This window comes from Pseudanabaena yagii GIHE-NHR1 (genome assembly GCF_012863495.1).
Lineage (GTDB): Bacteria > Cyanobacteriota > Cyanobacteriia > Pseudanabaenales > Pseudanabaenaceae > Pseudanabaena > Pseudanabaena yagii.
The window spans coordinates 1-51,529 of the sequence record NZ_JAAVJL010000007.1 but is presented as its reverse complement, the minus strand read 5'-3'; the positions used below and the strand labels follow the sequence as shown (position 1 = coordinate 51,529).

The 51,529-nt window shown below is 41.0% G+C and carries 35 protein-coding genes; 9 read left to right on the top strand and 26 right to left on the bottom strand.

Translation table 11 applies throughout. From position 1 onward, the window contains the following. Positions 1-1,453: phosphate/phosphite/phosphonate ABC transporter substrate-binding protein (locus HC246_RS24970; RefSeq protein WP_169366130.1), on the top strand; the 1,453-nt coding region annotated here is incomplete at its 5' end. Between the two features lie 30 nt (positions 1,454-1,483). On the opposite strand, the gene HC246_RS24965 is transcribed toward HC246_RS24970, so the two are convergent. The 6 genes from HC246_RS24965 to HC246_RS24940 all read right to left on the bottom strand — a co-directional run bounded on the left by HC246_RS24965 (position 1,484) and on the right by HC246_RS24940 (position 7,065). Next, on the bottom strand, positions 1,484-1,912 hold the full coding sequence (locus HC246_RS24965) for a class I SAM-dependent methyltransferase (protein WP_225903116.1): 429 nt from the start codon (positions 1,910-1,912) through the stop codon (positions 1,484-1,486). Between the two features lie 129 nt (positions 1,913-2,041). Further along, the gene (locus HC246_RS24960; RefSeq protein ID WP_169366129.1) at positions 2,042-2,920 is read right to left on the bottom strand and encodes an Rpn family recombination-promoting nuclease/putative transposase; all 879 of its coding nucleotides are present in this window, start codon (positions 2,918-2,920) and stop codon (positions 2,042-2,044) included. Between the two features lie 102 nt (positions 2,921-3,022). Continuing rightward, the gene (locus HC246_RS24955) at positions 3,023-5,386 is read right to left on the bottom strand and encodes a hypothetical protein (RefSeq protein ID WP_169366128.1); all 2,364 of its coding nucleotides are present in this window, start codon (positions 5,384-5,386) and stop codon (positions 3,023-3,025) included. Positions 5,387-5,465: 79 nt separating this feature from the next. Next, positions 5,466-5,957 (bottom strand): hypothetical protein, encoded by a 492-nt coding sequence (locus tag HC246_RS24950; RefSeq protein ID WP_169366127.1) that lies wholly within the window; start codon positions 5,955-5,957, stop codon positions 5,466-5,468. 139 nt (positions 5,958-6,096) lie between these two features. After that, positions 6,097-6,510, bottom strand: a complete 414-nt coding sequence (locus HC246_RS24945; RefSeq protein ID WP_169366126.1) for a Rho termination factor N-terminal domain-containing protein — start codon at positions 6,508-6,510, stop codon at positions 6,097-6,099. Between the two features lie 102 nt (positions 6,511-6,612). Further along, positions 6,613-7,065 carry a hypothetical protein gene (locus HC246_RS24940; RefSeq protein ID WP_169366125.1) on the bottom strand — a complete coding sequence of 151 codons (453 nt, stop codon included), beginning with the start codon at positions 7,063-7,065 and terminating at the stop codon, positions 6,613-6,615. A gap of 118 nt (positions 7,066-7,183) precedes the next feature. Here HC246_RS24940 and HC246_RS24935 point away from each other — a divergent pair, with 118 nt between their 5' ends. Genes HC246_RS24935 through HC246_RS24925 form a run of 3 tightly spaced genes read left to right on the top strand, consistent with a single transcriptional unit; the run spans position 7,184 to position 12,892 of the window. After that, complete coding sequence (locus tag HC246_RS24935; RefSeq protein WP_169366124.1) at positions 7,184-7,621, top strand: hypothetical protein; 438 nt, start codon at positions 7,184-7,186, stop codon at positions 7,619-7,621. A 29-nt stretch (positions 7,622-7,650) separates the two neighbouring features. Beyond that, positions 7,651-10,143 carry a tetratricopeptide repeat protein gene (locus HC246_RS24930; RefSeq protein WP_211167955.1) on the top strand — a complete coding sequence of 831 codons (2,493 nt, stop codon included), beginning with the start codon at positions 7,651-7,653 and terminating at the stop codon, positions 10,141-10,143. A 55-nt stretch (positions 10,144-10,198) separates the two neighbouring features. Continuing rightward, positions 10,199-12,892, top strand: a complete 2,694-nt coding sequence (locus HC246_RS24925; RefSeq protein WP_169366123.1) for a tetratricopeptide repeat protein — start codon at positions 10,199-10,201, stop codon at positions 12,890-12,892. A 113-nt stretch (positions 12,893-13,005) separates the two neighbouring features. Here the strand turns inward: HC246_RS24925 and HC246_RS26155 are convergent, their stop codons facing one another. Both HC246_RS26155 and HC246_RS24915 read right to left on the bottom strand, forming a co-directional pair. After that, positions 13,006-17,460, bottom strand: a complete 4,455-nt coding sequence (locus HC246_RS26155) for a hypothetical protein (protein ID WP_225903115.1) — start codon at positions 17,458-17,460, stop codon at positions 13,006-13,008. A 29-nt stretch (positions 17,461-17,489) separates the two neighbouring features. Beyond that, on the bottom strand, positions 17,490-17,711 hold the full coding sequence (locus HC246_RS24915) for a hypothetical protein (protein ID WP_169366122.1): 222 nt from the start codon (positions 17,709-17,711) through the stop codon (positions 17,490-17,492). Positions 17,712-17,921: 210 nt separating this feature from the next. Here HC246_RS24915 and HC246_RS24910 point away from each other — a divergent pair, with 210 nt between their 5' ends. Beyond that, positions 17,922-18,701, top strand: a complete 780-nt coding sequence (locus HC246_RS24910) for an HAD family hydrolase (protein WP_169366121.1) — start codon at positions 17,922-17,924, stop codon at positions 18,699-18,701. 498 nt (positions 18,702-19,199) lie between these two features. Further along, positions 19,200-22,403: a hypothetical protein gene (locus HC246_RS24905; RefSeq protein WP_169366120.1), complete on the top strand. Its 3,204-nt coding sequence runs from the start codon at positions 19,200-19,202 to the stop codon at positions 22,401-22,403. A 1,008-nt stretch (positions 22,404-23,411) separates the two neighbouring features. On the opposite strand, the gene HC246_RS24900 is transcribed toward HC246_RS24905, so the two are convergent. The 16 genes from HC246_RS24900 to HC246_RS24825 all read right to left on the bottom strand — a co-directional run bounded on the left by HC246_RS24900 (position 23,412) and on the right by HC246_RS24825 (position 46,984). Continuing rightward, positions 23,412-23,786: a hypothetical protein gene (locus tag HC246_RS24900; protein WP_169366119.1), complete on the bottom strand. Its 375-nt coding sequence runs from the start codon at positions 23,784-23,786 to the stop codon at positions 23,412-23,414. After that, complete coding sequence (locus HC246_RS24895) at positions 23,777-24,538, bottom strand: ParA family protein (protein WP_263972582.1); 762 nt, start codon at positions 24,536-24,538, stop codon at positions 23,777-23,779. The genes HC246_RS24900 and HC246_RS24895 overlap by 10 nt, the downstream gene beginning before the upstream one ends. Positions 24,539-24,671: 133 nt before the next feature. Then, positions 24,672-25,856: a cysteine desulfurase family protein gene (locus HC246_RS24890; RefSeq protein WP_169366117.1), complete on the bottom strand. Its 1,185-nt coding sequence runs from the start codon at positions 25,854-25,856 to the stop codon at positions 24,672-24,674. Then, positions 25,853-27,307, bottom strand: coding sequence for a BREX system Lon protease-like protein BrxL (gene brxL / locus HC246_RS24885; RefSeq protein WP_169366116.1), 1,455 nt, complete (start codon positions 27,305-27,307; stop codon positions 25,853-25,855). Before brxL ends, HC246_RS24890 begins: the two co-directional genes overlap by 4 nt. Further along, positions 27,294-31,928 (bottom strand): methylation-associated defense system protein kinase MAD6, encoded by a 4,635-nt coding sequence (gene mads6, locus HC246_RS24880; RefSeq protein WP_169366115.1) that lies wholly within the window; start codon positions 31,926-31,928, stop codon positions 27,294-27,296. Before mads6 ends, brxL begins: the two co-directional genes overlap by 14 nt. 2 nt (positions 31,929-31,930) lie before the next feature. Further along, positions 31,931-37,348: a coiled-coil domain-containing protein gene (locus tag HC246_RS24875; RefSeq protein WP_169366114.1), complete on the bottom strand. Its 5,418-nt coding sequence runs from the start codon at positions 37,346-37,348 to the stop codon at positions 31,931-31,933. Between the two features lie 29 nt (positions 37,349-37,377). Next, positions 37,378-37,839 carry a hypothetical protein gene (locus HC246_RS24870; protein ID WP_169366113.1) on the bottom strand — a complete coding sequence of 154 codons (462 nt, stop codon included), beginning with the start codon at positions 37,837-37,839 and terminating at the stop codon, positions 37,378-37,380. Continuing rightward, the gene (locus HC246_RS24865; protein WP_169366112.1) at positions 37,826-38,677 is read right to left on the bottom strand and encodes a DUF4007 family protein; all 852 of its coding nucleotides are present in this window, start codon (positions 38,675-38,677) and stop codon (positions 37,826-37,828) included. Before HC246_RS24865 ends, HC246_RS24870 begins: the two co-directional genes overlap by 14 nt. Positions 38,678-38,682: 5 nt before the next feature. Beyond that, positions 38,683-39,288: a Uma2 family endonuclease gene (locus HC246_RS24860; RefSeq protein ID WP_169366111.1), complete on the bottom strand. Its 606-nt coding sequence runs from the start codon at positions 39,286-39,288 to the stop codon at positions 38,683-38,685. Positions 39,289-39,313: 25 nt separating this feature from the next. Then, on the bottom strand, positions 39,314-40,102 hold the full coding sequence (locus HC246_RS24855) for a phosphoadenosine phosphosulfate reductase family protein (protein WP_169366110.1): 789 nt from the start codon (positions 40,100-40,102) through the stop codon (positions 39,314-39,316). Positions 40,103-40,104: 2 nt separating this feature from the next. Then, positions 40,105-40,476, bottom strand: coding sequence for a hypothetical protein (locus tag HC246_RS24850; RefSeq protein WP_169366109.1), 372 nt, complete (start codon positions 40,474-40,476; stop codon positions 40,105-40,107). Positions 40,477-40,580: 104 nt separating this feature from the next. Further along, positions 40,581-41,156, bottom strand: a complete 576-nt coding sequence (locus HC246_RS24845; protein ID WP_169366108.1) for a Uma2 family endonuclease — start codon at positions 41,154-41,156, stop codon at positions 40,581-40,583. 41 nt (positions 41,157-41,197) lie between these two features. After that, positions 41,198-41,851: a Uma2 family endonuclease gene (locus HC246_RS24840; protein ID WP_169366107.1), complete on the bottom strand. Its 654-nt coding sequence runs from the start codon at positions 41,849-41,851 to the stop codon at positions 41,198-41,200. A gap of 22 nt (positions 41,852-41,873) precedes the next feature. Then, positions 41,874-42,452 carry a Uma2 family endonuclease gene (locus tag HC246_RS24835; RefSeq protein WP_169366106.1) on the bottom strand — a complete coding sequence of 193 codons (579 nt, stop codon included), beginning with the start codon at positions 42,450-42,452 and terminating at the stop codon, positions 41,874-41,876. 44 nt (positions 42,453-42,496) lie between these two features. Then, positions 42,497-46,060: a hypothetical protein gene (locus HC246_RS24830; RefSeq protein WP_169366105.1), complete on the bottom strand. Its 3,564-nt coding sequence runs from the start codon at positions 46,058-46,060 to the stop codon at positions 42,497-42,499. After that, positions 46,061-46,984 (bottom strand): DUF4007 family protein, encoded by a 924-nt coding sequence (locus HC246_RS24825; protein ID WP_169366104.1) that lies wholly within the window; start codon positions 46,982-46,984, stop codon positions 46,061-46,063. It lies immediately after the preceding gene. Positions 46,985-47,098: 114 nt separating this feature from the next. On the opposite strand from HC246_RS24825, the gene HC246_RS24820 reads away from it, so the two are divergent. Both HC246_RS24820 and HC246_RS24815 read left to right on the top strand, forming a co-directional pair. Next, a complete protein-coding gene (locus tag HC246_RS24820; protein ID WP_169366103.1) occupies positions 47,099-47,536 on the top strand; it encodes a XisH family protein in 438 nt (145 codons plus the stop codon). Continuing rightward, positions 47,503-47,835: a XisI protein gene (locus tag HC246_RS24815; protein WP_169366102.1), complete on the top strand. Its 333-nt coding sequence runs from the start codon at positions 47,503-47,505 to the stop codon at positions 47,833-47,835. Before HC246_RS24820 ends, HC246_RS24815 begins: the two co-directional genes overlap by 34 nt. Before the next feature lie 58 nt (positions 47,836-47,893). Here HC246_RS24815 and HC246_RS24810 read toward each other — a convergent pair whose 3' ends face one another. Then, the gene (locus tag HC246_RS24810; RefSeq protein ID WP_169366101.1) at positions 47,894-48,991 is read right to left on the bottom strand and encodes a hypothetical protein; all 1,098 of its coding nucleotides are present in this window, start codon (positions 48,989-48,991) and stop codon (positions 47,894-47,896) included. Between the two features lie 37 nt (positions 48,992-49,028). Further along, positions 49,029-49,580: a hypothetical protein gene (locus HC246_RS24805; RefSeq protein ID WP_169366100.1), complete on the bottom strand. Its 552-nt coding sequence runs from the start codon at positions 49,578-49,580 to the stop codon at positions 49,029-49,031. Between the two features lie 143 nt (positions 49,581-49,723). On the opposite strand from HC246_RS24805, the gene HC246_RS24800 reads away from it, so the two are divergent. Then, positions 49,724-51,529, top strand: a 1,806-nt coding sequence (locus HC246_RS24800) for a DNA phosphorothioation-associated putative methyltransferase (protein ID WP_169366099.1), incomplete at its 3' end; no start/stop codon positions are given.

The following is a 51,529-nucleotide window of genomic DNA, read 5'->3' as shown; positions in this document are numbered from 1 at the left end:
AAGAGGTAATAAGGGGCTAAAGGAAGCTGGAAAGAGATTAAATAAGGGTGGGACTAAAATTGATTGTAGTAATGTTGATGAATTAAGTGATATGCAAATCAAGATTTTGCTATCTCCAATCAAGAATTTGAAATATAGTAGTGATGTATCACAATTTTTTAAAATCTCTTCCGCTAGTGATAATCTCCTTGAACAGATTAGCAACTATCTGTTATCTCTGGCAGATAATCAACAGCAGAAAAAAAACTCTAAATTCCCTTTGATAGTTGGCATTGGATTCTTCTCTGCTTTTGCTATTCTAAGTTTCGGTTGGCTAGGTTGGAAGTACTTTCAGTTTTCTTCGGGACTGCGTGTAAAAACAACGCATCTAACCATTGGTATCCTTACTGATACTAAAGACTATAAACCTTTGGAAGAATATTTAGAGAGTATACTAATACCTGAAGATTTTTCTAAATTCCTAAAAGGCGACAAAATCAAAGTTATCATTGATGGTGATCGTAAGATTAAGTATCAAGAAGCAAGATCGAGAATAGTCAATAAAGAATGGGATATTGCATTTACACTGTCTCCAATGAACTCAGTGGCAGCGAAAGATAATGGCTATTTATACATAGCTAGGATGTTTCCTAGTCAACCCTCATTTTACCAGTCCGCTTTATTTGTTAGCAATAAAAACAGTAACATTAAATCATTAAAAGATATAAAACCTACAACTACAATAGCATTAGGTGAAATCACTTCAGCTTCTAGCTTCTTTATGCCAGCCTATGATCTTTATGGAAAGACATTAACTATTAAAAAAGGTAATCGTGGTTCAGATATCATCAAAATGGTTAAGAACGGAGACGCGGAAATTGGTGCTGGTGCTTTTGGAGACACAATAAAAAATGATACCGCCGAGATTCGTATAATCTCAATTAGTCGTAATATTCCAGGTGCATCAGTATATTTATCGCCTCGTCTTTTGGAACAAGATCGAAACTCAATATCTAAGGCATTAACTGAAGCGCCTCAAGATATACAGAAAAAAGCTAACTATGTAATTGAAGAAGAACCAGACTACTCTTCTTTTTTAGGAATAGCAAGAAGGGTAGAAGAAATTTTGCAATGCTCTGATTTTGACAAAAATCCCGTTAATTTTTTCTGTCCTGAACCCAGTATCTCCAATACAAGCACAAAAACAGTCTTATCTAAAATCACGTTTACTGGCAAAGTAAATGGATACCAAAATTCGTCTAGGGATTTTATCTGGCTTAATGTGGAAACTCCAGAGGGAAAAATTTATAGGGTTGTAATAACTCCAACATTACTAAACCAAATTCCTAATGCTGGAAGTCCCTTAAACATTAAGAACAAAAAAATTGAGCTAAACAATGTAATTCCTCAGCAGATTGAGGGCAATATTTTGGAGATAGTCATAAATGATGCTAGTCAGTTAAAAGTGCTTTGATTAGCTTTTGCCAACAAAATAATATAGAACCTATTGCGATCTAATTCTCATATTCTGAGGCTGGCAACCCATAAAGGATAGCGTATTGCAAGCAGGTTCAAGGATCGATCTACCTGTAAATCCGATCGCGGTGAGTAAGTCCCACATAGCACGGATGACTTCAAAACTCGTTTGATAGGCAGTGGCAGTGGCTGATTTGGCGGCTTGGATTTCGGCGGTAGTGAGCAGTTGGCAAAGTCTTTCATAGCATCGGTACTGCCATGTGTTTCCCTGATGGTTCGCTCCCACCCAGATATCGGTGAGGGTTCCCCATCCCGATGCTTTGGCTAGTTCTAGTTGCTGGGTTGGTTCACCAATTTGGATGGATTTCGATAGGGCGATCGCCTCTACTGTTGCTTCGGCTTTTATCCGTAAAGAACAATCAAAATGCTCTTCAATTTCTGGGGTAATTTCAAACATAGGATTTTGTGCTTTTGGCAAACTTTCAGTTGTTATGCGTTTGTTCTTGAGAACTGGCGCTAGCCATAGGCAAAAAAAAGGCAAGACTTTAGCTGCCTTGCCTTTTTTTAGTATTGGTTCAAAAATCCTCTATTTACCTTTGCCTTGAGTTTTTAGCCAATCACTTAGGTCGGAGATCGTCTCTAAGTCAAATAATGCTTCGGCTAAATTTTCTAGCTGTTTTGTCGATAGTTTATTTACCTTGCCCCGCAAACTTGGGCTAATCTGTCCAAACTTGCGATTGAACAGTCGCAGCAGCATCGTAGCTTGTCCTTTGACCAGTCCGCGCTGCTCGCCTAGCTTTAAACCACGTTGCTCGCCTTCTTCTTTTGCATCTTGATATACACGAGTCTGCTTTAAATCGCTGTATGTAAACATTGCCTCAATCTCCTGCCGACTTAGTTTCGGGAATTTATACACCAATACTGTCTCTATTAATTCTAATACCTGCTCTTGGATTTCGGGATCGTTTTCCTGCTCAATTTTATCGCCCAATCGTCTAGCCATAGTTACGGCTTGACTTTCAGTAGACAAGATTAGCTGAATAATATTGATCGCAAAGGAGTCCGTCTCCCGATCTACCAAGTCTTCCAAGTACACTCTTTGTAACCTCTGGCAGTTGAGCATCTCCTGCACATGGCTTCTTGGCTCTGGCTCATAGCTACGCCTTGCAAAGATGGCGATCGCTTTCCAATCTTGCTCAGGACGGTATTGATTCAGGTATAGATATATCTCAGATAAGTACTCCCAGTAAAAGTCTTCCTTTTGCTGAAATTGCACTTCGATCAGATATATCGGTTTGTCTTTCGCTTTTGGGATAAATATCCCATCAAAGCGAAAGGCTTTCTCTTTCACTTCCACTGAGCTAAATTCATAGCCCTCTGCTTCCGAGATCGGGCGTTCGATTAGCTCAAAGAGTAGCGAATGGAAAGATTGGAAGAGTTGGTAGAATAAAGTGTCGGTTTTCATTGGCATTTACCCTATCAAAATATGTAACTTATGGCAACTTTTTTACGGTTACTTTTTTTAGGAGGATAGATATGGCTCTATCCTCTCTAGCCTCCCTAGTTTCTAGGCTGTGACTAGTTCGCAAACTATGGTCTTTTGTTGAGTAGTCAGGGATGCAACATATTCCCCAACGATGACCTTGGCAGAGTCCTTGGCGACTAGTCCTAACAGGTATGGCTTTTTCCTGCTATTTCTCACGACTTCAATTTGATATCTACCATCCTGCTCACGTTGAGATACAACAATGGAAATACATGCGTGTTCTCCATTACCTGTCCAGTTGGTTGATGCGAGTTCTCCATACTGCGCTCCGACTACTTGCAGTCGCATCAGTTGGTTTTCATGGAGGCGATCGCATACTTCGGGTAAAAACATATTGAAGACAACACTCGCAGTGCCATGATCGCCGTTATGACTGGCTTGCCACATGGCGGCACTACAGGTTTGGGCAGTTTTCTCGCTTTTCTCCCGTAGTTTCTCACCTAAGCCTTTTGCCCATTCCACGGCGGCGCGGAGGATTTTCTTGCGTGATTCCCGATCGCTTGATAGTTTCATCGCTTCCCTAATCTTGCTGGTATATTCATCGCGGCGGGCGATCGCTCTTTTGTAGAGAATCTCACTTGGTTTGACAAATAGTTCGCGGAATTCGAGCAGGGTACGTTCGTGCAAATCTACGGGTTGCCAGATTGCATTCACGGATTGAATCAGGAATGATATCGGATCGTTGTATTCTCCATTGGCTACCAAGGTTCGTGCGGACATTTTGCATCTCTGTTTGGAATCGTAGTAGCTGCCATATACGCCTTGCTTCTTGCGATCGATCAGCCAATCCAGTTTCGGTAAGCTTTTGCCGACTTCATCAAGGAAGGCTTGGTCATGGCTGAGGTCGGATTTGAGCCGATCTACGGCGACTTGGACTTCTTGGGCTAAGCCTGCAATGTACTGATGATGCCCTGTCGCCCATGCGGTAGCTAGGTAATAGGTGATCAGTCCAATTTGGTTTTCGGTGGATCTCAGGGCAACTTCGGCTAATGTGCCTTGCACTGCTACTTTGTCGGGTTTATAGGTGGTGGGCTTGATGTGGTGTTGACGGATTTCTTTGGCGATTTCAGGTAGTTTCTTGATTGATTTGACGCAGAAGGTATCACCATCAAAGTCCATGCCACAGTAGTCACGCGCTTCGTCTGGGTTGACATACATCGTTCCCTGTTGGTTTAGTCCTTTGATGTGCTTGTTTGTCCAGATTTGCAAGTCGTTGCGATCGCGGATGGGATAGCGAAATCCGACATATTCGCCTTTTGGCAATTCAGGGATGCACATTTCCAGTTTTCCTAGTTCGGGACAGGGCTGTGCCATGAAGCTAGAAAAGTTGATGCCGCCACTGGTGGCGAGGGTTAACCACCGTCTTCTTACTAGGTCTTCAATCTTTCTCACCACATAGGGATGTTCTAGCAGTTGTCCGTAGATGTCATGTTTGAGGATTTCCGATAGGATTTTACCATCGGCTTCTTCTTCGCGTTCTTCTTCAGGTTCATCTACTTTCACCCATTGTTCGGTTTGCACTAGTTGGCAGAGTTGTTTGACATCAGATTGGGCTGAGACTAATGTTTCGGCTTTGAGTTGGGTAATCGGTAAGACATCATGGGCGATCGCATGTTGGCTGAACCATTGCCAGACGGTATAGGAGGTCTTGACGCTGCGCTTTTGGGCGAAGTTGACGATTCCTAATTTCAGGCTGGCTACTTGTTGGATTCCTAATGTCAGTTTATGTCCTTTAAAACATGATAGGGGCATTACTAAGTCCACTCCTTGGGGTAGGTTTAGTTCTACTTGCAATGTCCCTTTGGCTACCCATGCGTTGGTTATTCCTGCCCGAAATTGGAATGGTGTATTTGCTGGGATTGCAAAATCTTCGCTTTGACGGAGTTGATTTAACAATTCATGGCTGATTTTGCCATGACAGTCATCAGTGCGAAGTTCTTTGTCTTGGACAATCAGGATCGTTAGTTGTGGGATTGCATAGATTTTGAGGCATTCGGTCATCAGGATTGAGCCGTAGTTGATTTGTCCCATCGCGCTAGGGAAATAGGTGGCAAAGGGATTTAATTCGTGGCTGAAGAAGAAGTCTCCATGTTTTCTCGCTCCTGATGCTCCTGATAGTTGGTATTTGCCCAGTCCTTTGTTGAGGGCGGCGATCGCCTGTTTCTTTAGTGGAACAATGCTTTTGGCGGCGGTGCTGCGTTGGCTTGCGGATTTACTAGTTTTGGCGGTGCTTTCGGCTTTGGCAATCTTGTTCAAAAATGGGGAAATGTTGCCGATACTGAGTTTGATGTCGGGATGCAGTGCTTCTAATAGAGTGTTACGGAATTGGATATCTTTGTCCACAATTTCACCTGTGGCAAGGTTGGTCTTGGCGATCGTTAGCATCTGTTTGTACTCTCAAAGTAGTGAAGCGCCTAGATCGTGGGATCTAGGCGCTTCATGGTGATGGGGTTAGTGGGGTAGTTTAGGCAGCGATTTTATTCATTTCTGGACGATAGATCACCAATCCCTTTGCCAACAGAGCATCGATCGTGGTTGGTCTGGTTGGCAGAAAGTTGATCTTGTCGTCTTTGGTTGCCAAAATCTTGCAGCCGTAATACTCTTCCAAACGCTCTGTGACCTTGCTAATCTGCATCGTGCCGATGTTTGTCAACGTCCAGCCATTCTTCGCTTGATACAGCCACATCTTGTCTGTACTGGCTGGTGGTTTACTGATTTCTGGTTTGCGGGCTGGTGATGCAATGACTTCTGGTTTACGAGTTTGTGGTTTACGGCCAGTTGATTCAGCCTTGGTATTGCTGGCTGCTACTGCTTGTGCGATCTGTTTGACTGGGATTTTGGAATTGATGTGAACAATCAAGGCTCTGGTGGTTACGTTTAGTTCGTCTTGGCTCAATTTGGCAATCATTTTAGTTGCCAATTCTGCGGGGGTATCGAATCTTAGTTGACGTGACATGATTTTAGGTTCCTGACTTTAAGTTGTTGTTGACAATTGCTCACGGACTTTACGCGCTAGCGTTCTTCTTGCTTCTCAAACTTGTCAATACAGATGTCATTCTTTGACGAACATCCACATTGACAAGCTCACTTTCGACCTATACATTCAAGTGATATATCAACTCCTTCTTTTTCAATGTTCGCCAATTGGGAATTTTGCGTTCTCTTGCTAAAGGTCTTAGTTCTTGAACAGTCATTTTCGAGATTGGCTTAGTAGCTGTTTCTGCAATGATTTCAGGCTTTTGATCCTGTTCCCATACTTCTAGTTTTGGTGCGGATTTGGCTGAGGATAGAGCTAATGTTGTAGCTGGTAGCAATGTTACTGTAACCGTAAAAGTCTTTGCTGTGGTTACATCGGTTGGAGTCTGAGAAAGAAGGGACTGAGTGGTGGGTTCAGCACTTAGAAATGATAGTAGGGCATAGATTAGTGCGGTCAATAATCCCAGTAATGCGATCAGGCTCACTGTCACTAGAGCCTCGATGGCGATCGCGAAAATTGATGGTGTCTTCATGAGGTTTCCTAATAGTTATTATTTTTTTCAATACTTCTGTAGAACTGGTCTAGCAATCTTTGCTCATCCAATCGAATTGAAAGGCGATCGCTAGACTGATTTTTAGTTCAATGCTCTTACTGCGTTTTTTTTAGAAAAGATTTGGGGAAAGCTGTCATTCAGACTTTCCAGATGGTTCTCTACTACACGGCGGCAATGTCCTTGATCTGTGGTGTACGAATTCGTCGCGGCTTTGGCAAAGTATTCGGCGCTGGTCAACAATTCCATTACTCCCGATCCAATCTGAGAGAGTTGGTCTGGATATTTGGTGAGATATTCCCCTAGTTCTTGGACGCTTTCTCTTACGGATTCCAACAACAAATTTTGACATTGGATCGTTCGCTTTGTGCCATCGGAGAATGTCAAGATTTTTGTGCCATCAATTAAATCGGATATGGTTGCATTCATCGATTTAGCTAGGGCAATCAACTGTTTTGTGGTCTTCAAGCATCGTGCTTTCGATCCGAATATTTGTGCTTTTGTCTTGCCTGTCAGTGGATTTATGGCTACTTGCATAGGGTTGCTTTTCCTAGTTTGTCAATCGGTCACTGACTTCCAGCGTAAGCGCTCTTTATCTATATTGCTTTTGGCAATGTTATTATGAGTTGCAATCTAGTTAAATAAATAGAATGCTATGGCAGATCCTCTAACGGCTAGTGTATTGGTAGGTTTGGCAGTTCAAAAGTTTGTTGAGTCTGGTGCTGGTGAGCTAGCTAAGAAATTTACAACTGAGGCGATCGCTAAAATCCCCGAACTGTGGCAGCAAATTAAGAACAAGTTGCAGGGAAGATCGGCAAAGGTCGATGAGGCTTTGGTGAAGTTGGAATCGGGCGATCGCTCTGCTATTGATACCGTGACTAAAAATTTAGATGTGGTGTTGGATGATGAGCCAGAGTTTGCAAACGAACTCAAACTTTTAGCGCAGACGATTCAAGCTGGCAAGATTCAAGATAACAGTACGATGACTCAGAATAATTCTGATAATGCTAGAGGTTGGCAAACTAAGGTTGAGGGTGGTACGGCTTACATTGGCGAGATTCATATTCAGCATAGTCAAACTCCAAATTCCTAGTAAAAAAGCTTAGTTAAGGGCGATCGCTCATGTCAGATTTAATTATGCAACTATGTCAGCTAACGGCGGAAATCCTGCAAGATAATCCTCATGCGGATGTGGCTCGGTTGGTGGTACTTGTAAAGCAGGGTATTGATGCTAATTCACGGTTAGGTGAGGCAATTCAAGGCGATCGCCAATTGATTCAAATCAATGAAGGCAATGCTAAAGGATTTCAAACCTTGGTTACGGGTGGTATTGCCAATATTGGCATTCACCTAAATGATGTGAATCAAGAAACGTTACAAGAGGTTTTGCAGGAGGCATTAGGGGACTTACTAAAGTCACTGCAAAAGCAGATTCCTATTAACGTGCGAAATGGTTCGCCCAACTTTGTCGGGCGAGAGGAAGAACTTGCAGAAATTCATACAAAACTGCAAGCGGGTCAGGGTGTAATCGTCTGTGCGGTGGAGGGGATGGGCGGTGTCGGTAAGAGCGAACTTGCTCTGCAATATGCGACTCGCTATCAACAGGAATATGTGGCGCGGTATTGGTTGTCCTTGCGAGAGATGGGATTGGCTCAGGCAGTGTTGACTATGGCTAGTCCATATCTTGCCTTACCCGAATCAATGCAGGCGGCTAGCCTAGATGAACAAGCGGCATGGTATTGGCAAAATTGGCTACCGCAAGAGGGAAAAGTACTAGTCATTCTCGATGATGTCACCGATCTAAAAAGTATTCCCAAGCAAGCAAGACCATTATCGGAGCGGTTTCAGATATTGGTGACGACGCGCAAGCGTAAGCTCAGTCCGCAATTTTCCGAAATAACGCTGGGTGTAATTTCCGAGTCAGAGGCTTTGGAATTGCTAGGAAAAATGTTGGGTAAGCCACGGGTTGAGAAGGAACTTACTGCGGCAAAAGAAATTTGCGAATATTTAGGCTATTTGCCTTTGGGCGTAGAGTTGACAGGTAGATATTTACAGCTAGACGAAGATTTGCGGCTGAGCGACTATCGACAACAATTGACCATTGCTGATGAATCAATGGATATACAAGAAGATACTGGAATCAATGCACCGCGAGGTGTTATTGCAGCATTTGAACTGAGTTGGAAAGAGCTAAGTAGCAATGCTAGTAAAGTTGCGATGATGTTAGGACTGTTTGCACCTGCGGATATTGCATGGAGTTTGGTGGAAGAGGTTGCGCCGCAACTGAATTTTGACGCAAAGGATCTGCAAGAAGGGAGAAAACAACTCAATAATTTCTACTTAATCAAGGCGATCGATGATGAACGCACTCGGTTTGCAATACATTCTCTGACAAGACAGTTCTTGCAATGGAAACTCGCTCAAGAACCCGAAACAAATCGGTTGTTTCGTGAAGCATTTGTAAATAGTTTGCTTGCCCTAGCTAAACAGATACCCTCATCGCCAACGCGAGATCTGATTGCAAGGGTAGCTCCAGCTATTCTCCATTTGGATATGCTGAGTCGCGAAATGCTGGGTGATATTCCCAATCTTGAAGAAGATTTGTATTTGCCATTTGTAGGAATTGCGAGGTTTTATGAAGGACAAGGATTCTACGCACTTGCCGAAGATCCCAGTCAAAGATGTTTGAAAGTTACGCAAGAACTTTTAGGGGAGCGCCATCCCTATGTCGCCACCAGTATCCACAACCTCGCAGTTCTGTATCGTATGCAAGGGAGATATAAAGAAGCAGAACCACTGTTTAAACAAGCCATTGCACTAAGCCAAGAACTGTTAGGAGAGCGCCATCCCTCTGTCGCCGCCAGTCTCGGCAACCTCGCAATGCTGTATCGTTCGCAAGGGAGATATAAAGAAGCAGAACCACTGTTTAAACAAGCCCTTGCACTGAGCCAAGAACTGTTAGGAGAGCGCCATCCCGATGTCGCCACCGGTATCCACAACCTCGCAATGCTGTATCGTTCGCAAGGGAGATATAAAGAAGCAGAACCACTGTATAAACAAGCCATTGTACTGAAGCATGAACTGTTAGGAAAGCGCCATCCCGATGTCGCCGCCGGTATCAACAACCTCGCAATGCTGTACTCTTTGCAAAGGAGATATAAAGAAGCAGAACCACTGTATAAACTAGCCCTTACAATGATTAAAGAACTGTTAGGCGATCGCCATCCCGATGTCGCGACCAGTCTCAACAACCTCGCAGGGCTGTACGATTCGCAAGGAAGATATGAGGAAGCAGAACCACTGTATAAACAAGCCCTATCACTGAAGCAAGAACTGTTAGGCGATCGCCATCCCTCTGTCGCTGGAAGTTTGTTTAATCTAGCGATACTTCATCACAAGATGCAAAGACATTCCGAAGCGATGACTGAGATCCAGAGTGCCATTCAGATTTACGAGCAAACCCTCGGTATCGAGCATCCACATACCAAAGCCGCCATGAGTTGGCTACCATCGATTTGGGTAGCACTTAACAACAGCAACTATAGGAAAACGCTCTCCCAATATCGCGATCGCATCTCTCGCTTTTTATTAAGATTAATCCGTAGAAACGAGTAATCGCTTATCCTTGAGAAAGATTTTAGTTGTGAAATACAGTTAACGGCGATCGCTCATGTCAGATTTAATTACGCAACTATGTCAGCTAACGGCGGAAATCCTGCAAGATAATCCTCATGCGGATGTGGCACGGTTAGTGGGACTGGTGAAGCAGGGCATTGATGCTAATTCACATTTGGGTGAGGCAATTCAAGGCGATCGCCAATTGATTCAAATCAATGAAGGCAATGCTAAAGGATTTCAAACCTTGGTTACGGGTGGTATTGCCAATATTGGCATTCACCTAAATGATGTGAATCGGGAAACGTTACAAGAGGTTTTACAGGAGGCTTTAGGAGCCTTACTAAAGTCACTGCAAAAGCAGATTCCTAGCAACGTGAGGCAGGGTTCCAAAAACTTTGTGGGGCGAGAGGAAGAACTTGCAGAGATTCATTCAAAGTTGCAAGCGGGACAGGGTGTCATCGTCTGTGCGGTGGAGGGGATGGGCGGTGTCGGTAAGACGGAACTTGCGCTGCAATATGCGACTCGCTATCAACAGGAATATGTGGCGCGGTATTGGTTGTCATTGCGTGAGATAGGATTGGCTATGGCAGTGGTGACGATGGCTAGTCCTTATCTTGACTTACCCGAATCGATGAAGTCGGCTAGCCTAGATGAACAAGCAGCATGGTATTGGCAAAACTGGTTGCCTGAGACTGGCAAGTTATTGGTAATTCTTGATGATGTACCGAAGGCGGAGAGCATTCCTGATCTGGCGATGCCGATCGATCCGCGTGTGCGGGTATTGGTAACGACAAGAGAACGGGAATTGAATGTGGGTTTTGAGTCTGTGCCTCTGGATGTGCTGTCAGAGGAGAAAGCGCTGGAACTGTTAAGAAAAATAGTTGGCGCGGCAAAGGTAGATAAAGAACTTGTCACCGTCAAGGAGATTTGCAATACTCTGGGTTATTTGCCCTTGGGTCTAGAGTTAATCGGTGAATATCTGAGTAAAAATCGCTTTCTGACTTTTGCCAAGTTACAGGAAAGGTTAAATCTTGCCGATGAATCAATTGCACGGGAACGCAAGTATAGGTTTTATGCTCATCGTGGTGTGGAAGCAGCAATTCAACTGAGTTGGGATGATATCAGTGCTGGCTCTCAGAGAGTGGCGATGTTGTTAGGACTGTTTGCTCCTGTTGAGATTTTGTGGGAGTTGGTAGCTGAGATTGGAGCAAGTGCCAAAATTACGGAAGTAGAACTCAATGAGGCGAGAGGGCAGTTAGATAGTTTGCATTTAATTCAGCCAATTGATGAAGAATGCGAATTTTATAAAATTCATACGTTAGTCCGCGAGTTCTTTCGTGCCAAGTTATTAAATGCTGAAGAAAATCATCAGTTTCGGCAAGCATTTGTAACCAGTTTGCTTACTATAGCTAAAGAGATACCCCAATCACCAACGCGAGATCTGATAGCAAGAGTATCTCCTGCTATTCCCCATTTAGATATACTGAGTCGTGAAATGCTAGGCGATATTCCAAGTCTTGAAGAAGACTTGTATTGGGCATTTACAGGAACTGCAAGGTTTTATGCAGGGCAAGGATTCTACGTACTGGCGGAAGATCCCTATCAAAGGTGTTTGAAAGCTACGCAAGAACTTTTAGGAGAGAACCATTCTGATATCGCTGGAAGCATTAACAACCTCGCATTGCTGTACTCTTCACAAGGAAGATATGAGGAAGCAGAACCACTGTTGAAACAAGCTCTATCACTGATGCAAGAGCTATTAGGAAAGCGCCATCCCGATGTCGCGAATAGTATGAACAACCTTGCATTGCTGTATTCTTCGCAAGGAAGATATGAGGAAGCAGAACTACTGTATAAACAAGCCCTATCACTGATGCAAGACCTATTAGGAGAACGCCATCCCGATGTCGCGAACGGTATGAATAACCTTGCAATGCTGTACGATTGGCAAGGAAGATATGCAGAAGCGGAACCACTATATAAACAAGCTCTATCATTGATGCAAGAACTATTAGGAGAGCGCCATCCCGATGTCGCGACTAATATCAACAACCTCGCAATGCTGTATTCTTCTCAAGGAAGATATGAGGAAGCAGAACCACTATTGAAACAAGCCCTATCATTGATGCAAGAACTTTTAGGAGAGTACCATCCCTCTGTCGCGACCAGTATGAACAACCTCGCAATGCTGTACTCTTCGCAAAGAAGATATGAGGAAGCAGAACCACTGTTGAAACAAGCCCTATCCATGAGGCAAGAACTTTTAGGAGAACGCCATCCTAATGTCGCGACCAGTATCAACAACCTTGCAGAATTGTATCGTTCGCAAGGAAGATATGAGGAAGCAGAACCACTGTTGAAACAAGCCCTATCCATGAGGCAAGAACTTTTAGGAGAGCGCCATCCTAATGTTGCGAACAGTATGAACAATCTTGCATTGTTGTACTCTTCGCAAGGAAGATATGAGGAAGCAAACCCACTGTTGAAACAAGCCCTATCCATGAGGCAAGAACTTTTAGGGGAAAACCATCCTAATGTCGCTCAAAGTTTGTTTAATCTAGCGGTGCTTTATCACAAGATGCAAAGATATTCCGAAGCAATGACTTCGATCCAGAGTGCCATTCATATTTACGAGCAAACTCTCGGTATCGAGCATTCACATACCAAAGATGCCATGAGTTGGCTACCGCCGATTCGGGCAGCACTTAACAGCAACCTCGATTTCTCAAACCAGAAATTGTGGTGAGGATTATTAGGTGATCGCTTCGTCACAGAATCCTCAGCACAGTAAAATTTACGGATGTGCGTAAATTTTAAAGCCTCCAATTGATCTACATTAAAGGTTAGTTAGACCCCTCACTACCTTTGCTCCTGTCTCCTCATTTGATTTTCAGCAATAACTTTAAGAGCGCGATCAACATTCTGAGCATCTTTCACCGTCACCTGACTCTGAGCAATTTCTAAACCTTTTTGCACCAGCAATGGTACATATTCGATATTTCCTTGCTTCAAGGCTTTTGTATCTAAGGTCAACGTATCTGTAGACTGCTCCCACGTTGCCCTATATTTACCATCATTCCCTTTGCGCTCAAATACAAGATTCCCATTTTGAGATCCCACATATTCGCTCGGAGTAGCCAATACTTCTCGCCACTGCGATGCAATGTGCTGACTCAGTAACTGACCATCTTTAGACATCGCTTGCTGTGATTTTTCGGATATGCTCTCACCTGCAATGATTTCTTGGATACGATCTACATATTTCTCGCTCTTACCCAGATATTGAGCAGTTTCTCTCCATGCTTCTAGTTTCTGAATATCAGCAACAATGGAATTTGTGGCTCTCTCTACGATCGGAAACGGCACTATCTTACCATCGACAAAATCTCCCAATGGCTGAAAGTGCATTCCCCATGTATTGCTATGTCCTTGAAATGTCAGTAATTCCTTAGCTCCATGCTTTTCCATACCCACCCATTGTTTTTGATATTCCCCATCAGTCAACATTTCCTGTGAGATTTTGTACTGCTTTCCCACTTGAAAGGCAACTTTCTGCTCTCCTGCATAGGCGATCGCGATATCTCCTTCCTTAAAGTTATAGGCAGCATAGGGTTCAAATCGCCGTGTAGTGTGAGATCTCCCATGTCCGCGCATTGCTTCAATACAAGTATCCACGGGCAATCGATTCACTTCTCCATGCATCTTCAGGGGATAAACCATCTGGATCGGTTTACCGATTATTTCTACTGGTTTTTCTGGCTTTTCGCTTTGGATAGAAGTGACAATACTAACTTCAGGAATTGCTTTGTCTTGATTCTCAGATTGGATTTCTAGGCGATCGCTGGTCTGAGGTATAGCTGGAATCGGAGTTGATGTAATTGCTTCACGATCTCTAACTGGATCGTATCGCACTCCCATCGCGGCGAGATTTTTCCAAGTTAATTCTACTAAACTAGCCTTGACTGCTTGCCCTTCATAAAGATAGGTAATTCCATTAATCCTCCCACCAGATTGCACTTGAGCTTTAATACCAACCTGTTCGGCGGCTAGCCTTTCCACAAATTCGGTCATGGTCGGTTGGTTCTCAGATGCTTGAGCGATCGCTTGTTTCAGTGCAGGAATAATTGCATCAAGATTGACCGCTTGCTTTACTCGCTCTGGTGACAGTCCATGCCATATTTCAGGCAGCTTCAGGGAATTTGGATCGAGTACGATGTCAGCATCTTTCTTAGTCGCCGAAAAGTTAATATTTGCTATAAACTGCGTACCGATTGGCATATAGGCTGCGTCGCTGTGCAGTACACCCATATTTTTCCAGCGATCGCCTTCTTGTACCTGTAGCACCCGCTTATCATAAATGGGACTGTCGGAGTTAGATTCTATGCCCAGTCTGCATACTGTACCTTCATCTTGCTGCCATTGTTTATCTTTCAGTTCATTGGTTTCATACTGCAAGCCAATGATTTTGATTTTATCAACCCGTAGTTCTTGCAGTCGCGTGGTCACCACCTCAGTAAACATTTTGCCCGCGATCGCTCGGTTATTGTTGTGCCACAGCGCCGAGGCTCTAGTTTCTCTCTCTGGTTCTGGAATCTCATCACGCTGCACTTCTAAATACTTTTCTGCATCAGCAAACTTGTCATCTATATCATTTCTGGATATTCCTAATTTGAACTCAAGTTTTAGATTCGCGAACATTTTGCCCGTTTCTAGGGTTTTGCCATAGGCTTCAATGGATGCTGGCGAGATCAGTCCAATGTCCACCTTATTTTCTCGATCGATAATCGCGACAGCTTTGTATGGATATAGCTTTTCGGTTTTCCAATCTTTGTTTTTGGCAACCTGAATATCGACACTAGCTCCTATCCTTGCCATTTCCCATATTGGTGAGTCACCATCGGGATTAGTGCTAATCAGGCTGACAATTTCAATTTTGTTGCCTTTAGCAGATGTGGCGGTTAGGGCAATGCCTTCTTCATGTTCTAATCTACTGCGACTGGAGACTGCATCCGAGATAAGGGCGTTGTATTGGGTTGATATGCTCTTAGCCCATTCAGTCTGAGCAGGTGTATGGCTGTCTTTAGGAAAAATATGGTCAAAGCGGTTGTAGTTGCGATCGCCTATCAGACTATATTCTTGATAAATCTGGTTGGCTTGCTCTACCATCCATCCGACAGGATCTTGAGTATTGGTCTTGATGCCCTCAGCACCAATGTAGGCATAGGTATTGTCTTTGCCTTTAATCCATTCTACTTCTTTGTATTTGGCTACTTTCTGACAGAATTGATATTCATCTTCATTGACTTTTCTGGCACTTTTGGGTGTGTCAACAGCGCGTTGCAAGTTCACCGCCGCCAGACTTTCTAGATGCCAAATCAGTCTCTCTGTCTGCGTTAAACCTGTTGCTACAGTTTTTTCTCTTTCAGGCTCAGGTAGTTTTGATATGGCAGTAGAAGTCTCGCTGATTTCTACTATCTTGTCTCTCCATTCTTCATTGAGAATGCGAAAGGGTTTCTTGATGTCATTATCTTCAGCAAGTAATTTTTTGAAATGTGTACCAATGTTCTGCAAATATGCCGATTTTTCAACATCAGGAAGATACTGGGTTTCCCACCGTAAAGCTTCTAGCCGCATTCCTAAATTGGCAACTCGACCTGTGGGATTGTCAGCAGCATTGACGGCGGCGCTGGCAAGATTGACAAATCCATGTTCTAGATCGCGGGGAATCTTCTTTTCTTTTTCGACTTGAATAGGTTTGTTCTCTGGCAGATTTTTATCGATGATTTCTTGGATTAGGGTTGGATACTGCTCAATGATTTTCTGGGAACTGGCTTCCTGTATAGGGGTTAGTTGACTAGGAATTATGCCCACGCGATCGCCGTCAAAGTCGATTACTAACCGTTTCGCATCGTTGGGATTGAGGTAGCAGACTCCTCTCTGCATATAGGCTTCAGGATCTAATTCACGCAAAACTGTAAGGTTATTCGTAAATACGTCAAAGTTGGCAGCATTGGCGACAGGACTGCGATAGATGGCAACTTCAGATCCATCGGGTAATCCAGTGAAACTGACTTCGCCTTCTTGCAGTTGGTTGTGTGGTTGGGCGATCGCGCTAGGAACATACAACCCTCCTGTGGCGACTTCCTGCCATTCGCTTTGGAGAAATTCTCGCAAGCGTTTAGCGATATCTTCCATTTCTAATACTTGGCAATGACCACCATCAACTAGGTCGGCTTTGAGGATGTCATACAGCCAATCTTGATATTGTTCATTTACTGATGGGTTGTCTGGCTGTTCAAAGTTATTAGCTTTCGTGTTTTCTTGAATGCTCAAACCTAGTTCTAAAGCTAGTTCTGGCTCAATGATTTGATAAATGTTATCGCGCTCTACGGTTTCTTCTTGCCTTTGCTGTTGGCGCTTTTCATGGCGCTCTATATATAGTTGCGCTACCTTGCGTGGGTCGGATTGGGCTTCGGCTAGGAGTTCGGCTTTAATTTTGAGCTTGGGCAATACATCCGTTTGGACTCCTTCGGGGAAGAAGACTAGAGCCTGGGTTCCCAGTTTTTGTTCAGTGAATTTAGCATCTTCTTTTCTTGCCCAGAATAGGCTGACTTCGTGAATACCTGTAGTCGTGGTTTTGTTGTCGCCTTTGATGCTTGATTTGGCAATTATTCCATCGACTTCTAAAGCTTGACATAGCAGGCTAGACCGACATGTACCTTTGAAAACACCTTGCCATTCGGGTACTCCCGCCCGAAATTGGAATGGACGGTCTGGCTCGGCTTGCAGTTGGTTAGCGAGATCTGGGGAGATCAGACTATAGCAATCACCAAGTTTGCTGGCGATCGCTCCCATTGCTTTATCACTTAGGGTGATTCCATTACTGAGAATGATGGGCTGCTGTCCCCAATCAGCAGTATATGTTCCTGTGGCTGGGTCTTGGCTTAGGGTTTCATCATCAATAATCAGGATTCTGGCGCTTTCTTTGTAGATTGATGTTTTGGCTTCGGATACGGGGATACTTCCATATGCGACAGCATCACTATGATTGGTGAAGATTTCTTGGCTGACTTTTTCGGCAATGGCGCGATCGCCAAAGTAGGCGCTTCGACCATTGGCAAGGATCATGTGCAATCCCTGCTCTTGCAGTCGTTCTATGTCTCGGTCAGTGATGCCATCGTACATTTTACCGACAGCAAGTTTGCTGGGTTCTACGGTGCTACCAATCTTCAGTTCGAGGTAAGTATGCTCGACTGTTTTTGGTGGTATTGGTAGCTCTTGCCCTGTTTTCAGGTCAATTTGTCTAAATTTCATAGCATCGGTTCATAGTTAATCTGCTCTCTCTAAAAGTCAAAGTCGATTTCTGATTCTTGTGGATTTGGTGTAGTTTCGGGTAATTTAGGCTCTGCTACTTTTTCCTTCGTCGGTTTTGGTACAGCGTTTTCGTCATACAGGGAATATCTTGATTCATAGCGTCCGATGTCGTCAAAACTGGCTAGTCCTTCGCTCAGTAGTTCTTCGTAGGTATAGCCTGAATTAATCATTGCGCTAATATTTGTTCTCATTGATGTCTCTCCAAATTTATTTGTACGGAATTACAGTTCTTTAGTCAAACGGCTCTAAAATATCGGTTTCAGAGATTTCTCTCTTGTCAATATTATAGTGACTGGAAATAGGAATTTCTTTACTCGCGAACAATCGCTAGATTTTTTGTCAGATTCTTTACGATATATTAGATCGGCTTTGGATTTTTTCTGGATTTAATTTCATCTTCTATGCCTCTATCGCCTATAAATTCTTCTGATTTGTCCGACATTCGCTTGATTGCTTCCGATGTTGATGGCACTCTTACCCAAAATGGAAAATTCTCTTCTGATTTCATCTCGACTCTTCTGAATTTACAATCAGCAGGAATTAAAGTCCTATTGGTGACTGGTCGCTCGGCGGGTTGGGTCAGTGCTTTGGTGAATTATTTACCTGTCGAAGGGGCGATCGCGGAAAATGGAGGGATATTTTTACAGCCAAATGGAACCCAAGATTTGCTTTCTTCGGTTCCCAATTTATCTAGACATCGTATTCTTCTAGAAAATACTTTCCATCACGTTAAGCAGCTATTTCCGAATCTTCATCCTTCTGCTGATAATCAGTTCCGTATCACTGATTGGACTTTTGATGTCAATGATTTATCAACCGATGATATTCAATCTATCTCTTCCCAATGTCAACAAATGGGTTGGAGTTTCACGTACAGCAATGTTCAATGTCATATCAAACCAATCCATCAAGATAAAGCTACTGGTTTATCTTCGGTGTTAAGCAACCATTTTCCTGAACTCAATTCTCAGCAAGTGCTAACCGTTGGCGATAGTCCCAATGATGAAGCGATGTTTGATCCTGCTTTATTTCCCATCTCGGTCGGTGTGGCAAATGTTCGCCATTATCAAGACAAAATGCTGCATTTACCCAAGTACGTTACTCAGGCTTCTGAGTTTGTTGGCTTCCAAGAGTTAGCCCAGCTATTGCTCAAAAATAGTGTCATAGATGACAGTATGTAAGCGAGACAAACCTATTCAGACTGATATCTATAAAATTTTGATCTTTTTTTGATCTTTTATAGATCAGATCTAGAGCGATCGCTGTATGCTTAGATTGCAGTTTTTTATCTACAGGAGATTACTTAACCCGTTTTCCCCTTCAAACACAAAAAAGCCAGTGACTTCCACCTCACCAGCTTTCTTGTAAACCCGAAGGCTTTTAAATTTAATATCCAGGAATGGACAGATGTTGCTTACGACGGCAATTTTGTTCAGCGCTTTCTTATATCTTAACGCAAGATATAAGTTTAGCAACAGTTTTTGCTGCGAATTTTTAAAAATTTTGCAAAAAGCAATTATTGATTATCGAACTGAATTCAAAAAGTCTGTTTATTTCCTGATTGAAATCGCTACAAACCTTACAATCAGGACAATTTAGATGTTTTTAAAGTCACAAGACTTGTTGGAGGAGATCTATCTAAAGATCGTCCTTAACAAGCTTATCGGAGGTCAAAAATAATGATCTCCCTAAATAACCAGTATTCTTCCCGAAAGTTTTCACCAACTAAATCAAATAATCCTTGTCCGATCTGCGATGACATCACAGGTAAATGTCGAACTGCTTCGGACAATCAAGATTTTGTTCTGTGTATGACCCATCCCAGTGATGCCGATCTGCCTGATTGGAAATATCTGGGTGAAACTAATGGCGGTTACTTTGCGGGTAAGTATGTCCGCAAGCGTCTTGAGTCTGAATTAGACCGCCAAGAGCGTCGCACTAAAAATTTAAGGCTGCGGCTGGCTCAACAAAAAGCGAAGCGGGATGGTTTGGCGAAGTTGCCTGATACGACTCAACGCGATCGCCTTTATCAAAATTATTTACAGAAACTCGATTTAGATAGTTTAGATAGAGCCGATTTAGTTAGCCGTGGCTTGTCTGAGTTCGAGATTAAGTATTTAGGTGCTAAATCAACTAATTCTGGCTATATTCTGCCAATTAAGAATCCATTGGGTCAGATTCTCGGTTTTCAAATCCGTTTGCGCGATGCCGATTCTGGGCGCTATCGTTGGCATAAGCCTTTTGGCATCTCGGCTCAACAACAAAATGGAGAGTTACCCCTTGCTTTTCAAGGTGATATTCAGGACGATCATCAGCGTGTGGTTTTGGTTGAGGGTACTGGTGTTAAGCCTTATCTTGCTTCTAAACTGCGTGGTTGTGTGGCGATCGGGGCTTCGGGTGGTCAGTTTGTGGCTAGTAAAGAAACTTTACAAAGTTACTTTGATGCGATTGGGGCTAAACCTGAGTTGACTCGTTTGGAATATGCGATCGATGCAGGGGATATTGCTAACTCATCAGTAATGCGCCGCCATGAGAAAAATCTCGATTTTCTGGCTGAGCTAGATTTTGCGGTGGATATTCTTTGGTGGGGTCAGTTTGCCAAAACTGATGATGACATTGATGAGTTATCTAGTAGGGAAGGGATTCAGCTTTTGACGGTTGAACAGTTTTTTCAAATTGCTAATTATCAACCCAAAACGAAACTGTCTCCTCTTCAATGGTTATCAGATAAGCTTTTCCCTAAATCTAAGTCGAAAAGTGATGTTAAGCGATCGCCTGATACTGCACCTGACTATGAATATGCATCAGGGGAAAGATTAACATCTTGGCAAAATTCTCTGCGATCTCACAAACACGTCCTCGATGCTTCGGCAACTGGTACTGGCAAAAGTCATGATGCTGGTTCGCTACGTCCTGAGATGTTTGGTGATGGCATCGAGAAAATTATCTATATATATGGTGACTCTCGTAATGTCTCCACGACAACTTTGCAAGATTGGCAATTATTGCCTGCGCGTCACAATGGCTTGACGAACAAGAAAGGTAAACTCCGCCTTGCCCAACAGGGAGAAGCTCTTACCACCAGAGCTAATTGCTCTCGTACAGGGGCGATCGCTGCTCTAAAGAAAAAAGGGATCTCTGATACTCAGATTATTTGTGAGACTTGCCCTTTACTCAAGGCTTGTCGTGGTAGTTCGGGTGATGGGTTTGGATTTCGACATGAACGGGCGATCGCTTTTAACTCCAAGATTTTGCGCTCCCATCCCATGAGTTTGCCAAATCCCGACCAGTATGATTACTCGAAAACTTTGCTGATATGGGAGGAAGTATCGGAAAGTTTATCCATGATGCGCCAAATTTCGGTTGATGCGGATGATGTTGACAAGGTGATCGCTAAAATCTCCCGCACTAATTTAGAAAATAAACATCAAATTATTGATCTACTCAATAAGCTGCATGATTTATTAGCCGACAAGTCTAAGTATGGTTTGAATTTTCAAAAAATTAAGACAGAGCTTCTTGAGCTTATTTCTGAAGTTGGCGATCTTACTTTGCTCGCTGATGTACTTCAACCTGATTTATCAATTCTAGATACGGTTAATGGCATTGCTGATTCTGAGTTTGAGCAGGTTAAGGGCAAAGACAAACGGGAACTGTCACGGCTAAATGCTTTGCTCAAGCAAGAGACTACTCTTGGTTTTACGGAAATTGAGCAGATGGTTAACCGTGATGTTTTGAAGCAATGGCTCCCTGAATTTCTAGATATTCTGGTTGGCAAGATTCAACATGGCGCTCTACATATTCATCGCGGCAAGCTGACTGTCTCTCTCCTTGATGCTCGTCTGCGGGACATTGCCCAGCGATCGGCGGCGAATCTTTATCTGGATGCCACGATTAATGTTGCTGACTTAAAGATGCGGTTGGCTGCCGATGTCCATCTGGTTAAGCAATCAGGGATTTTACCGATGCCTACGATTTTTCAAGTGACAGATATCGGACGCATGACCATGCAGCGTGGTGCTGAACAACAAAGAAAGGCGGAGGCGATCGCTACTCATCTTAAAACTATTGATCCTTCGACAATGGTGATTGACTTTAAGAAGTTTGCGGACAATGCCGATGGGATTTGGTTCCGTGATTCTCGCGGCTCTAATGATTTTGCGACAGCGAAAACTTTTGTGGTGACGGGTACGCCTTGTCCGAATATTGCGGCTCTTAAATCTGAGTATGCAGTGTTAACGGGTTTACATCCTGATGAGGATGACCCTGCTTTTGCTGAGTTTGTCGATCGCCGTATCTTGGCTAATGTCCAGCAATGTTTTGGGCGCAAGTCGGGACATCGCTTTCAGGATGGCGACCAGATTTATTTCTTGGCTGATTTTGATTTGGGGCAGATTCCCCATACCAAAATTGTCGCCAGTGACATTACACCTGAGGCGATGAGTAAATTAGAAATTCTCAAGTCTCAGATTACACAACTTGTCCAAGATGCCTTGGCTAAGGGTATTGATTTACTGTCTATGTCCCAAAGACAAAAAGCTGATTGGCTGGGGATTAAGTGGGGTCAGTTCAGGCGCAATTTTGAGTGGATCGATCCGCTATTAAATTTCCTTTATAGCAATACGATCCAAAATTTAACTGAAAATATTGATCTAGTGAATACGCGATCGCTTGATTCAAATGATCAAGACCTAGTTGAGTTTTGGTCTGGGGCTACAGAAAAACTCCTAGCTGATAATGCATCGATTCAATCAACTCTGGCGGGAATTATCGAGTTCTTTAATTCTTATATTCCGCAATATTTACATCATTTTGTCGTTGCTAAGCTCTCGCTCATAGCGCATAATCGATTGTTTTCAACACTAGCTACGTTTATTCCTTAGTATTTGTCAGGAAATATATCATTAATACAAATTTTCTCTTGATAGTAGAGAAATACTGCCTGTCTAATCATTGTCTTTGTCTTCTATTTATCTTGAATCAATAATCAAGTTTCAATAATCAAGATAAATTGTTCTGCTTTTGCCTCAATATCTTCCAGTGGGAGCCTAAAGAAATCAAAGATTTGACTATTCCTTGAATTATTTGGCTCTTTGTAATTTCTCTCTTTATTTTCGTGTCTTCTTAATTGATGACACGACATAGTGATGCGTCATCAATTAGGAAGACAGACTTAAAACGGTTGAGTAGTTTGACCGAAAAACTCGTAGTCTTTTTTTCGCCTACTTTTTTCTATTCTGCAACGACTGATTAGCCTTATCCCCTAGTTTAATTGATGACATGCCATAGGCTAGTCGTTTATCCTACTTATCAAGAATATTGATTAAAGACTCAATATTCTTGATTATTTAAACTTGAATTAAAACCTTGATCAGATTTGAGGCTATCAATTTTTTAGTATCTAATTGGCAGCTTTCAAGGCTATTTACACAGAATTTTTTACAGGCTCTATTTTTTGCTTCACTGCCTGAGTATGGCATTGAACTTGTCAAGAATATTGAAACTGTAATCTAGAATCAAGTTTCAATATTCTTGATTCTAGGGATTTCTCAGGTTAGAGCTTTTAACCCATGATCATCAATTACTCAAAATGGGTTTGTTTATTGTGAATTGAGTCCGCGCTTAATGCATGAATTATTTTCAATCTTTAAGTGTTTATTCCTTGAGCAAATTACTAATCAAGAAAAGAATCTTGTTTCAAGAGTCATTAATCAAGATTCTTGAAACAAGATTCTTTTCTTGTACAAATCTAGCAATTGCTATTTGCTGAAGCAAATTATCTTCTGCTTGTCAAAAAAGTAAGATTTGCTAGCTAGTTGTTGCAAGCGATCAAAGCCATTGAATGAAGTTGCGAGCGCAAACTAACTGCAACACTATTCTCCAAGAATCTATTAATTATCTTGAAACTTGATTCTTGATTCAAGTTTCAAAAGAGTTGAACGTAGTTCTTCTTCAGTCTGGATGTCCTCCCAGTTGATCGGCATTGCTCGAAATAATTCTAGAGCAGCTTGAACCCATACTTCCTTAGCAATCTTCTGCCCATGCTTGCGTTTACCTTGTTTTAGCAAATTATCAAGCCAGTCATTTAATTCGAGTGATAGCCTGAGATTAATCTTTTCTTTTTCACCATCAATCAAGAATGATGATTCTTGATTGATAGTTATTGATTCTTGATTCTTGATTAAAGATTCTTCTTCAGGTTCGGTCTTACTAAAGATCCCTTGAGCTAGTGGATTATTACCTAATGCCGATCGCTTTACTGCCATTTTATTACCTCATCAACTAATTCTCGATACGCTTTTGCTCCTGTCCCACTGGCATCGTATTCAAAAATAGATAGCCCATGACTAGGAGCCTCTCGCAATTTAACCGTTTCAGGAATCACAGCTTTAAACATGCGATCGCCAAAGTGGTTATGTAAGGATTGCTGCACTTCTTTGCTCAAGTTGTTGCGTCCATCAAACCGAGTTGCTAGAGCGCCAGCGATCTGAATTGGATGTTCTAGAGAGTCTCGTATTAATGAAAGAGCGCGTTCGATTCCTTTGATGCCCAGTAAGCCGAGGTAGCTCATGTCTACGGGAATAATTACACCTTCCGCAGCCATGAGTGCATTGATTGTAAATACGCCAATGTTTGGCGGACAGTCAATCAGGATAAAGTCATATTGCGCTTCGACCGAGGCGATCGCTTTCCTCAGCAACAACTCTCTGCCTGGGAGTCCTGAAATAGGAATTTCTTCTTCGGCAAGGAGGATGTTGGAAGGCGCTACATCGACACCTGAATTAGTCTTAACAATAATTTCAGATAACTTAGCATGACGCTGAAGAACATCCTTTAACTGTTTTTGCAGTTGCCATATTTCAATACCTAATGCTGCCCCAGCATTTCCTTGCGAGTCAATGTCTATAATCAAAACTCGTTTTTGGTGAAACTTAACTAACCCTACGGCTAGGTTATAGGCAGTTGTTGACTTGCCTACTCCACCTTTCATGTTGAAGACAGATAGCTTGATAGCCATTATTGATCTTGGTGAAAGTTCAGAAGTCATAATATAGAATCTTTAATAAAGAGTCAAGATTCTTGAAAAGAGTAATCAAGATTATTGATTGCTCTTTTCAAGAATCTTGACTCTTTTTCTGTCTGTGAGTAACTTAACTCCGAATAATTTGTTGGGTACTATGCACTGCTGTAATCAAGATGTTTGCTGCGCGATCAATTTCTGCATCGGTTGTGAATTTGCCGATGCTAATTCGTAAGGCTCCTTCAATAAGATGTGTGGGTAGGTTAATGGCTTGTAAAACATGAGAAGCAGCTTCAATACCTGATGAACAGGCTGAGCCTGTAGCGATCGCCAGTTGATCGCGAATTCTGGAAATGATCGCTTTATTGAGAATATTTGGGACGGAAATATGTAGGTTTCCCGCCAGTCGGTTAAGGAGATCACCATTGATTGTTAGATCGGGAATACTTTCTAGTAATAAAGATTGGAGGCGATCACGTTTAGCCGCAATTACTAGTTCGTCGGCTAACATTTCTTGCTGACGCAAGCGGCAAGCTTCACCCAGACCAGCAATACCTGAGACGTTGAGCGTCCCTGCTCTGATACCTTTTTGCTGTCCACCACCATAAATTAATGGTTGAAGATGATAGCCTTTACGCAAAATTAATGCGCCAATACCTTTAGGGGCATACATTTTATGTCCTGATAGTGCCAAGTAGGTAATGCCCCAATCGCGAAAGTTAATAGGGATTTTGCCAACGGCTTGGGTAGCATCACAAAGAAAGGGCAGGTTATAACGTTGGGCGATCGCGCCAATTTCTGGCATTGGGTAAATAGTGCCGATCTCATTATTGGCTGCCATCACACAAATTAAATCTATGCCTTGAGAGCAATTTGTTTCTAAATGTTCGAGGTCTAGTCTGCCTTGGCGATCGACTTTTAAAAGGATCATCTCTGCAATTCCCTTCTTGACTAGGGCATCACAAGTATCAAGAACAGCTTTGTGTTCTATGGGTAATACTGCAATTTTTAGCTTATGGGGGCTAGGTGATTTTTGGGTTAATCCTTGCAGCACGAGATTAATGCTTTCAGTCGCACCCGATGTAAAAATTACTTCTCTAGGTAAGGCTCCGACTAAATCAGCGACTTGTTTGGCGGATTGTTTGACAGCGAGATCGGCTTTGTCTCCATAGGTATGGTCAATACTGCTGGCATTGCCAAATTCTGTCAGTATATATTCCATGACTACGGAAGCGACACGCGGATCAACGGGTGTGGTGGCGTGGTAATCAAGATAAATGGGGCGATCGCTGTTAACACATTTAGATGAATTCATTGCACTTCAGCATAAATAGTTTTGCCATTTTGCTTGAACTCATCGTCAAGGTGATATAGCTGATCGCGCACAATTTGCCGTAAACGAATCGCAGGCTCTAGACAATCTCTTTGGTAATCGATTAGGGTTAATTCGAGATGGGGATAGAGAATTTTTAAGAAGCCTGAAGCCGATCGCTGAATGGCTTGTTGATCTCGAATAGTTGTATTTTTGTCAAAACTAGTATGTTGACTGACGTAAGAAGCAAAACGATTATCACGACGTAGGGCAAGAAGCGCTTCGCCAAAAAAGTCTGTTTTTAAACCAACTTGAGTGGCGATCGCCTCAGTTTTGAATTTGGGAATTTCCCAACCAGGCAGAATACCTGCGAAGCGATCAAGTAGCGCCGTTTCTGAGAAGAATTTCGGTAGATCTTGCAATAAGTTAAACTCATTGCGAGGTCGTAATTGCTCATCAAGTTCAATGTTAGCAAGCATCACTAGTGAGCAGTCACTAGAAATATCCGCAAACCCTGAACGATTGTAACGCCCACTTGCGAGGTAGTTTTTTAAAGGACCAATAATTTCATCGGGATTCTCAAACGTGAGGCTTTGAACCTCATCTAGCACAACTACATCATGGCGACCAAGCAGTCCAATCTCTCTATTTTTGCCATTGATAAATAAACGCGCAGGCGTAACTTTTCCACCACTAATTAGCGCTACTTTATTACTAATATTCTCAAAAATAAAGCTTTTCCCAGTCCCTTTGGGCGCTAATTCCATGATGTGATAATTGGATTCAACTAGAGGTAACAATCTAGCTAGTACCCAACTTTTGGCAGTAGTACTATAGGCAGCTAATTCGGGATTAAATCCCATGGAGCAGAATATTAGATCTTGCCATTGCTCGGTTGTGAACTGCGATCGCGCTTTGGCATATTCGGTTAAGTTAATTTCAGAACACTGGAAAGGGTCAAAGTCAATCACTTCGACAATGCCATCCGATTGCATGGATAGAGATATTTTCCCCCATAGTCCTTGTCTCAACAGGTTTTCATAACGTTCTACTAAGTCAACGCCGATGCGACATTCTTCAATATTTAGTGAAGGAATTGTAGCAAAGGGTTCAGGGATGCGATCTCCTTTATTTTCTAGTCGGACTCGTACTTGCATGAGGGCAATGATCTTTAAGACTTCACCTTGAGTAAGCTTGAAATTGAGGACATGGCGATCATCTTTACGCGGGAAAGCTTTGCGAACGAAGTTATTAATTTTTTCAATATCGGCTATGCCTAACTCGGCATTACCTTGAATAATTTTATCAATGAGCCATTCTGCTACAAAGCTAGGTACTCCAGCATTTTTAAGTCCACTAGAATTAAAGCGCCGCTTGTCAATACAGAGATCTCCAAATACGTTGCGGACAAGCTCATTCGGATAACTAGAGTTAGAGACATTATAGGAACTCATCTAGACCTCCAGCGAAACCACTATTAAACATCTGTTCGATCTCAATAAATGTATCTTTGGGTAAAGCTATTCTTTCTGACTCAGTATCTGTAAAGTTATAGCGCAATTCTCCTGTTAATTGATATTTACAGTTACTTCCATTTTGAGTGTTAAGAGGTAATTCGGGAAAAGTAATTTCGATATGATAAGTATCCTTGCGTCCGCCGCCTAATTTACGCGCAATAGTTTTGCCATAAAGCAATGTGGGCAATTCATGAATATATAAAACCAGATTGCAAATAGCAATAGAATTGAGTCGGTTATCAACGGTAATCGATAGTTTGCTGGTTTGTTTTGCTTTACCTTTACCAGATAGATTAATTACTATCGGTTTTCTTTCTATAGATTGGGATAGAACGGAAACACCAACAATAGCTTCTTCGGGGAAAAGTCCACCATGTAAACCAATGCCCATGCCCCGAGATGTTTTTTGAAAAGTGCTGAAGCAAGACCCATTTTTAGGAACACTAATATCTTCGGGAAGTCCGAAAGCTTTAGCACTTAAGACAAAGCAGCGTAGATCTTCTGTACGCCCGATCGCGATTCTACCTGAGCCATTAACATCAAGCGGTGGGTTTGGTAGTAGAGGTACTTCCCCCATTAGTTGTCCGTGGTCGCTGGCTATCACGACTTTTAAGCTCTCTGGTTGTGGATGTTGTTGAATGCAGTAATGTATTTGATCAGCCAGTTTGCGTAATGTAGCAGGGCGATCGCTTTGGTAAAGACTATCCCAATCTCTAGATTCATGGTAGAGATGATCGAGTTGCTCAGTATCCCAACAAAAAAGCGAATGTTTCGCTTTGCGTAAATCATCATAAAGTACACTCGTGCGACCATCAGTATAGCGATCGCCTATGCCCATTTGCGGAAAAGCTTGTGCCATTTCTGGCGACCAATCGGAGCGATCGCAGGGTAATTGTGTGTAAAGACTCCATTTTGCATATTCTGTTTTTGTTGGCAAGATACTAATGCGTGGTGATAACTCTGTCTCTAGTTTTAATTTGTTTTGTGATGAGTTACTTTCAGTTAAATATTGTAGTAATTCCTGATGATCTAGCCATCCTAAACCATCAATGACTACCCATAACACAGGGTTATGTTTGGCTAGTTGAGTTACTAGATGGGCTGTACTGTAGTTGAGAGGTGATTCGGCAACAGATTGAGTCTTGAGATTGGGATATTGCTGATATAGCCAATGGGCAAAACTTTCGCCGAGGCGATCGCTTTCCCTTTCATTGATAGATTTCTTAGCAACTGTTAGCTCCCACTGTCTGAATGGTAGATACTTCTCTGTTACCCAATTAATTGCCTCATTGACAGATACATTCAGATCAAGTGCTTGTGGTAAATCTGGAGGTAATAGATTTAAGAGCTTATGACGCTGTGAAACTGAATAGGGTAAACGATGAATACGATCGCTTACAATTAGTTCAGGATGTTTAATAGATAAATCATAGGCTAAGTTGATAATCTGTTGAATATTTGGTAAATCGGGAGAAATTGTATCTAAAATCTTGCCTTCAGATTCAAGAATTTTTTGCTGCCAATGATTATTTAATTCTTTGGCTAATGAATCAGGAATACTGAAAGGAAACTCCCCTAAGTCTTTTGCTAAGTTGCTGGAAGAATCTAGACCAATCCACTTACGCAATAGTTCTTGTTTATCATCTATTGCATAGGCAGCAGCTAGTTGAGAATCGTGAATTGTTTGAGTAATAACCTGCTGCCAGTATTGTTCAAAGGGCTGAAAATTATCATGTATATCGATTAATAGCCATTGAGCAAGGTGATTGATGCTTGGTGCATCAGTCCAAATTTGATGATTTTCTGTAATATCGGCTAGAAGTTCGATAATTGGATCGGCTTTGGGTTTAGTTACTTGGTAATGTCTAAGGCGATCGCATAAGGAATATAGATAGTTTTCTAGAGATGGCGATTGCCATTGAGTTAAGTCAATGGAATCACCAAGGAGTGCTTGTAAATAAATGATTGGCTCTTGCTTTTCGTCGGCGATGGTGTGAGATAACTCGTGCAACTCTAACCATTTGCGCGTGAGATTACAGAGATAATGACCAGAAATCCAATAATGCTGAGGGTCTTCTAGTTCTTTAATGTGAAAGTACTGCAACCATTCTAATTCTGTAGAGATGATTCGATAGCCGTTAGGAACTTGATAGCTATCGGTCGGATCGAGGGTAACGGTGAATTTGTCTGGTGTTTGATGGGGTAAAGTAATTGGGTTTTGACGGCTCGAAAAAAAGTTTTTGGCATCGATGATGGGACTTGTGTGTGATATTAGTTGAGTTTTGGGAGTTTCTGCTCTAATTTCAATCTTTTCTGGGGAGAGAATACTAGTTGGTAATTGTTCAAAACATTGCTCTAAAGCTTCTAGAAATTCATTGCTAGATTTAAAGCGATCGCCTCTTTTGGGAGCAATTGCCTTGTTAAGTAAGATGGTCAATCTCTCAGGAATATTTACAGCTAAACCTAGAGTGTCAGGATGGATAGGCAAATGGTTGTGTGCAGGAAATCCTCCATCAAAAGGATAATGCCCTGTTAAACATTCGTAAAAGGTAATACCAAGAGCGTAGAGATCTCGATCAATTTTTGCTTCTAGTGATGCTGAGTCCTGAAAGTTAAAGTCAGGAGGCAAATAGCGCTGAGTCCCTGCACTAGTGGGAGATTCATTCTGTTCTGATGCGGCAATATTAAAATCAATAATCTTAACGCAGATCTCTTGATTCTTAATATTATCAATGTTAGTAATCAAGAGATTAGAAGGCTTAATATCTTGGTGATAGATACCATTGCTATGCAGGTGTTTAAGCCCTATGGCGGTTTGCTTAGCGATCGCAATTGCTTGCTCTTGACTGATATCTATCTCTGACATAAAACTAGTTAAATCTTTCCCTTCTACATAGTCAAAGACAATAAAAGGTGTTTCATCAGCTAGTTGTCCTGCATTACGAACCTTAACGATATGAGGATACTCAGGCAAGTTTCGCAGGATTTTATATTCCTGCTTAGCACGGTCATACAGAGAATAGCGATCTCGCAGGACAAGTTTAAGCACTTCGTAAACTTCAGCCGTAGTTTCCCATACTTTGTAGGTAACGCAAAAGCTGCCGACCTTTCCCAACTTTTCTTTGACTAAATATTGATTATTGATTAAATAATCTTGAGGTAAATTAGCAAGATCGATGGCTTCGCTAGTTGCTATTGGTGTTAGGGCTTGTCTAGCTGCATCAGCACTAGCAAATCGTTCTTGAGGATTTTTAGCACAAATTTTTTGTAGCCATTTATCAAAGCTAATCGGAAGTTCTGGATTAAGTTGCGAAGGTGCTTCTAGATAACAAAGAGAACGTGATTGTAATTCTTGGACATTCTCGAATAGTTTCTTCCCTGTAAAGACATAATAGAAGATTGCACCGATGGAAAATAAATCAGACGCAATGCTTGCCTTTGCTGGATCTTGCTGACATTCAGGGGGTTGATATTTGTAGTCAATGCTGTCAATGATTTCATCGGCAATCGTGTGAGTGCGATCGCGATTGCGGGCATACTCAAAGCCTGTGATGATTGCTTGCCCTTTATTATGGGTAATGAGAATACAGTCTGGTGATAGATTGCGATGAATAATTTCATGTTCATGGACATATTCTATTGCACCTAATATTTGATTAAGAAGATCAAATTTTTGTGCAGTGGATAGTAAGGGTATAGCTTGGCTTAATGGGCGACCTTTAATCTCGTCAAGCACAAGAATAAAGCGATCTTTATCTTCTGTCTCAAAAAAATCCCTGATTTTTTGAATATTGGGATGGTCAATTTGACTCAGTGCCGCAAATGTTGTGAGAATTCTCTTTTTATCTGGGTCTGGATTTTCTGGATCGGGATATGGCTCCGCTAAATATATTTTTAATCTTGCAGTTCGAGTGGATATTAAACTATGTCTAGCATGGTATTCTTCGAGGCGATCGCTACTACTCAACTTCTGCTCTAACTGCCAATCACGATAGAATGTTGGCGCAGATTTAGGTTGTGTTTTCCCTCTAATAGCTTTCTCAATAGCACTAGAATAGGTGTGAATATCTTGGAGGCGATGGTCAGGAATTAGATGAGAACTTTTGAAGAATTCTACACTTTCTCTTAAGTAAGTGATGCTATCTTCATCCTTACCGTTATGGTCAGTAATTGTTGTTTCTAGTGACGTAATTAAAACGACAGCTTGAACATGGATTTTTTTAAGTGTATGGCTTTGAGCTTTGTTAGAGTCGCTAATTAAAGACGAGACAACTTTAGCATGTTGACGTAATTTAGCCAGAGGAGATGTAAAGGGTTCTCTATTCTCTGGATACCATTTATCATAAATATCAATATGCCCAACAATATTTTTGATGTCCACCACAAAGACGCATTGCGGCGCAATAATTGCTAGGTCAATCTCATAGATTTCTTTACCTTGTTTGATTTCAAAATTGCTAAAAATAGTAAATGTTTCAGGCAGCTTACTTTTAAGAAATTTGATTGCATTATCCTCAAATTCATTGGCTACCTGACCAATGGCGATATGTCTAGCCATATTTAATTTACCTCCGTCTTGTCTGTTAAGTAATCTTGCAGCTTCGTATAAAGGCTATTACGGCGGCTTTGGGGTAGCTGACGGAAGCGTGAGATAATCTGAATCTCAAGATTTGATTCGATGATGCTATTACATTTTTGTTCTATCTCTTTAATTGTATTGTCAAGATCTTCAGTGATTCCTGAAATGTAATCAGATTTCTCTTTCTTGATACATTGAATTAGTCTATGGGCTTTTTCTGCCTGTCTTTCAGTATTACTATCTGTATCAATAGCAAGCCAATCGCGATCAACTTGATTTACCCAGTCACGAGCATCTTTGCGGATTTTATCTAGCAAAGCTTGACGATTCTTTTCGGCATCGCGTCGGATAGTTTGATAGCGATCGCCCATCCATTCAGGAATTTGACTATCCTCATCAAGCCATTGCTGCAATGCTTGCAAGTGCCGATCATAATCCTCTAGAGTTTGACGCTTGGCAGCGTCGGCAAGTTTATATAGCTCTTGCAAGCGACTGAGTTGGCTTTGAATGAGGCGATAACGCTCCTCATCAATTTCTGAGCCGAGGTAGTGACTAGATTTGCGTGATAGTTCTATTTCTATACTTTGACATGGCTTTAAGCCTGTAATGGTGGTTAGGCGCTGCTCTAGATCTCCTAGTTCATGCCGATATTGATCAAGGCGATCGCTTAGGTATTCAGCAATTGCTTGAATTTGTGGCTGAAAGTGATCGCTAATATTTTGGCTTTCCTCAGCTAACTTTTGCTGTGAATTTCGACATTCAATAATGGAATTAGATTTTTGCTTAAGTTTATCTAAGTCCCGAACTACATCAAGTGCTTCATCCAGTTCATCAATTTTGATTTGTAATTGTTGATAGTTGCCATAGTGTGATGAGTCTTTGAAAATATACTCTATCTTGGCATAGTCAATTTTGAATTTGTCTAATTCGTTGGGATCTCTGATTCCCTCAATCCGATCCTGTAACCGTGATAGCTCTTCACTTTGTCTAGTAATCTGAGCATTAAAATCATTTACACGTTTTCTAATATCTGCTTGATAAGTTTCTTGATCATTGAGTTTTTGTGACAAAGACTGAATTCGAGTTAAGCTTTCTTCGCATTGTCTAATTGTATTGGAACTACTTAAGGATAGCTTCTTAATTTCGTCAATGATGCTACGGTCTATGACACGCACTTCAAATTCCTGTAACCTTTTCTCTAAGGTAACAGATGCTGATTCTATCTGAGTGCGGATATTATCAAACTCATTACTATTAGGTAATAGAGCCTGAATCTGCTGAATTAAACCACTGCGTTGTGTATATTCATCACGTTTGTTAATTTGATTGTCACAGCGATTTATTGACTGTGTAAGCTTGTTGATAAGTGCTTCATATCCGCTAGCCTTGAGGTTTGTGAGTTGAGTTTGTACGTCTTCAACATTTAGATCTGGACTAGTCAAGATTTGGAGTGCCTGAAGTTGTTTATAGTTCTCAATCATCAAGCTAATTGTTTTAGAATCATTGATTAGCCTTACTGACTGCGCTGCTTGTTGAATAACTTCTGTGTTCGCTTGTTGAATATTCTCAATTCCTTCAATACCTTGAATGAATTGATTGAGGCTACTAAATATATCTTGTAGGCGTTGTTTGTCATGAGAGTCTGTGTACCGATTCTCTTGTTTGGAAATGTTAATAAGCAATTCAGTAGCTTCTAACTTGGTTATTTCTGAACTTAAATAACGACTACCCCAGTTTTGCAATTGTTGTTTTAGTTCTTCTTGCCGATCGCTAATTTGTTGTACTGTCTTTTCATACTTAGCCTCGTTTTTGAGGTCAGGTAATGTTTCTGCAAATTGAGCGATCGCTTCTTGAGCCTCAATTAACTCTTGCTGAGTAGCATTTTGACTCAAACCTTCATAACGGTTTTGTACTTCACGTAATTTTTGGGAGATCTGCTCCCTAATTGCGATTTCATTTTGACGACGAGTTATATCTGCTTTAGATTGTTCTAGGCTTTTAGCATAATGATCGGGTAAAGCAGCGACGGAACCTAAAGATCTAATCGCTGACTCAATATTACTAATACTAGAGACGCAGTTTTGAACTGTAGTTAAGCTTTCGGGTTCTACTTGTAGACATCTTACCCTCTCTTCAAGGATTTGTTGTAAGCGCTGTAAGGCTTGGTGTTGCAGTTCATTTTGGCTAGAGGTTCTATTGATATCAACAACCGGACATTCTCTAAGAGATTGGGGGTATAGATGTACTACTTGTTCGAGAGGGGTCTCTAAACTAAGTCCTGCGGCTTCTTGAATTGGTCTATACCAATTATCAAAATCTTTGATAATCTTGTTAAATTTCGGTTGCCATTCTTTGACATCATTTGCTTCTGGGGTGTTGCTATTTGTTTCTAAAAAGTCTTTTGCTTGGTTTAGATAGGTAATTATTTGATCATATGTAGTTGGTAAATCAGGTACTTTGGGCGCAGCAATTTTTTCTCGGCGAATCAGCTTGGCACTAAATTTGACAATCCACTTATCAACGAAAACATCAGCTTTTTCTAAAATATTTGCTGCTGCCCATTCCTCTAAGCTTCTAGTCTGCATAGGTTGAGCAGTTTTAGCCTTGAGATCAGTGATACCTCTTAGTACAACCTCATCACGATGAAAACTGAGCCAACTAGCAAGTAATACTGTAAAAGTGAGGTGATTGTATCCATAGGGAGCATCACTGAGAGTTTGCCAAATATCTGACAGAGAAACTTCTTTAAATTTCTCTCCATTCAGGTTGCAGATCTGAGAAATTTTGTCCCAAGCATCTCTTACTTTTTGATCAGTAGGTTCTTGCAAGATATAGCTACTGGAGGTCTTTTTTAAAATCTTCCAATTTTTAACAAAGGCGCTATCAATTGCAGTCATATAGCTAGCTTCTTTGGGCAGACTAGCAGATGCAATCTTGCCTTTACCCACTAACACCTGACTAGCAACTGTAGCTGCTATTTTGTTACCCGTAGGATGAATTCTTGGAAATATTGAGAGTTTGTCAACACCACCAATATTGGGTACAAATGGGTATATTTCGCTTAATAGAGTGCTGACATGGTAGGTGGCATATTTGCGTAGTTGTAGGGTAAGTTTATGGCTGCTAGTAGAGTGATGTCTTAAATTATCAGGACGATTAAGAATTTCATGGATGCGATCTCGCAAATACTTGTCCCAGTCAGCTAAGAGCTTAGTATAAGAAGCCGTTCCTTGTTCTGATTTGAATTTAGTCTTGAGAATATCAATTTTCTGGAGAATCCGTCCAAGATTTTGCTCTCCTTCGCCAATGCTTTGTTTTGAGATCGCTACTACTAGACGCTGATGAATTGGTGACTTTTGCAGTTTATTATCAATTTCATCCCATAATGCATCAAGGTCTTGAGCGTTATTATCAATCACATGAGCAACGATGCCATGGTAGCCAACATCTCTAACTTTCTTAATTCTTGATTTTGCAATTTCTGGTTCAGAATTAAGCAGTTTTTCTAATTCTGTAAGCGTGAATATTTGATTTTCAAAACACCAATCAGATGCCAACAAGCCATTTTCAGTAGCAAATTGATTTGCTTTTGTCGATTCCTCGCTAAATACTCTAGTAATGTTTTCACGACAATATTCGATGAAGGTAACTTCTGGGGATTGTCGATTCCCTTTCTCTTCTAATTCAGCTATAACTCTTTGTTCAAGTTCACGAGGATTAGTACCTGTAAAGAATTGATAGATACCATCATTACGGCGATAGACTGCCTGACGTTCATTGATGAGTTTTTCTAGCGCTTCTCTTAGTTGTAGTTCTGATAGACCTGTTAGATCACACAAAATTTTCTCATGATTCTCATTTGCTTGTTTGAAAATCAAATCACCACTAGCGTTATATAAGAAAATAGCTTTAATTACATTGATTTCATTCTCATTAGCTTCGGCAACTACACCATCTAGAGTTTGAGTGTAGGTTTCATAAAGGATAGCCTTACTAGCAGAGACTCTAAAGTTAGGCGCAAAGGCATCGACTAAGGATGTGGCGTAAAGTTGATTAGGTCGATTTGGGTGATCAATTTCAGTAGGATTACTGAGAAACTCGCCAATCTCGTTTCTGACAAATTCAATTGCAGTTCTACCTTGAGTAAATTCAAGATTGCATAATAAGTAGCTAGCAAAGGGATGTAATGGGAAACATCCTAAACCTAAATGATCATGAAACTCCTTAGCAGTTAAGTTATTGCCATCCTGATATTTACGAGCGCGTTTATATATTCTTTCGCTATCTCTTGATAAGACGTTATCCCATTTGTTTCTAAAACTTTTCCAAGCAGGGTTATCATGTTGGATGATTACTTCGTCAATGACTCGTTCTAGGCTAGATACAGGACTATAGGTCGCATCCGCAGGCGCTAGGCGAGTTGAAACAATTTGATAACCGCCAAGCGAGCTTTTGGAATTAGGGTTAACTTGTGTGAAGCTCATTAATGCGATTTTAGCCTTATGATTTGCACAAGCATTAGTCAGGTTTTGGGGGGCGGTATTACCTGCAGCATATTTGTCAGTTAGCCAGCTATCGAGATAGTTGTTAAGTTCATCAAAGAGAATGAGAATACCTTGAAATCTTGCATTACTTCCTGTGCAAAGATTTTTAACTAAATCATCAAGAATTTCTTCTATTTCAATATTTTTAATGAAGTTTGGCGCAAAGCCATTTGTGATTGCATCAGCAACTTGAATCACAAGAGGAATCACTTCATGATTATTACCTCGTAACAATTCACAAATGGCAGCGATATCGCCTTCTTGGGCATTGATCTGGCGGAGATAGCGATCGCCTTTTACTCGATCGCCATCATTAAGCTGCTCAAGATATTGCAACGGTCTTAAGCATAGGTGATGGGCAATAGAGCTTGTGACTCCTGCATTGTTTAAAGCTTTTAAGACTACAGATAAAAAATGTTTACGCAGATCATCACATTTATCTCCTCGTAGACAAAGCACAAGATGATTGCTTCTAGATTTGAAGGATTCTAAGGTGTCGCAAACCGCTTTATTCTTTTCCCCTGTCGCAATTTTGATGCTGTTGAAGATTCCTTTAACTTCTTCGCTATCGTGGGGTTTGCTGAAGAAATTGGCGATCGCTAAAGCGAAGTGAGTTTTACCCTTGCCATAATCTTGAACTACACAATGGATATTGGGAGAGTTTGGGCTGTGATAACTACGGCGTAATATGTCGAGTAAGCCAACTGTCGATTCTTTCGGGCGATCGCTGTTGTAGTTAAAGACAAAACTTTTACATAGCTTCCGATTTTTATCAGAGTCATCCATCATGTCTAAATTGACGACAGGCTCAATTGAACCTTCCTCGTTGATACTGATAAAATCTCTTAAAAACATAACCCAGCCCCTATTTATTAACTATAATCTTACAAGAATTTAACGCGAATATCCCATAAACTTTCTTTACCTGACATTTCTGTTGCCCAAGTCTTAGGAAGTAAGATCCATAATGGACAAGCTAGTTGACGGGTGGTGGCTAGATTTCGCCAAAATAGATTTAGCTGATTATTTGCACGGATGGAAAGATAGGTGAGCAAAATATCTAAGTCCTCTAACAGGACGATTGGCTTGCTTGCGTTTTGACAAATTTGTTTGATGGCTTCAACTTCTCGACTGCTATGTAGTTGCAAATTTAAGTAGCTGCTCTTGCTGGTGCTGGTATGGCGTTTAATTAGATCATCACGATAGCTAAGGCGATCTGCAGTATAGCGAAAGGCTAGGTGATGAAGAGCAGTTTTGCTAAGTTTGTCGGTATAGAGCAGATAGGGGCGATCGCGCAGTTCGACTTTATCTAGTGCTAGTTGATTGATTGCATCATTGGTTAACATATGCTTTCTCTAATAAGTCTAAAGATTCATTCCATCGGGGGATGATTTGGAAAGGAGGAACAGTTTTGTACTGCTCGATGATGCCTTTACCTGAGAGGCGATCAAGGAGGTCTTGCACTTTGTCGGTGCTGATGCCGAGGATGGGGGATAGTCCGTAGGGATGTTGTAGAAGGCGATCGCTATTGATCTGAGACAAACCTTGAAAATCTCTTTCACAGAGCTTTGCTAAAAAATAGGCAATTAACTCATCGGGTGGAAGTGTTGCTTCTCCTGCGATGTATTGATCTTTAGTGAGGGATTTTAAAAAGTTAATTTGGGCTAGTGCATCTTTTTTGTCGGTGTAGGCTTTGAGAACTTTCAATAGGTCGTCACTAATAGATTTAGCTTTTTTCTTGTCAGTTTCATAGATCTGGTTTGCGGCATTGTCGAGGGTGCTACGGCTAAAACTAGGATGAGTTGGCAAGAAGCTATAAACAAACCATGTCCAGCCGCCCCACTCGGCGGGATCTGGTGGTGGTGTAGCTAGTCCTTTGTCGCTGAAGCTGAGATAGAAGTGCATCAGCCAATCGGTGATGGGTGATTGGAGATAAGGATCATGTTTGCGGGCGATCGCGCCTTGTGGGGTGAGTTTGCCTGTCTCTCTATCAACTAATCCTGAACGAATAGACCAAGATTTAATCGGACTAACTTTTTTATTGCCTAAGCCAGTTTTAGCCATGAGATTCTCTTGAGAATCCTTAACTCCTTTTTCTTCTTCTTCGGCAACTTTGATCATTCTCAAAATATCTTCTTTTTTGAGTGAAAAAGTTGTATGAAAGCTGAGATTTAGTTCTGACATGGTTTTTAGATAGAAAAAATTGTTCGTGGGGTTAGCTTAAGTTCTGGAAACGTAGGTGAAATAATTAGTTCATCACCATAAAATTCTGTTACGTCATACCAGCCATCGGAATTAATTAAGACTGAGACTTTTGCCTCTAGCGGATCGACGATCCAATATTCAGGGATATCACGGGCGGCGTATTCAGTGCGTTTGGCTCGGTAGTCAATGTTTTTGATGGAAGGGCTGATTACTTCGATGACAAGCAATGGTGCAGATAGATCAAAATCAATCACAGCCTCACGCTCTTGCAAAGCTTGCCAATCATTTCCCTCCATCACCACTACATCAGGAATTCTGACTGTATCTAGTCCAATGCCACGCGGACATCGCACACCTATTTGTCCTTGCCGAACAATCCAAGGTTGAGCAGTGCGACTTATCTCAACGTTAATTTCCTTATAAACACGATCAATTGTTTCACCGTGTAAGCCAGTTCCTAACGACATTGCTATAAGCTCCCCGTCAACTAATTCATATTTCGTATCAGACCCGTCAGAGTAAGTCAGGTAGTCAGCAAAGGTGACTCTGGGCTTAGCATTTTTGGTGGTTTTGGCGATCGCGATGGTCATACAACTGTCCTCTCAAGAGATTTAGTTACAAATGGCAAGCTAAACAAGGCATTTCGTCATCTTCATCGTCTAGTACTGATTCTAATACTTCGGCAAGGCTAAGCTTGGGAGATGTTTTCTTCTCTTTAGCGATCGCCTTTTCATGGTCAGCAATAACTTGGTCTTTACGGGCAATCAGTTCTAAGAGTGTTTCTCCTTGAGTCCAAGTATATGTTCTCCCATCCTTATGATCTCTTTCATAGGCAACCGCTTGAGCGAATTCTTCTGGATGTTTTTCAGCAAGCTTTACCCATTCATATTTGCGCTGAAAAAAACAAAAAGAACATCCTGATCGACTTCGCCATTCATAATAACTAGGTAAGCCAATTCCGCTATCATCAAGAATATTAAGAATATCAGACTTGACTAAACCTCTTTCTTTAAATGGATAAACTGGATAAATATTTGGTTGTGCCGATACATAACCTTCTCGATTTTCGTCTGCTCTTATACCAATGTAACTAACAGCTTTGTCGTCTCCTACAAATTTTTCAAGAGGCTCTATTTTAAGCTTTCGGGTACACCATCTAACTCTTGGTGAAGGAAGAACACCGTTGAACACTTCTAACCAATGATCGAAATCTCTTTCGGCATTCAGATACTCGATTTTGATTCCCAAACGCGCCTTAATTCTTTCCAAATATTCGTATGTTTCAGGAAGTTCTTTACCTGTATCGCAAAAGAAATATTCCATTTGTGGGACTTCTTTGTGCATCAAAATTGCTAATGCTGTACTGTCTTTCCCTCCTGACAAGCCTAAAATATGTCTAGTCATAATTAGTTGTTCTCTAAATCTTCCAAATCAAATAGGTAATCATATAAAGATGCTTCAAAATCAATTATTTGTAGTTCAGTTTCGTTACTACTTGAACTAGATTTTTCTATTAGAGTCCATTGATTTCCATCTTTATAAAAATATTTGTTAGGAGATGAATGCTCTTTGGTTTTGCTGCTATGTCTCCAAAGAGCGTTGTAAACCATGCCTTGAGTATCGTCTGTCTTAAATTGATAGAGATTTCTATCTAGAATCAATTGACAAATCTCTTGGGAAGTCATCGGGCGATTAGTTTCACCCATCACTTCTAAAATAGCCTGAGCGATAGTTTTTTTCTTTATTTTCTGACTGTTACCCCCAGATATATCATCCATAAACCATAAATCTTTTATATTATATCAACATAATATACACAACCAGTGCATATTCGCAATCAAAAATCAGCAAATTGAACTAATATTAAGCATAAACTGCCAGATTATAGACTAATTCCTTTACGAAACTCACGTAGAGCCGCTAAAGGTGAACTCAGTAATAAACAACGGCACAGTAAAGTTAAATCCAAATTCGGTAAAACTTGACTTTGACTCACTTTTACATATTGATGATTTTCTAGACAATATATGGCGATCGCTCCATCCTCCCAAAACCAAACTTCAGGAACACCACGCAATTGATATTTGCGTAACTTACTAGGACTGCCACTAGTAATTACGACTTCAATACATAGATCAGGAATATCCTTATCTTGACCGAAGCAATAGGAAAGATCGGCTTGAAATTCTGTAACATTCGGAATAATTTGACTATAAGCACCGCTAGGGAAAAACTCAATACCATGAATTTCAAAATAAGCACTTAGTAAGCTGCTTAATAGACTGGTATACATTTCATGAGCTTTCCCAATCCCCATAATCTCTAAAATTCCTTCACAATAAGTTAACCGTAGATTTGGGACATTCTCAAATCCAGACTGAATCACCTTAAACTGTTCCCAAGATATAGCCTCATGGGCAAAATGGCGATCGCGATTTCTCTCTAAGGCTTGAACCATGACAGCTTACTCCTTATGCGCTTATGTAATATCATACACTCTTACTGTTTAATACCTTTTTCACAGCACCAAGCCCGAAACTCTCGACATAAAGCACTCATCGGCAATTCGCCACTGCGTCCTAAAAATAGCGAAATCCCCTCAATAATTGGAAGTAATGGGAAAACTTTGCTACTTGTCGAACTCACATACTTCCCGTCCTGCAACAAATTAATTTCTAATCTGTCATTGCGAATACGCCAAATTTCCGCAACTCCCAAAGCTTCATAAGCACTTACCTGAGTCTGAGAAGTTAGATCCACCTCGATCGCCAAATCAGGCACAGGATCAACATCAAGATTGATGCGCTTTATTCCAGTCACCGCTTGATAGTTCTGGATATAAAAACAATCATCAGGTTCGATACCTGCTTGCATCCTGCGATTTTTAAAAGTTGTCGAACCCAAAGATTCCCACTCTAAGCCGAGTTCATTTAGCAAAACCACTAACAAATGTGAGACTAACATTTTATAGCGTTCATGTTCTGGTAATGGCATCCTAAACTCTAAAACTCCTTTGTAATAGGCAACATGAGAATGACGATGCTCACCGAGATCCTCCAAAATATCTTCAAACTCTTGCCAGCCAATTCTATCAAGGACAACTCGCTGACCTGCTTGTAATTGGATTTGGGCGATCGCTATCTTTACAGTCATAAGAGATTCCTGCTTTTTCCGCCTAATTGACTTGATACTTTTGCTGAAATGCCAAAATAGAATCTAGCTGCGACTCGATTAATAAACATTCTTCTAAATGCTCAATATCCAACTCAGGCAACCACTCACTGCGATCGCTCTGTATATATTCACCATTAACGAAGCGATAAATGCTAATTTTGCCTTCCACCCAAAACCAAACTTCTGGAATACCTCTTAGTTGATATTTTCTTAACTTTTTAACACCACCGCTAGTAACCACAATTTCGATGCATAGGTCAGTTTTTGCAGGATCATTACCAAAAGCAAAGGATAAATCAGCTTGAAACTCAAGATTTGGTTCGATTTTCTGGGTATAAGCACCTGTTGATGTGAATCGGATACGTTTGGTAACGAAGTAGTAACTTAATAAGATTCCAAGCAGACTGGATATCATTTCATGCTGCAAACCAATACCCATAATTTCTAATTCTCCTTCACAATAACTAAGCCGCACACCACCGATCTCATCAAAGGCGGATTGCAGGGTTTTAAACTGCTCCCAAGTCACAGCCCATTTAACTAGATATTGACTTTCGGCTTTAGCTAAAGTGTTGATCATCGCTTTACCTTTACTGCTGAATGTTCTTAGTATAACTTGTTGATTTAAGACTGACGCAAAACCCTTTCTGCTAACTTAGCAATTAAAGCTTGCTGGAGGCGATCGCTACCTTGCACGCTCTCTTCACTCAAGATTTTTTCTACCAATACCTCAAGGCGATCACTATCCTTGGGATCGAGCCAAATCAACTGATGCACTTCCTGACCATCAGGACGAGCGATCGTAATCCGCCTCGCATCAAAACTTTGCGCCCCAGCATGTGCTTTACCAGAATGTGCCTTATATGAAGCCGCCATCTCCTTGTGCAAAGATTCCAAATTCATAAACCTACGCGCCAAATCCGTTAGCTTTGGCTCAAAGCTCCGCACATCCGCATCAGTCCAAGACTCCGCAGGCTTATCCGCAATGATCATCAGCAAAGACTCTAACCATTGGCGATCGTCCACAGTCTCATCAGCCGCCGCCAATACAAACCGCTTGAGTAGACGTTCTGAACAATTATCCGTAAGATAACTTGCTCTCATCCGCAAGTCTTCGCGCAATTTCGCCTCATCACGCCGCACTGCAAAAGCGTCATGCAATAGGCTTTGACAATCAGTGAGTAACCTGTCATAGGCAGTTTGGACTTCCTGTAATATCTGGACTAACTTCCCTTTAAACTTCTTGGCAGTGGTTCCATCATCTTCTTGATTTGGGGCGATTGCCGTTAATCCACAAGCCACAGGTAAAGTCTGAAATAGCAAGACATCAGGCTCCTGAGCAGTTTGCAATGTTCGCACCACCGCTTGCGCCTCTGGACTAATGCGCGTAGTTTTGGTGGTGTATGCAGGCAACTTTTTCACAAACTGAAATAACGGCTTTACCACCGATAACATGGTTGTATTGCGTAAATTTCCAGAAGTCTTTTTAGAGTTGGATTTAGGATTAGAATTTGGCGATCGCAATACATTTTCTAACTCACGGAAGACCTGCGATCGCAAGCCCACAATCTCAAAATGTTTGACCGCAAAGCGTTGTGGATGCTTGACTAACAATTCAAAATGTTCGCTTCCCAATACAGGAATAAAGGTTCCATCCTTATATACACTCACATCATCCATATGATGTAACCACACTGCTGCTAAAAGAATGGGAATTACGCCACGCTTTACGCCATAGGGGGGAGCATCAAGAATTGCATAGAGTTGATCGATTGTGCGGGGTTTCTCTAAAGATTCCAAACAGAAATTCTCAATGGCTTCCCAGACTGGTTGTATCAGTGGATAAGTCGGTGCATAGAAGCCCAAAGATTCATCCTCTTGACGATGAATCTTTGTTTCGTTTAATACAGAGGTGTAAATACTCACCTCTGGACTATTACCTGTTAAACCTAATTGAGGGCGATCGCTATGGTCTAACATCGCCTGAATCAGTGTCCGCAATGCTCTCACCATCTGTGAGCTTAACTCGCGGCGATTAATCAACTCATTCCAAAGCGTCAGTCCCTTGTCATAAACGCGATCGCAAACAGCCGACAATTTGGAATTAAAATCAATGGCGCGACTAATTTCAATCCTCTCTCCCTCGATCCAACATACATTTCCCCATCCATTTTGCTGTTGATTCATTTCAAAGGATTTTCCTAGATCTTCATCAAAAATCCGCTTTGCCTGTATTAGCCGATGCCGCACCTCTAGAGTTGCGACTCGATCTAACCCCTTTGTCTGACTTTGGATTTTCTGGAGCGCTGTATATTCTAGCGCCGCCATTTGTAAGAACTTGAGATTAGCCGCCATGACCACAATTAGAGGCTTACCGTCACTTGTAAAGCTGGTTAACGACTGCGGCGGCTCTGCACTTACCCAATAGCCAATCATGCCATCAAAACTATAGTGAGAGCAGTGCAATTCCGACCAATTTACATCAGCATCAATATAGACTCTCTCAAAATAACGGGTTGTGCCAGTGGTGTAGCTATGACGTTGTGCCACCACAGGCTTTAACTTAGAAATACTAGTTAAAATTTTGGCGAGAGGCGATCGCTCCTGTTCGATATGCGTATCGATCGCATCTTGCACATCAAAATCTGAGCCTTCCCAGATTCTCAATTCATCAATTTGTTTGCGATGATGGAGAATTCCCTTTTGATTGAGAAGCTCATCGATTAAATTATCGATCGCTGCTTGCTGTGATTGATTATCGGGTTGATCGCTAATGTCATCACATAACGCCCACTTCACCATCGCCCACGAAGCCTTCAGTCCACCCGTCGAAGTGATCAAATTCAGAATACCGACAGTTTTAAGGAGCTTCACTCTTTCCGCATCAAGCTTACTCGCATCACTAACTAAATTCTGAATCTCTACCCACTTTTGGAGTTGGGGACGGTTGGCTAGCCCCATCCCTGCGGATTCGATAAAGTAGTCATAAACGCGATCCAGTTTTAGTAAAGGAATGCGATCGCTATCAAAGTTAAATTCCTTTAGATAACTCTGCAAGCCATAGGGTTCAGAGCTAGTTAAGAATGTAAATAGTGAGCGATCGTTTTGAGCATAACGAGTACAAAGAATCGGCAAGACTAAAGCTGCGATCGGATGCAAAGGATAAGCTGCCGCTAAGAGTTCGGGTGAAATATCCTCAATCTGCGATCGCAGCACTTCGCACCAATCTTTGGCTTGATGTTTGATCAGAGCATCATATTTTTTAGATTGTGTAACAATAGATTTATCAGCAGATTCATCAGCAGATTTATGATTTGGGTGGGCGATCGCCTTCCCAATTAACCAAGTCATCTGTCGTGGTGATTCCGTAAAAGGAATATCTTGAAATCTCCCTTGAATCTTTGCCCATTCATTACGCTGCAAAGAAGCTAATCTTTCGCCATAGTCAGCAAAAGACTGATGTAATAGACCAATTAAATAGAATTTTAAATCAAGAGAACGCGAAGCGTTCTCTTGATTTGGCTTTAACTCTGCTAATTGCTGTAATAAATAAAGGTCTGATTCACTAGGATGCAAAGACGCATATTCTAAGTTTTTCCCTAACTCATCAATTATCAAGATCACATCAGTTTTGACTGCTGCAATAACTTCTCGAATGGTTTGTAAGGCTTCTTTACTATCAACTTTATCTCCAAAGGCAATGTTGCCTGCTAAATCCACAAGCTTAGTAGCGATCGGCGGTTTACTCTTACTCTTATTCCAAAAACGACTTGCCCCATAGTCCAACGCTCGAATAATTGTGTGGGCTAGAGGTTCTCTCTGGGCTGTGGCGATCGCCCTAAAACAACCCTTTTCAGGTAGATTCTGATGCAACTTTTGAAAATCTGTGGCTGTTAATGTAGTCTTGGCGATCGCTAAAGCCTTTTGCTTAACTGACTCTTCTCCTGCACATAAGCAAGCTAAAAAATGAGCAAAGGCAGATTTCCCCGTCCCATATACCCCTGTTAACGTCACTGCCTGTGTCTGCCCAGATTCTGGACTATTAACCAAAATTTGTTTGAGCGCATACAGCGATCGATCTGTTAACACATAACCAGCCACCGAGTTAGGGTTATCCAGATCTCGCTCTAGATTAATCGATCTAGCATAACGGCGATCGAGTTGAAAGTATTCTGACAATTTAAACATTTAAGGTCTGTAATATCTATTTAAAACTGTGTGACTGAGCTTTGCGGGATCTTGAGTAAAGGACATCTGAATGATGCCAGCACTATCAGAAAAAGTAATCTCATTACACCATCGTGCTACCTGCTCGATCGCATCACAAAGAGCAGACTCCGATAACTTAAATACCATTCCGGGGCTACCTTCATCAAATAATAAACTCGTCAAAGAGATTGTCCTCTGCGTAGTACTAACCGTTTTCGCAAAATCTAGACAAGCTGATACTAAGATTTCATGAGGGAGACTAGTCTTAGCACCTGTGCGAAACAAATAATGCTTAGCATCTCCTACTCGTTGAATCAATCCTAACTCTGCAAAGGGACAGTCTAAGTTATCTTCATTCAAACTCAGATCATCACCTTGTCTCACATACATTCGCAAAAGGCAAGTGATATCTTTTTTTAATGAAGCCTCCACAGTGCGATTGCCTGCTGCATCACGATACTGAATGAGCATCAACAGCAAATCCTCAACAGTAAATTCTGTTTGACGTAAGTTATTAAAAATTGCGTGCCACGCTGAGGCTCTACAGGGTTGCTGCAATAGATGCCAATGCAATAACCATAGGGAAGCAGGATCTTCTAAAAAGGGATCGTAACCATCTTCACCTAGCAATAATCGCCCAAATTGTGATGTTTGAGGTGATGACTGTCCTGCGCGATCGTCTTCAATAAGCTTAAACGCCCCACACCAATAGCGAATTGCCTTCGCCATGTTTTTCCCCACCCCTAGCTGAATATGAGCATCTTCCTCTAAAAAAATGTTGGAGTTAGCGTTAACCGCCTCAAATCCTTTCTTTAGCCAGCCATAACGAGGATAAAATGTCTCATGCCGAGCAAAAATTAATTCCGTGACAGTAGGAATATTGCTGTTGATAGTCTGAACCATATTTACTCTTGAATTTGCTTGTCCAGCTTAAACCAACTTTATAGTTTCTAAAAGTTAGTAAATCTGCTACACCTTGAAAGTATAGGATAGACTGAGATTCTAACAGTAATTTCTATGTCAGCCCGCGATCTATTCCATGACATCGTTAAAAACGCTTTACAGAAAGATGGTTGGATAATCACCCATGATCCCTATCCGTTACCAACAGGCAGTTTTGACTTAGCGATTGATCTCGGAGCTGAGAAAGTAATTGCTGCCTATCGAGGAGAACAAAAAATTGCGATTGAAATCAAAAGCTTTTTGGGTTCATCCAAAATTTCGCAGTTTTATGCAGCTTTAGGGCAGTTTATCGCCTATCGCACAGCTTTACATACCCAAGATCAAGACCGTATTCTTTATCTAGCAGTCCCTAATGATATATACGATCGCTTCTTCTTAACGCCCTTTGTCCAAGAACTAGTTACCCAAAACCAACTTTACCTAATTACTTATTCAATTGCGTCTGAGAGTCTAGAAAAATGGATACCATTGCCCAATATCGTCAGCAAATAAAAAACGTTTTAGAAAATCACGCTAGCCATGTTTGGGATGATCGCATTCAGGCTCAAATAATTATTGACGCAGAACGAGATCATTACCAGCTTGTTTATGTCGGTTGGCGCGATTCTAAACGTTGTTATGGCGTAGTTATCCACATAGATATTATTGATGGCAAAGTCTGGATTCAACAAGATGGAACTGAAATTGGTGCAGCAAATGAATTAGTGGAAATGGGAGTTCCCAAACAAGATATCGTACTAGGGATTGATCCTCCTAATTTGCGACAATATACAGACTTTGCTGTAAATTGAAATTAGTTCTGAACAATCTTTTATTTATTAGTTTAGTAAACAACAACTAACTAGTAAGTTAAATATAAAAATCAGGTAGTGTTGACCAGTCACAAAATCTAATTGATTGCCAAGTTTTTGATAGTATAAATTTAATAAATCTAATGTTAGGTGATTTAGAATCTGTATTGATTTCTGCAAAAGAGTCAGACATAAAACCAAAATCCGTACATAATTGCTTGAGCATATTGGCATCAAATTTTGATATCTTTACAGCGTGAGGTAATCTTTTCTCTTTAATTTCTTGACTATTATCTTTTATTTGTACTCCCAACCAATTTTCTAGAATTTTTATTTCCATATTATCCCATAAATTTTTCATCGGTATGGGAAGCAATGGATCACCCCATATAATTTCTGCTAGAAAATCCCTTCTCATTTCGTCAGAGCTAGTCTGTATATATCTTATGATTCCGATAAGTCTTCTACAGTGGTATTTTATAAGATCTTCAACTGATGAATTTTCAATAAGCTCTTTTATTGATATATTTTTAGTGTTTTCTTGCTCTTTCAGTACCACATAGCTCATAGATTGAGGATGATTGTTTAACCACTTTTCAAACTCAAAAATTTTATTCTCGATATATATACAGGCTTGTTGCAATTCAAGAACTTTTGCAGCAGCTTGAATCAATAAAAAAGGATCTGAATGTAGCATTTTTATTTTTGAATTAATATTAATTTGTCGTCTCAATGACTCTTCTTTAAGAAATATTTGAATTGCTGGTAACTTATCTTGAATTTCTATGCTGGTTATTTTGGTTATTTCAACTTCATAACTAGGTATATTTCTAGACTGATAGTAATGTAAAAGATTCAGAAAAGATATTTCTAATTTTCCTCTTTTTTGTCCTTTTGAATATATTTCAGAACTTGTATTATTACTATCTGAATTGATTCCAAAATCGACTCTTAATGAGCAATCATCTATACTACCTTTAGGATGAATAAAAGATGCTCGTACAGAATGACCATCTCTTATAAAACTTGAACGCCAGTGGAGAGTTGCATTACACTCAGGACATTGAAAGATCTTACTGAAATCAGAGTGATTTACTTCTTCTGCATCAATTAACTGTCGTCCTAACTTTCCAACAACCAAATAAGCTTTTTGCATAAGTGTCTAAATTGCTAATTTGTAATAACTTATCTAATTATTTGTGTTTTCCCCATTTATTCTTGTCTTGTTTACTCATGTTTTTTAACATAGTTGATCTAACTTCATTCAATTTGTTTATAAATATCTCACATCTCTGATCCATAACGTGTTTTTTAATTAGCTTTCGAGACTCCTGTGCAAATCTTCTAATTGCTTCCTTTTTAATTTTAATATCTCTTGCAGAGTCAGATAATATATTATTGTCAGATATCCAAGTTTTTATAAATTCTTGTGCTTTGGAAGTTTCTTCATTTATGAAGATATCCTCATTAGTATGTAATCCTTTTTTTGATTTAGTTATTAAATCAAGATTGCTTTCTTCTGAAATATCTGGAATACTTGTTAATTGATATTCATCCCACCATAATTTGATAGCAGAATTTACTATTTGAATAGCACGTTCTTTGACTACTATTAAATCAATTTTAATATTAAATTCTTGCTCTATTGAATCCACCAAATTTCTTTCGTGACAAGATTCAGCAACCGCTACATATTGAATAGGTTTAAAAGAATTGTTGCTATCTAAGTTAGTTGGCAAGTTCATTATTCTTTAATAATGTTAGTCATAAGATAATGTATTTTAATTATTTTAGATGAGTTAAAATGCTACTACTTAATCATTATTGCAAAGATTTAAGTAATATAATCCCTAAAACATAGTATAAATTACATCTAGCTGTATTATACATGATTATAAAATGTAATCACATTCAAATAATTAAATTATGCCAGCAGAGTCCTATTGGCAAAAAGTTGCCCAATGCGCTTTATGTTCATATATCAGCGATCGCCTCTTTATCTCCACAATTACAAGAATGCGATCGCCAAGCCAGATCACTACTTCCTAAAGAAAGCAAATTCACCATCATCAAATTCAACTACGAACAACCCAAAATCTCCTACCTGTTCTATCCAGAATTTGATACTGACCCACATCCTGCATTGCATCAGAGCATTCAAGTTGACCTCCAAACCCAAACTACTCAACAGCGCGATTATTACCAATCTCCCAATCCACCAATCTTGCATCGCAAAGAAACCTTCGTAAATCAAGACTATCCGCTTTATCAGATATTTGCTCAACTAACCAAACAAGAAGAAGCGATCGGCTTATTTCATGAGACCCGTACCATCGGCACTCTTAAAGGATGGGAAGAACGTTTACAGGAATACCAAGTTGAATTAAAAGATCATCAACTAATCTTGCTCCCCTCTCCTTCTGAGAAATGGGCTGGGGGTGAGGGAACCCTCAAAATTGATCGCCATAAAGCTGCAATTCACCGTCCTGACCTATCTAAACCCGTTCGCCTCGCCCTAGAAGCAGGGCTATTTACAGAAAATACAACCTTCTTTGACTATGGTTGTGGTCATGGCGAAGATATTAAAAGAATTAGCGATCGCGGCTTCGCCAGTAATGGTTGGGATCCATACTATCGACCACAAAGCGATCGTACCAATGCCGAAATCGTCAATCTCGGCTATATCATCAACGTCATCGAATCACAGATCGAAAGAAGAGAAGCACTAATCAAAGCATGGGAATTAACGCAAAAAGTTTTGATAGTGTCGGCACAAGTTTTAATCGGTGATGTCGGCAAAGGACAAATCGCCTACAGTGATGGCGTGGTGAGTAGCCGTAACACATTTCAGAAATACTACGAACAAGAAGAACTCAAACTCTATATCGATCAAGTATTAGGCGTAGATTCAGTTCCTGTCGCCCTCGGCATTTATTTTGTATTCCGTGATGAAATGCAAGCGCAAAGCTTTAGAGCATCACGTTTTCGCTCAAGAGCTACCACACCCAGAATCCGCCTTGTCTCCAAACGCTTTGAAGACTATCGTGAATTACTTACTCCCCTCATGGATTTCTTCACAGAGAGAGGTAGATTACCCGTCGGTGAAGAACTGTCAAACTTTGAGCCGTTACTAACAGAATTTGGGACAGTACGCCGCGCCTTTAACTTGATCGTCAGCGCCACAAATCAAGATGAGTGGGATGAGATCGCCGATAAGCGCCGCCAAGATATTCTAGTATTCTTAGCCCTCAGCAACTTTGATAACCCTTACAAACGGCTCAAACCAAGTCAGCTTTCTAAACAATATCAAACCGATATCAAATCTCTGTTCGGATCTTACCAAGGAGCAAGTACCACCGCTGACCTGATGTTATTTAATTTAGGTAGGGAAGGATTCATCGCTACCTGTTGTCGAAACAGCAAAATTGGGCGACTAGATCATCAAGCCCTCTACGTGCATATCTCAGCACTAGAACATCTTGATACCATGCTCAGACTTTATGAAGGATGCGCCAGCCGCACCATTGGCAGAATGGATGGAGCCACACTAATCAAATTTCATCTTCACAAACCCAAAATCAGCTATCTGTTTTATCCCGACTTTGATCGAGATCCCCACCCAAAAATGCAAGCCTCAATGCAAATCGACCTGAGAGATTTACAGGTTCGTTATCGTGACTATCACAACTCCGAT

What these genes read in the sequence shown, in the direction of transcription:
- HC246_RS24965 (WP_225903116.1), bottom strand. Translation starts at nt 1,912, where the DNA reads ATGTTTGAAATTACCCCAGAAATTGAAGAGCATTTTGATTGTTCTTTA.
- HC246_RS24960 (WP_169366129.1), bottom strand. Translation starts at nt 2,920, where the DNA reads ATGAAAACCGACACTTTATTCTACCAACTCTTCCAATCTTTCCATTCG.
- HC246_RS24955 (WP_169366128.1), bottom strand. Translation starts at nt 5,386, where the DNA reads ATGCTAACGATCGCCAAGACCAACCTTGCCACAGGTGAAATTGTGGAC.
- HC246_RS24950 (WP_169366127.1), bottom strand. Translation starts at nt 5,957, where the DNA reads ATGTCACGTCAACTAAGATTCGATACCCCCGCAGAATTGGCAACTAAA.
- HC246_RS24945 (WP_169366126.1), bottom strand. Translation starts at nt 6,510, where the DNA reads ATGAAGACACCATCAATTTTCGCGATCGCCATCGAGGCTCTAGTGACA.
- HC246_RS24940 (WP_169366125.1), bottom strand. Translation starts at nt 7,065, where the DNA reads ATGCAAGTAGCCATAAATCCACTGACAGGCAAGACAAAAGCACAAATA.
- HC246_RS24935 (WP_169366124.1), top strand. Translation starts at nt 7,184, where the DNA reads ATGGCAGATCCTCTAACGGCTAGTGTATTGGTAGGTTTGGCAGTTCAA.
- HC246_RS24930 (WP_211167955.1), top strand. Translation starts at nt 7,651, where the DNA reads ATGTCAGATTTAATTATGCAACTATGTCAGCTAACGGCGGAAATCCTG.
- HC246_RS24925 (WP_169366123.1), top strand. Translation starts at nt 10,199, where the DNA reads ATGTCAGATTTAATTACGCAACTATGTCAGCTAACGGCGGAAATCCTG.
- HC246_RS26155 (WP_225903115.1), bottom strand. Translation starts at nt 17,460, where the DNA reads ATGAAATTTAGACAAATTGACCTGAAAACAGGGCAAGAGCTACCAATA.
- HC246_RS24915 (WP_169366122.1), bottom strand. Translation starts at nt 17,711, where the DNA reads ATGAGAACAAATATTAGCGCAATGATTAATTCAGGCTATACCTACGAA.
- HC246_RS24910 (WP_169366121.1), top strand. Translation starts at nt 17,922, where the DNA reads ATGCCTCTATCGCCTATAAATTCTTCTGATTTGTCCGACATTCGCTTG.
- HC246_RS24905 (WP_169366120.1), top strand. Translation starts at nt 19,200, where the DNA reads ATGATCTCCCTAAATAACCAGTATTCTTCCCGAAAGTTTTCACCAACT.
- HC246_RS24900 (WP_169366119.1), bottom strand. Translation starts at nt 23,786, where the DNA reads ATGGCAGTAAAGCGATCGGCATTAGGTAATAATCCACTAGCTCAAGGG.
- HC246_RS24895 (WP_263972582.1), bottom strand. Translation starts at nt 24,538, where the DNA reads ATGGCTATCAAGCTATCTGTCTTCAACATGAAAGGTGGAGTAGGCAAG.
- HC246_RS24890 (WP_169366117.1), bottom strand. Translation starts at nt 25,856, where the DNA reads ATGAATTCATCTAAATGTGTTAACAGCGATCGCCCCATTTATCTTGAT.
- brxL (WP_169366116.1), bottom strand. Translation starts at nt 27,307, where the DNA reads ATGAGTTCCTATAATGTCTCTAACTCTAGTTATCCGAATGAGCTTGTC.
- mads6 (WP_169366115.1), bottom strand. Translation starts at nt 31,928, where the DNA reads ATGGCTAGACATATCGCCATTGGTCAGGTAGCCAATGAATTTGAGGAT.
- HC246_RS24875 (WP_169366114.1), bottom strand. Translation starts at nt 37,348, where the DNA reads ATGTTTTTAAGAGATTTTATCAGTATCAACGAGGAAGGTTCAATTGAG.
- HC246_RS24870 (WP_169366113.1), bottom strand. Translation starts at nt 37,839, where the DNA reads ATGTTAACCAATGATGCAATCAATCAACTAGCACTAGATAAAGTCGAA.
- HC246_RS24865 (WP_169366112.1), bottom strand. Translation starts at nt 38,677, where the DNA reads ATGTCAGAACTAAATCTCAGCTTTCATACAACTTTTTCACTCAAAAAA.
- HC246_RS24860 (WP_169366111.1), bottom strand. Translation starts at nt 39,288, where the DNA reads ATGACCATCGCGATCGCCAAAACCACCAAAAATGCTAAGCCCAGAGTC.
- HC246_RS24855 (WP_169366110.1), bottom strand. Translation starts at nt 40,102, where the DNA reads ATGACTAGACATATTTTAGGCTTGTCAGGAGGGAAAGACAGTACAGCA.
- HC246_RS24850 (WP_169366109.1), bottom strand. Translation starts at nt 40,476, where the DNA reads ATGGATGATATATCTGGGGGTAACAGTCAGAAAATAAAGAAAAAAACT.
- HC246_RS24845 (WP_169366108.1), bottom strand. Translation starts at nt 41,156, where the DNA reads ATGGTTCAAGCCTTAGAGAGAAATCGCGATCGCCATTTTGCCCATGAG.
- HC246_RS24840 (WP_169366107.1), bottom strand. Translation starts at nt 41,851, where the DNA reads ATGACTGTAAAGATAGCGATCGCCCAAATCCAATTACAAGCAGGTCAG.
- HC246_RS24835 (WP_169366106.1), bottom strand. Translation starts at nt 42,452, where the DNA reads ATGATCAACACTTTAGCTAAAGCCGAAAGTCAATATCTAGTTAAATGG.
- HC246_RS24830 (WP_169366105.1), bottom strand. Translation starts at nt 46,060, where the DNA reads ATGTTTAAATTGTCAGAATACTTTCAACTCGATCGCCGTTATGCTAGA.
- HC246_RS24825 (WP_169366104.1), bottom strand. Translation starts at nt 46,984, where the DNA reads ATGGTTCAGACTATCAACAGCAATATTCCTACTGTCACGGAATTAATT.
- HC246_RS24820 (WP_169366103.1), top strand. Translation starts at nt 47,099, where the DNA reads ATGTCAGCCCGCGATCTATTCCATGACATCGTTAAAAACGCTTTACAG.
- HC246_RS24815 (WP_169366102.1), top strand. Translation starts at nt 47,503, where the DNA reads ATGGATACCATTGCCCAATATCGTCAGCAAATAAAAAACGTTTTAGAA.
- HC246_RS24810 (WP_169366101.1), bottom strand. Translation starts at nt 48,991, where the DNA reads ATGCAAAAAGCTTATTTGGTTGTTGGAAAGTTAGGACGACAGTTAATT.
- HC246_RS24805 (WP_169366100.1), bottom strand. Translation starts at nt 49,580, where the DNA reads ATGAACTTGCCAACTAACTTAGATAGCAACAATTCTTTTAAACCTATT.